We start from the raw sequence: 57,671 nt of genomic DNA on the forward strand, positions 1-57,671 counted from the left end.
ATTTTTTCCTCTTCTGTTGCCCGGGCAAGCTCCATTGAGTCAATATCTTCTTCAGATGGAGGATTGGGATTTAAATACGTATTTACGCCTACAATCGGCAGTTCTCCGGAGTGCTTCTTTCCTTCATAATAAAGTGATTCCTCCTGAATTTTCCCGCGCTGATACTGACGTTCCATTGCTCCCAGTACACCGCCGCGGTCATTCATCTGCTCAAATTCCTTTAAAACCGCTTCCTGTACAAGGTCAGTTAACTCTTCAACAATAAAAGCTCCCTGTAAGGAATTTTCATTTTTTGCTAATCCAAATTCTTTATTAATAATCATTTGAATTGCCATTGCCCGGCGGACAGATTCTTCTGTCGGTGTCGTAATCGCTTCATCATAAGCGTTCGTGTGCAGTGAATTTGTATTGTCCTGGATAGCCAGTAATGCCTGCAATGTTGTACGGATATCATTAAAATCTATTTCCTGGGCATGCAGGGACCGCCCTGAAGTCTGTACATGGTACTTCAGCTTTTGACTGCGCTCATTTGCATTGTACTTTTCCTTCATGGTAATTGCCCAAATCCTTCTTGCCACTCTTCCAATCACTGTATACTCGGGATCTAAACCATTAGAGAAGAAGAAAGAAAGATTTGGTGCAAATTTATTAATATCCATTCCCCGGCTCAAATAATACTCTACATAGGTAAATCCATTTGCTAATGTGAATGCAAGCTGGGTAATCGGATTTGCACCTGCTTCCGCAATATGATAGCCGGATATAGAAACTGAATAATAATTCCGTACCTTATTATCTATGAAATATGCTTGAATATCTCCCATCATCCGGAGAGCGAATTCTGTCGAAAAGATACAAGTATTCTGGCCCTGATCCTCTTTTAGAATATCAGCCTGCACTGTACCCCGGATTACAGAAACAGTATCTGCCTGAATTCGACCAAATTCTTCCGCCGTCGGCGGGCGTCCGTTTTCTTCTGTAAACTTATCTACCTGCTGATCAATAGCAGTATTAAAATACATTGCCAAAATAATTGGCGCCGGTCCATTAATCGTCATGGAAACAGATGTTAACGGATCTGTTAAATCAAAGCCGCTATAGAGCTTTTTCATATCATCTAATGTACAAATATTTACACCGCTGTTGCCGACCTTCCCGTAAATATCCGGTCGTTCTGCAGGATCTTCTCCATATAAAGTTACTGAATCAAATGCAGTAGAAAGACGTTTCGCTTCTTCTCCCTTAGAAAGATAATGGAAGCGGCGATTAGTCCGCTCAGGAGTTCCTTCGCCGGCAAATTGTCTCGTCGGGTCCTCTCCTTTTCGTTTAAACGGAAACACACCGGCTGTATAAGGAAAAGAGCCTGGAACATTCTCCCTCATTAACCAATACAGACGATCTCCCCAATCCCGGTATTTGGGCAGCACAACTTTTGGAATCTTTAAGCCTGATAAAGACTCTGTTGTTAAGTCCATCGTGATTTCTTTCTCTCTTACTTTAAAGGTAAATGTGTCACCCAGATAACTTTCTTTTAATGTTTCCCAATTATCCAGCAGCTGTTTCGCATCCCCGTCCAATTGCTGTTCATATATTGTAATTGCCCGGTCTAATGAAGCTCCTGCTTCCTCGCCCAAGTCCCCTTTTACTCCTTTTAACTGATAGAGTTTCGTGGCAATCCCCCGCTGTTTCCCAGCACGCTTATCATAATTCCGGACATAGGAAGCGATCTCCCGCAAATAATGCCTGCGCTCATTGGTAATGATTTGATTTTGCTTTTCTGAAATAACATGACGTTGAAATGGAATTTCTGCTTCCCACTGATAATCTTCATTCATCCGATCAATCAATGAAGCAAATAAAGCGTTTGTTCCTTCATCATTAAATTGACTCGCTATTGTACCAAAGACAGGGAATTTGGTTTTATCCTGATGAAATAGCATATGGCTGCGCTCATATTGCTTTCGCACTTGATTGAGCGCATCCTCTGATCCTTTTTGTTCAAATTTATTAATGACGATAAAATCAGCATAATCAATCATATCGATTTTCTCCAGCTGTGTAGGTGCACCAAACTCTGCAGTCATAACATACATAGATAAATCCGTAATATCTGTAATTGCTGCATCGCCCTGCCCTATTCCACTCGTCTCCACAATGATGAGATCATAGTCTGAGGCACGTACCACTTCTATCGCATCCTGAATTGAATCAGAAAGCTCTGTGCCTGAATTTCTGGTAGCAAGAGAGCGCATATAAATCCGGTCGGAAAAAATAGCATTCATTCGGATACGGTCTCCAAGTAAAGCACCGCCTGTTTTTCGCTTGGAAGGATCGATAGATAAAATCGCTATCTTCCGCTCCTGAATTTCATTCAAAAATCGGCGGATAAGTTCATCGGTCAGAGAGCTCTTTCCTGCTCCGCCTGTTCCCGTGATTCCAAGTACAGGAATTTTCTTTTTGGAATGAGCAGAGAACTTTTCTAAAACCTGTTTCTTAGTTTCTTGTTCCCCATTCTCCATTAAGGTGATGAATTTACCGATTGCCAGCCGGTCCCCTTCTTTTAATCGCAAGAAGTCTTTCTCTATATCTATCGGCGGGATAAAATCACATTTTTCCAGCATACGGTCAATCATCCCTTGCAGGCCATATTTTCTTCCATCATCAGGAGAAAACAGCCAGGCAACTCCATATTCATGAAGCTCTTTGATCTCTCGCGGAAGAATGGTTCCTCCGCCACCACCTAAAACTTGAATATGCGCCGCATCCAGCTCTTTTAACAAATCAATCATATATTTAAAATATTCGACATGTCCGCCTTGATAAGATGAGATTGCAATCCCCTGTGCATCCTCTTGAATGGCTGCATAGACTACTTCTTCTACCGAACGGTTATGCCCAAGGTGAATAACCTCGGCACCGCTGGCCTGCAGAATACGCCGCATAATATTTATGGAAGCATCATGCCCATCGAACAAGCTGGATGCCGTCACAAAACGAATGGGATGCTTTGGCGAATAACGCTCTTCTGTCATGCTTCATCCTCCCCTTTAACTAGATTCCAAGATTTCTGGACTTTCATATGTTTACAGCCAACAATTCACTTGTTTCATCTGTAATTCTACGTATTCATCAATAGTAAATTCTTTTTGAATCATCCAGCGGCGGAAGCACCACATATGTCCACTGACGACAATATTATTTGCCAAAAAATAAATTTCTTTAGAGCTCAGCTTTTCTTTTAAGGAAACAGTTAAGAGCTCCTCCATCATTCCAACAACCTTACGCTCCTGCTCCAGCACAAACTTGCGCTTTTCTTTATTTAATGATTTCGTTTCCTGATACAGCATTAAAATTTCAGGCTGTATGGTATCCATAAAATAAAGATATTGCCGGATGGCCTGACGCAGACTTTCGTCTGATGGATTATCTACAGAAATCGTTGCTGTAAGCTGATCACGCACTTGATCATGTACAAATTCGCAAACAAGAAAAAGCACATCCTCTTTTGTTCTAATGTATTCATATAATGTGCCAATGCTGAATCCAGATTCTTTGGCAATTTCTCTTGTCGTAGTCCGGTGAAAGCCTTTTTCCTTAAACAGCCGCATGGCCCCTTCAATAATTTGTTTTCTGCGCCGCATTACGAGCTCCTGGTCTTTGACAGAGGAGCGGATCTGATCTTCACTCATCACTCAACCTCCTTTTTGTAAATGAGATTTCATTAAATGGGCGGTTCTCTATGATAAAATCAGTGTTTATTCCTCCATAGCATTCACAAATATTATGTTCAGCTTCAATTACTGAAAGAAAATATATCTATTTTGTCAGCATCCGTCCGATAACAAGCCGCTGGATTTCATTTGTACCCTCGTAAATTTGCGTAATCTTAGCATCACGCATATAGCGCTCCACTGGATAGTCTTTTGTGTATCCATAGCCGCCAAAAATTTGCACTGCTTCTACGGTAATACGCATCGCCGCATCACCTGCGAATAATTTCGACATGGCAGATGCTTTTCCATAGGCTTTTCCAGCTGATTCTAGCCATGCAGCCTGGTAGGTTAACAGACGGGCTGCTTCGATATCTGTTGCCATATCTGCCAGTTTGAAGGATATGCCTTGGTTGGCTGCAATCGGCTTGCCGAATTGCTCTCTTCCCTTCGCATAAGCTGCAGCTGCATCCAGTGCTCCTTGCGCAATTCCCAGAGCCTGTGCAGCAATGCCGTTTCTGCCTCCATCTAAGGTGGTCATTGCAATTTTAAAACCGTCTCCTTCTTCCCCCAATACATTTTCTGCAGGTATTCTGCAATTCTCGAAGATTAACTCCGTAGTAGGAGATGAACGAATGCCAAGCTTCTTTTCTTTTTTGCCGAATGTGAAGCCATCTGTTCCTTTTTCAACAATAAATGCAGTAATGCCTTTATGCTTTTTCTCCGCATCTGTTTTTGCAAAAACAATATAGAGATCTGCCACGCCGCCATTTGTGATCCACACTTTGCTGCCATTCAATATATAATCCGTACCGTCTCTTTTAGCTATTGTTTTCATCGACACTACATCACTGCCGGCCCCAGGCTCTGATAAGGCATAAGCCCCCAGCGCTTCTCCAGTTGCAAGCCGTTGTAAAAAGTTCTGCTTCTGTTCTTCATTGCCATATTTATAAATTGGCCAGCTCGCCAAAGATAAATGAGCCGAAAGCGTTACTCCCGTGGAAGCACAGACACGCGATAGTTCCTCTACTGCAATCACATAGCTCACATAATCGGAACCTATCCCTCCATATTCCTCCGGCCAGGGGATACCTGTTAATCCAAGCTCTGCCATCTGATTGAAAATCTCCCTGTCAAATCGCTCTTCTTCATCCCTCTCCGCCGCTGTCGGCTCCACTTCATTTTCAGCAAAATCTCTGACCATTTTCCGCAGCATTTCTTGTTCTTCGGTTAATTGAAAATTCATTTCTATCTCCCCTTCAATAGCTCTTTAGATATCACGATATGCTGTATTTCATTCGTTCCTTCATAAATCTCCGTTACCTTCGCATCACGAAACAGCCTTTCAACAGGATATTCTTTGGTATAGCCATAGCCGCCATAAATCTGAACAGCCTCAATTGCATTTTGCATTGCTGCTTTTGTTGCTGTCAGCTTCGCCATAGACGTTTCCTTTATACAGGCTTGATTCATTTCAATCCGTTTTGCTGCTTGATAGGTTAATAGCTTTGCCGCTTCCACCTTCGTCGCCATCTCTGCCAGCTTAAAGGAAATCCCCTGATTTGCTGCAATCGGTTTGCCAAACTGCTCCCTTTCCTTTGCATAAGCAACGGAATAATCCAGCGCTGCCTCCGCAATACCGAGACCCTGGGCCGCAATGCCAATTCTCCCGATATTTAAGTTAGCCATCGCTATTTTAAAGCCCTGCCCTTCCTTACCAAGTAGATTCTCCTTAGGAATCCGGCATTGCTCAAAGGTTAGTTCAACCGTACTTGAACCCTTCAATCCCATTTTCTTTTCATTCTTTCCAATCACCAGACCCGGACTATCTCTTTCAACAATAAAAGCACTGATCCCGTCCTTATCACCACTTGTTCTGGCAAATGTAATAAATGTATCGGCATATTCCCCGTTAGTAATAAATACTTTTGAACCGTTCAATACGTACATATCATCGACCAGCTTAGCCGTTGTTTTTAAACCGCTTGCATCTGAGCCGGAATTTGCCTCTGTTAAAGCAAAAGCACCTAAGTATTCTCCGGAAGCAAGCTTGGGAATATATTTCTTTTTCTGTTCCTCCGTTCCAAAATAAAGAATCGGATTTGTGCCGACAGAGGTGTGTACCGACAAAATAACACCAATTGTTGCACTTGCCTTTGACAGCTCGTGAATCACACGGATATAGGAACTGAAATCCATACCGGCACCCCCATACTTCTCCGGTATAGGAATACCCATTAATCCAAGCTCTCCCATCTTCGCAATAATTTCTTTCGGAAAACGGTCTTCCTCCTCCATCCGCCCGACTTCCTTGGCAATCTCATCGCGGGCAAAGTCTTGAACCATTTTGATTAACATTTTTTGTTCCTCTGTTTGTGTAATAATCAATATGCATACCCCTTCCACGTTCAATACGTGTTCTCTTTTTTAATCACTATATGTGTAAAAGCCTCTGCCTGCCTTCTTGCCGAGTCTTCCTGCCTGCACGTACTGTCTCAGGAGCGGGCATGGACGATATTTACTGTCTCCGAAGCCTTCGTGAAGAATCTCCATAATGGATAAGCATGTATCCAGACCAATGAAATCTGCCAACTGCAGCGGCCCCATTGGATGATTCATCCCCAGTTTCATTACCTGGTCCACATCTTCTATACTCGCAATCCCTTCAAAAACGGTATAAACTGCTTCATTAATCATCGGCATCAGGATGCGATTGGAAACAAAGCCCGGAAAATCTTTCACCTCTACATCCTGTTTATCTAAGGCCTCCGACAATTCTTTAACTGTCTGGTAAGTTGCTTCACTCGTTTCCAGTCCCCGAATAATTTCAACCAGCTTCATCACGGGAACAGGGTTCATAAAATGCATGCCGATAAATTGCTCAGCTCTATTGGTGACAGAAGCAATTTCAGTAATCGGCAAGGAGGATGTATTGGTCGCAAAAATGGTATGCTTCGGTGCAAGCTCATCAAGCCGTTGGAATACTTCTTTTTTCACTTCCACTTTTTCAACAACCGCTTCAATAATAAAATCAGCTGTAATCGGATCTGCATCCAGATCAACAACAAGCTGCAGACGATTTAACGCCTCTTTCTTTGTATCCGCTTCCATTTTTCCTTTAGCAATATCCTTATCGAATATCTTCTCAATATACTGCTTTCCCCTTTTCAGCGCCTCTATGTTTGTATCATACATTTTCACCTGATAGCCGGAACGGGCAAAAACGAGCGCAATTCCTGCACCCATTTGCCCTGCTCCAATAACCATTACTTCTTTTACAGTCATGATAACACGCTCCTTTTAGAAGTTTTTTTAACGCACACAATTAATCTGCCGGTACTTCAATTAAAACAGCATCTCCCTGGCCGCCTCCGCTGCAGATCGCCGCAATGCCTTTTCCACCGCCGCGGCGTTTTAACTCGTGGATTAATGTTAGGATAATCCGATTACCGCTTGCGCCAATCGGATGTCCCAGCGCGACTGCTCCACCATTGACATTTATTTTTTCCTCATCAATATCTGCAATTTGTCCGCTTGCCAGTGCAACAACTGCAAATGCTTCATTAATTTCGTAGAGATCGATTTCTTCCTGGGATACACCTGTTTTTTCTAACAAACGATTAATTACTAAGCCTGGAGTCTGCGGAAAGTTTTTTGCTTCCACTGCTACTTCCGCATGGCCTAAAATTGTTGCCAGCGGCTTTTTATTTAATTCCTTTGCTTTTTCATCTGACATGACAACTACAGCACTCGCTCCATCGTTCACACCAGGTGCGTTGCCTGCTGTAATGGTGCCGTCTTTATCGAATGCAGGCCGTAGCGCAGCTAATTTCTCAACAGTTGTTCCTTTTCTCGGTGTTTCGTCTTCACTGACAACAATCGGCTCACCTTTACGGACAGGGATTTCTACAGGAACAATTTCATCTGCAAACTTCCCTGATTCGATCGCATTTACTGCCAGCTGCTGACTCCTCGCTGCCCATTCATCCTGGCGTTCACGTGACACTTTAAAGGATGCAGCTGTGTCGTTGCCATAGCTTCCCATATGGTTTCCTGTAAAAGTGCAGGTAAGACCATCATGAATCATTAAATCCTTTACCGATTTATCACCCATGCGGTTTCCCCATCTGGCATCAGGTAAAAAATATGGTGCATTGCTCATGCTTTCCATTCCGCCGGCAACAATTATATTTTCTTCGCCTAACCGGATTAATTGATCTGCCAATGTAACACTGCGCAGCCCGGAAGCACAGACCTTATTAATTGTTTCTGTTTTTACCTCCCATGGAATGCCTGCCTCCACTGCAGCCTGCCTTGACGGAATTTGTCCCTGTCCACCCTGCAGAACGGTTCCCATAATCACTTCATCTACATCTGCACCATCAAGTTCAGCTCTTTCTAATGCTGCTTTAATTGCTACTGCTCCCAGATTTACTGCTGTTAACGGTGTTAATGCTCCCCCAAATTTCCCAAAAGGGGTGCGCGCCCCCGCAACAATAACCGATTTTCTCATAATATATAGCCTCCCTTTATACTTCGAACGAACGCTCGTTCAATGAACAGTAGAAAGTATAGAGAGGACACCCGCCCTCTCTATACCTTTATGCTGTTTTTTCTTCATTTTGTTCAAAAACAGATAGTGCCAAAATCTCAGCAACATCCATTGTACCAATATCCTCTTCTACTTCTTTTGCTTTTGTGCCATCACTCAGCATTGTTAAACAATATGGACATGCACTTGAAATCATTGACGGCTGTACTTGTAATGCCTGCTCTGTACGCGCAACGTTAATCCGGTTTCCAGTCGTTTCTTCTGTCCACATTAAGCCGCCGCCCGCGCCACAGCACATTCCATTTTCACGGCTACGGTTCATTTCCACCAGCTCCAGGCCTGGAATAGCCTTCAGTATTTCCCGAGGTGGATCGTATACGCCATTATATCTTCCTAAATAACAGGAATCATGATAAGTTAATCTTTCATTTATTGCTTTTTGCGGCTTCAATTTTCCTGACATAATCAGGTCATAGAGCAGCTGTGTATGATGATATACCTCTGCCCCAAATCCAAAGTCAGGGTATTCATTCTTAAATATATTGTACGCGTGCGGGTCTATCGTGACAATTTTCGTGACGTCATTCTTTGTAAATTGCTTGATATTTTTCTCCGCAATTTCCTGGAATAAAAACTCATTACCAATCCGTCTTGCTGTATCACCAGAGTTTGCCTCTGTATTTCCCAGGATAGCAAAGCTGACATCGGCCTGGTTCATTAATTTTGCAAAGCTGAGTGCAATTTTTTGGCTGCGGCTGTCAAAGGAGCCCATCGAGCTGACCCAGAATAAATACTCGAATGTTTTATCTTCCTTCTTCAATTCCTTCACTGTCGGAATATAAACGGATTCATCTTCATCACGCCATTTAATCCGATCCTTCTTGGATAATCCCCAGGGATTGCCCTGACGTTCAATATTCATGACAGCACGCTGAATATCAGAATCCATTTTTCCTTCTGTCATGACTAAATAACGACGCATATCAATAATCGTACCAACATGCTCATTATTTACAGGGCAGGCATCCTCACAGTTCCGGCAGGTCGTACATCCAGACAGCTCCTCCTCTGTGATTACATCACCAATCAAGCTCATACTTTGAACGGATGCAGCAGCTTCCTTGCTTGCAGAAGCCTGGTTGCCTGCAGCTCCTGAAAAGGCGTAGGAAGGAACCCAGGCTGATTTGCCGGTAACTGCCGCTCCTTTTTCCGTTAAATGGTCCCGGACCTTAATCATAATATCCATCGGCGAAAGCATTTTTCCTGTGCCAGAAGCCGGACACACATCCGTACAACGGCCGCATTCCACACAGGCATAGAAATCTATCATCTGATGCTGCTTGAAGTCTTCTACCTTCCCGACTCCAAAAGCAATCTCCTCTTCACTTTCTTCATCCATATCCTCTAAATCAAAATCAAGCTTTTCTAATTTCCCGGGTACCTGCTTGCTCAGGAATACATTGATTGGTGCAGCAATTAAGTGTGCATGCTTGGACTGCGGCACATACACCAAGAATGTAAGCAATGTTACCGTATGTACCCACCAGGCAATATAAAATAGCACCATCGCTGTACCTGCTGAAACACCGCCAAATAAGCTGGCAAAGATACTGGCAACCGGCTCTGCCCATGTTACTTCATGTCCGTGCCAAATCATAGCCATTCCATTTCCAAACAGTACGGAAACCATTAATGTACCGATAAAAATAAGAACAAGCCCTGCTTTAAATCCCCTTTTCAAACGGACCAGTTTCTCCATATAACGGCGGTAAAATGCCCATACAACTGCAACTAAAATCATCAGCGTCACGAGCTCCTGGAAAAAGATAAATCCCGGGTAGAGCACGCCGAACGGCAAATGGTTTCCAGGGGAGAGCCCTTTGATAAACATATCAATAGCTCCGAACTGAACCAGGATAAAGCCATAAAACATCATGACATGAATCGTACCGGATTTTTTATCCTTTAATAGCTTCGACTGCCCAAATACATTTTTTATAATGCGCTGGATTCTCAACTTTATCTCGCCATCAAACTCTGATTTTTGTCCAAGTCTGATATAAGTAACCCGTGTTGCAATGACTTTGGCAAATAAGAATAGTGCATAGCCCGTCACAGCTAAAAATGCTATCCAATTAATCATCAGAAATGTATCCAATATCATTTCCCCCTCTATATATTATAATATAAATTGTTAGCGTTTTCATATTTTAATAAAAAATAATTCTATCTCTACTTTAAAACATGAATGAACATTCAGTCAACCTATTTCAAGGGAAATAACGATATTTTTTAGATTGATATATCAAATTGAACGTAAATAAATATCCTTTAACAGGAATTAAGTTTATGAATAACCTGCATAAGGAATTCCTTTCAATTACGTGTCTTTAATGTAATCAAAAAATCCCACAAAGAAATCAACCATTTCTCTGCGGGATTTTTTTGATCATCTTCAAATTACATTTTCTCCGGAGCAGTTACTCCCAAAATACCTAATCCATTTGCCAATGTTTGACGCACAGCTTTCATTAAAGCAATACGTGCGCCCGTACGCTCGGGATTATCTGCATCTAATACTTTCTCTGCATTATAGAAGCTATGCAGCGTCGATGCCAAATCAAATACATATTGGGTTACTTTATGCGGTGTTTGTTTATCTGCTGCATCTGCAATCACTTGCGGTAGCTCCCCTACTTTTTTAAGCAGATCCAGTTCCTTTTCCGCTGTTAATAGGGACGCATCGAACGCTTCCTCTGTTGCAAAGCCTTTATTTTTTGCCTGTTCAAGCATTGTACAGATACGTGCATGTGCATATTGAACATAGTAAACCGGGTTATCATTGGATTGTGATTTTGCCAAATCCATATCGAAATCCAATTGCGAGTCATTTGAGCGCGCAACAAAATAATAACGTACCGCATCAATTCCTACTTCATCCATAAGCTCTCTTAACGATACAGCTTTACCTGTACGCTTACTCATTTTAACTTTTTCTCCGCCTTCAAACAGGTTTACCATTTGAATAATTTTCACGGAGAATTTATCGACTGGATAACCCATAGCCTCAAGAGCTGCACGCATTCTTGGTATATAACCATGGTGATCTGCGCCCCATACGTTAATAATCTGATCAAAGCCGCGGTCTAATTTATTTTTATGATAAGCAATATCCGGAGTTAAATAGGTGTAAGCTCCATCCTGCTTGATAAGTACACGGTCTTTATCGTCCCCGAATGCTGTCGTCTTAAACCATAATGCCCCATCTTTTTCATAGGTATAGCCGCCATCTTCCAGCACTTTTAAAGCATCATCAATCTGATTATCCTTAAAGAGTGAACGCTCGGAGAACCAGCTGTCAAATTCAACACGGAAATCTTTTAAATCATTTTCAATATTACGCAAGGAGGCTTTAAGTCCATATTCTTTAAAATAATCCAGACGCTCTTCATGTGATCTCTCCGCCCAGATATCTCCTTCTTCTTTCACAAGCGTTTTCGCAATATCAATGATTGCCTGCCCATGATAGCCATCTTCCGGCATATCAACAGACTGTCCTAATTCCTGCAAATAACGAGCTTCTACCGATAAACCTAAATTATTAATTTGGTTTCCTGCATCATTAATATAATATTCTCTCTCTACTTCATAGCCGGCAGCTGCAAAAAGATTACACAAAACATCTCCAAACGCCGCATTTCTTGCATGACCTAAATGGAGATCTCCGGTCGGATTAACGGATACAAATTCGACTTGCACCTTCTCGCCATTGCCGTCCTTCGAAGTTCCATAAGCATCTCCAGCCTCAAGCACCGTTTCAATCACTTCACCTAAGAAATCCTGCTTCATATAGAAATTAATAAATCCTGGTCCGGCAATATCTACCTTTTCAATGGATGCTTTCTGCTTATCTAATTTCGCTACAATATCATCTGCGATTTGACGTGGTGCTTTTTTTGCAATCCGTGCCAGCTGCATCGCAATATTGGTGGCAAAATCGCCATGCGCTTTATCTTTTGGTTTTTCCAGAATAATATTGGGAATGGTGTCCTCTGTTGCAAGCTCTGCAGCAATGACGGCTGTATGAATTTGTTCCTTTAATGTTTCTTCTGCTTGTGCTAATACGTTCATTTCCTGTTTCCTCCTTGTTTCATCCCCCGCAGGCAGTTTAAGGAACACGCCCGTACCGGTGGATTGCTCTTACGCCAGAAAGGGATTCCACTAACGTTCCGCCCCTCCTGTCATGGCTTTACTTTTGGCAATTCCTCCCCCGCTTACTCTCTTTGCATTTCTTGAAGGCAAGGGGAATTCTTACTTATTTTGTTGAAAATTGCAGCTCGAGCTGATGCTTACGTTCTATTTGGCCATTCAGCTTCATTGTATAATTCATATCAAGCACCCGCGGCATTGTATCCTCTCTAAATGTGATGGATTCCACAAAAGTTTCCATATGAATATTGCCATGCATATGCTGATAAATATTTTCTGTTTTTTGACCTAACTGAAATTGCTGATTCATTTGGATGGCACCTGTGCGCTTTATAGAAACACGCTCTGGACGAATCATAATCATATTCTGGATGGTTCCGGCTTCTTCAACCTCTTCCTTGTATCTCAGCACATCGATGTCGCCTTTTTTTGTCCATTCCCCAGTAAAAGTCTGCTCCTGGGTTTCCTGATCGCCTGAATCCAAATCAAAAATCAGTGTCTTCAACGTAATATTGACATGTTCGGAATTTTGTTGCATAGGTACTCCTTCTATCATTTTTCTTAATTTAATGTATTTGTTTATTATATCTATAAAACACTATGATAAGCAATACTCTTGCTGATGAAAAACTTTACCACGGCATAAGAGCCCATAATCCCCCTTACTTTTATAGAAATATCTATTTTAATCTGGATGTCGAAAATCTCCCGCTAAATCAAGTTTCACTTTACAGGTTTATAAAATCATTTCTTTTTCCATAATGAAGAGAGAGGATATACAAACTCCAGTATCACCATTTTAGTGAAGACACATTATTTTTGGAGACGATGAAGGATGAAATCATTAAAAGAACTGCGCCTAATCTACAAGCTGATTGGCGGTATCATTTTACTGATGATTGCTGGAATATTAGCGATCTACTTATTAGCTTATTTAATGGGACCGCCAAATCTCAGTAATCAATCTCCCGCTATTTTTTATGATCAGGAAGGAGAAATCATTGAAGATAGCTTTGGAGATTCCTATGAATGGGTTTCTTTAGACAATATAGATCCTTCTGCTATTCAGGCAACCCTGATTATAGAAGATAATCGCTTCTTTGATCATAACGGTCTTGATTTCATTCGTATTGCAAAATCATTATGGAATAATTTTGTTTCCGGCTCGTTGAAAGAAGGAGCCAGCACTATCACACAGCAATATGCAAGAAATCTCTATCTATCTCCAAAGAAAACCTGGTCCCGGAAGCTGCAGGAAGCTTTCTATGCCATTCGCTTAGAAATGTTTTATTCTAAGGAAGAAATCTTAGAAGGCTATATGAATACTATCTATTATGGACACGGCGCTCATGGGATTGAAGCTGCAAGTAATTATTTTTTTGGAAAGCCTGCTGATCAGCTGTCCCTGGCAGAAGCAAGTATGCTGGCTGGAGTTCCAAAGGGACCTACCTATTATTCTCCATTAAATAATTTAGAAAATGCCACTAACAGGCAGCAGCTTATTCTTAAAAGGATGCTTGATAATGAGCTTATTTCTGAGGCGGACTATACTGCAGCAATAAATGAAAAATTAAATTATCAAAAACAGGCTCCTGTTGAAGAAGCGGCATCTTTTTTTAAGGATCAGGCATTAAAAGAAGCTGCGCAGATTTTAAATAAGGACGTAGAAGAGGTAAAGCTTGGTGGTTACCGGCTCCACACAACTTTAAACAGTGATTATCAGCAGGAAATGGAAGCAGCAGCTGCCCAAACCATCGATGAAAAGAGCGACTTGGAAGCTGCCGGCATTTCTATTGTCCCGCAAACGGGTGAAGTAGTAGCAATGGTGGGTGGAATCGATTATCATACAAGCAGCTACAACCGGGCAGTCGATGCCAAAAGGATGCCAGGCTCTACCTTTAAGCCAATTTTATATTATGCTGCATTGGAAAACGGTTATACAGCCAGTACGACTTTAACCAGTGAAGCTACTTCCTTCCAACTTTCTGATGGTTCTACGTATCAGCCGAGTAATTTTAACGGGTATTATGCAGATGCGCCAATCACGCTTGCTCAGGCAATTGCTTTATCAGATAACATTTATGCTGTGAAAACAGCACTTTATATAGGCGGGGACCGATTTATAGAAGCAGCGAAAAAATTTGGGATTAAAAGCGATTTAAATTCAGTCCCTTCCTTAGCCCTCGGCACTTCTTCTGTTTCTGTGATTGAGTTGACAAATGCTTATGCCCGTCTTGCAAATGGAGGGAAGGCAGTCACTCCTTATCTGATTGAAGAAATTACAGATGCTGATGGAAAATCCCTTTACTCACATAAACCAGAGGAGGGAAAGGCGGTACTGGATGAGAAAAAAGCTTTTATTCTGACACAGCTTCTTACAGGAATGTTTGACGAGACGTTAAACGGCTATACGAGTGTCACCGGGGCAAATGTCAATAATCAGCTGACTGATATTTATGCCGGCAAATCCGGTACGACAGACTTTGACAGCTGGATGGTCGGATACAGCCCCGTTATTTCTACCGGTATTTGGGTCGGGTATGATGACCATAGAGAAATGACTAATGTAGCAGAAACAGCTTTTTCAAAAGAGATATGGGCAAATTACATGGAGAAAATTGATCAGGATGGAAAAAATGTCTTTTCCATGCCCTCTGGTGTTGTTGGCCTCCCAGTTGATCCTGTCAGCGGATTACGGGCAGATGTAAGCTGTGAAAAAAGCAGAATTATGTTTTATGAAAAGGGTACTGAACCGCTTGGATACTGTCATAATGATGAAGCAGAGCAGCAGGATGAAGAAATAGATAAGCCGGACAGAGGGGTTTTGGAAAAGTGGTTTGAAATGTTATTCTAATATCATGTAAACTCTACTCATATCAGAATAGAAAAACCCTCTAAACGAGGGCCAATTATCAAGTATTCATTTTTAATATATTTAAAGCTGATCTTACCGCAGCATCCTGAAGGTCAAATCCCGGATGCTGTGTTTTTTTATGTCAAACCAGCTCCTGACTTTTTAATTGCTCTAAAAAATAGTCTAATTGCTTTTGCGTCCTATTCAGCATGGCATCATCTAAAATTGGGTTTTCTCTCGTTTTATCAATTTCGCTATCTTGAAAATATAAACCTTTTAAGTTTTGGCTTTTCAGTGTAGCAAGTAATGGTTTTAGAGCATAATCCAGCGCCAATAAATGAGAGAGGCTTCCCCCTGTCATAACCGGCAGTGAAACAGTTCCCCGTAAAACATCCTGAGGCATAAGATCAAATAATGCTTTCAGCACTCCTGCGTAAGAAGCTTTATATACAGGGGATCCGACAATAATTCCCTCTGCTTTTTCCAAATCAGCTGCTATCTCTTTTATTTTTGAACTTTGAAAGTTGGCAAATAATAAATCTTCAGCATCCACATCTCTGACAGATATATATTTCACAGAAAAGCCTTTCTGCTCCGCCCGGTTACCCAAATAATAAAGAATGCGTTCTGATCTGGACAGTGGCGAAGGGCTTCCTGATATAATAACAATTGCACTCACATTCATTCTCCTTTCCTTCTTTAAAGAGGATATTCAAACAGCCCAATAAAATAATCCTGTGAATTTCTCTGTTCTCTTTGAACACGTACTTTTAAAACTAAACTCTATCCGGCAGGTGTTCCTAGTTTTTAAAACGATTTTCAGGAACCGATAATCCGAGATTCCCCCGTAAAGTATCGCTTTTACCATCACTTTGAAAGGAACCTTTCCTCTCCAGCAGCGGAAGTACATGCTTCAGAAAATCATCATATTGCTTCCCTAATACATACATACTAATTACAAACCCATCTGCAGCTTCATTCTCTACCCATTCAATCATTTTGTCAGCAACCTGCTCATAGGTGCCGAAAAATTCATTTCTTGGTGTAGCAACACTTAAAGCAACCTCTCTTAATGTTAAATTCTCTTCTTTTGCCCGCTTTTTGATATCATCCGTCGTGGATTGAAAGCTGTTTTTCCCGACATCGCCAATATCCGGGAATGGCTCATCTAATGGAAACTGACTAAAATCAAAATGGTCAAAGAAACGTCCTAAATAGTTGAGTGCTTCCTCGATACTGATTAAATTTTTAATTTCATTATATTTTTCTTCTGCTTCTTCCTCTGTCGCGCCAATAATCGGAGATAGAGCAGGTAAAATTGCAATATCCTCCGGTTTTCTTCCATTTTCTGCAGCCAGCTTTTTCAATGCACGATAATATTCCTGAGAGCTTTCTAAAGTGGATTTATTCGTAAAAATTGCTTCCCCGTGTTTTGCCGCAAATCGTATTCCGGTTTTAGACGATCCAGCTTGAAAAATAACCGGCTGTCCCTGCCTGGAACGGTTAATATTTAATGGACCTTCTGCTTTAAAAAATTCTCCTGAATGATTTAAACGGTGCATCTTCTCCGCATTAAAAAACTGACCTGTTTCCCTATTTCTGACAAAGGCATCGTCTTCCCAGGAATCCCATAATCCTTTGACAACGTCTAAATATTCATCTGCCATTTGATAACGCACCTTATGCTCTGGATGATTTCCTTTATTAAAATTGGATGCTGTTCCTTCCAATGGGGAGGTAACGACATTCCATCCAGCTCTACCTCCTGATAATTTGTCTAAAGAGGCAAATTGACGTGCAATATTAAATGGTTCACTATACGTTGTTGAAACAGTTCCCGCTAAGCCGATTTTTTCTGTGACTGCTGCCAAAGCCGATAATAATGTTAACGGTTCAAAACGGTTGAGAAAATGCGGAATGGATTTTTCATTAATGTGCAGCCCATCTGCAATAAATACAAAATCCATTCCGGCTGCTTCTGCTTTTTTGGTGACAGATATATAATGGTTCAAATTAACGCTGGCATCATCAGGTACTTCCTCTGACTTCCAGGAGTTCATATGTCCACCCGGTCCTTGTATCATTACTCCAAGTTTCATTTATTTTCTTCCTCTCTATTGTTCTTCTGCTAAAAAGTCGACATCAAACCATTTTAAAGATATTTCAGAAAATGTTCCGTCTTCCTTCAATTTTTCAATGGATTGATTAATTTCCGCGATTAATTCCTGATTTTCTTCTGTCTTTTGGAATGGCAGTGCTACCGGCTGATCCCCAAACGGTTCATCAACAATCTCAAGTGGAATATCCCGCTGACTAATCTGTGCCATCAGCTGCTCTCTGCCATAAATAAATCCGTCTACTTTTCCTGTATTAATATCGGTATAAGCTACATCCGTAGATTCATAAATAACTAATTCATAATCTTCTTCCGGGAAATTTTCTTTTAAGACATTTTCAAAATTGGTTCCTAAAATACTGACTAATTCTTTTCCAGCAAGATCATCTAATGATTCTATCTTCGGGTCTTTATTGGAGGTAGCAACAACTGCTTTTGAACTATAGTACGGATCCGTGAAATCATACGCTTCTCCCCGCTCAGGAGTTGCTGCAAAATTAATTGCTGTATCTACCTTTCCAGACTGCAAATTTGCCAGAACACCATCCCATTCTGTTAAAACCCACTCCACTTCATAGCCTATATCATCGAAAATGGCATTAAATATATCTACATTAAATCCAACAAGCTCTCCATCTTCCTGAAAGGTATGCGGAAATCCATCTGGTACTGCCCCGACCTTAATCACCTTCTCTTCCGATGAATCGCTTCCTTCTCCCTGACCGCAAGCCGCGGCAAGAAGTAAGAATGCAGCAGATACAAATAAAAGTAATTTTTTCATTTATTTCCCCCTTCGATTCATTTAAGAACCATTCGTATTTGACACAGGTTCAAGCCTTTGTCATTGTATATTCACCAATCAATTCCAGTCCAGCACTGGGGCTGTTAACTGTCCTAACAGCTCAAATGACTTGAAACGTTTCTTTCTGCTTTGAATCGGTGTATGCAGAATAAACTCATTAATTTGAAAGATATCTGCCAAACGGTCCAGCTCTTCCTTGATACTATCCGTACTTCCTGCAAGCAGCTCCACTTCCTGTTCCTTCACTTCAAAAGATTCATCTGTCTGGCTCCGGAACAATTCTATTTGCTCAGGAGACTGAACAGAAATAGAACGGCCGCTTTCTAATTGCAGCTTATAAATTTTATAATTACTTGTTTCTTTTTCTGCTTCTGCTTGTGTTTCTGCCGCAAAAGAAGCAATGGCAAGTGCAAATACACCTTTTGGATATATGCTTCGATATTCGCTTACTGCCTCTTGCAGAACTTCATCATTACCATTTAAAAATCGTGCAAATACAAAATTAGCTCTCTGCTCTGCCGCAAGTCTGGCACTATCTTTACTGGCCCCCAAAAGATAAATCGACGGGTTCTTCTTCGTTTCCGGTAAAGCTTTTGCGCCGTATAAAGAATGATCTTCCGGCAATTGATCAGAAATAAATTGCTGCAGCGTCTTGAATCTTTCATCAAACAAAATTTCCGGTCCTGCCCCGCCATATTGCAGTGCATTCGTTGATAATGAAAAACCGCCGGGAGCTTTCCCTACACCAAGCTCCACCCGCTCTGGTGCCAATGCAGACAGCACTTTAAAGTTCTCTGCTACCTTATAAGGACTGTAATGCTGAAGCATTACACCTCCTGAACCGATTTTAATAGAGGATGTTTTTGCTAATAAATAAGGAATAAGCACTTCTGGCGAACTCCCGGCTAAATCAAGTGATTGATGATGCTCTGACACCCAAAAACGGTTATATCCCCATTCCTCTGCTTTTTGTGCTAATTGCACTGTTGCTTCTAATGCCTCTTCTGTTGTCTCTTCTGAAAAGATAGGACTTTGATCAAGTATTCCCAGCTTATACCCCATTCCTTTCTCCTCCCATGTTCCAAAATTCTATTACCAGTCAACTAAAATTGCTTGATTGATTTCCATTTTCAATATCAAAAATTATTTTGAGTATACCAAGCGTTTTACAATGATTTATAAATTTAATATAGTATAGCATCCTATCAAATTCCCCACAATAGGCGCTGTTATAAATTATTATTAACCTGCTTATAGACAAAACCTATATGGCTTCGTCCAGGTATTCTCTGTTCACATTTTCTTATGTCATCTTCATATCTGATTACTATACTATGATTTGAGCAGCACCATGTTAACAATATACACAGTAACAGAGAAGCTTTTTTTAATTTTGTATGGCGGGATAATTTCATTTATTATAAATTCCCTCTCTTGTTTTGCTGGATGGCTCAAAACCGCAGAAGTGATATAACTCTCCTGATCATTTGAATATGAATCATAGTGACATTTTCCAACCCAATGTATATAATATTGATAAAATTACTTCGAATTAGGAGGGTTTTCGTTTATGAATATTGAAAACATCGAGGCCTTTGTACTGGTAAATCATTTTGGAAGTATCAATAAAGCTTCCCGTGCACTTTTCTTATCGCAGCCATCTGTCACCGCAAGAATCCAGTCTTTAGAACGGGAATTAGATACTCAGCTCTTTGAACGTGCAGGCAGACAACTCATCATTACAGAAAAAGCAAAAGAATTCCTTCCTTATGCAGAACAGATTATTGAGTTTTATAAAACTGGGAAAAAACAGTTGAAAACACATGAACTATCCGAACAAATAACTATTGGATGCACGCAGCTCATTTCCAATTATCTGCTTACCAGAATCATTCCGGCATTCTCCAGGAGATATCCGCAGGTTCAGGTAAAAGTAATTACTGGCTCAAGCGAAGCAATTCAGCATAAAGTATTAAATCAAGAAATAGACCTTGGTTTTGTCAAAAAAGGAGCCCATCCTCTCCTCACTTCTGAAATCGTGCTTGAAAGTCCTATTAATCTATTCGTTGAGCCGAATCATCCTTTTGCGGATGCCAGTTTGATTGATATAAATGATTTGGAAAAAGAGACCATCATCTTTTTTGAGTGCGGCTCCCTGGACTGGTCCATGGTGCGCAACCTCTTTCAGAATCTCAGCTTACAGCCAACCATCCAATATGAAGTAGATAATATGGAGCTGGCGAAGGGATTGATTATGAGCGGGAATGGGATTGGTTTCTTACCGGAAATCAGTGTACGAAAAGAACTTCAGTGTCAAAAATTAGTCCATATTCATTTAGATGTCCTATCCAATCTGTCTTTAAAAACAAACATGATTTCCTATACAAATGAAAAACCTGCTTATTATAATGCTTTGCTGGAAATTGCTCAAGAAGAGGGAAAAACATATAATCTTTTAGAACCTGAAGCAAGTGTTCAACAAAGAAGAGTTCCGGATTTTGAAGATTGAGAAGACATGTTTTAGTAAATAAAAGGAACTCTTCTCACATTATACCCCCGCTGCAAGACACAGCCGATTTATGCAGAAGCAATTATGCCCCCATTCAATACATTTGGTGACTTTTGAACATCCTCTTATAGAAAACCTCTATAAGAACTTCTTTAAATTCCTATAAGAAGAGTTATTGTTAGACGCAAATGCGCGTGATATACTAACCGATAATCTTAAAACCGATTAAATAACTAGGAATAGTTCACTTAATAAAAGAAAGGATGAATTACTCATGATAAAGGTTTCAAACTTACAGAAAAGCTATAAAAGCAATCAAGTTTTAAAAGGTATCAGCTTTCATGTGGATGAAGGCGAGGTTGTAGCAATTATCGGTCCCTCTGGTTCTGGGAAATCAACATTACTGCGATGCCTTAATTTTCTAGAAAAACCCAATGAAGGACATATTGAAATTGGCGGAATTTTCGTCGATACCGCCAAAGCTACTAAAAAAGAGATTCATCAATTACGGTTACAAACATCAATGGTTTTTCAACACTATAACCTTTTTAAAAACATTACTGCTTTAAAAAATGTCGCCCATCCTTTGAGGGTAACTAAAAAATTAGATAAGAAAAAAGCAGAAGAAATCGGCCGCCATTTATTGGAACAAGTAGGATTATCAAATAAAGCAGACCACTACCCCATTTCTCTGTCGGGCGGGCAGCAGCAGCGTGTAGGTATTGCCCGTGCGCTGGCGGTTAATCCAAATGCTATTTTATTCGATGAACCTACATCTTCTCTTGATCCGGAATGGGTAGGAGAAGTGCTCCGCGTCATATCAAGAATCGCAGACAAGGAAAAAACAATGATTATTGTCACACATGAAATGAATTTCGCACGGGAGGTTGCCGACAGGGTCATTTTTATGGATGATGGCTTCATTGTTGAACAGGGTACACCAGAAGAAGTTTTTGATTATCCTGCAAATGACAGAACGAAAAAATTCTTACGGGATTATCAAAGACAAATCACAGGGAAGACAGACAATAAAATGGAGAAATTCGCTATTGTCTAACACTTAAATTAGAAAAGATGGCGGTGTCCAAATATGAATTTCGATTTTAAATATATGTTTGAAATTATTCCTGAGCTTTTAACCTATGTGCCAGTTACGCTGTATATAGCGATTGCTTCCATGATTATAGCTGTCATTATTGCTATTTTTCTTTCTTTAATCCTGGTCAACCGAACTCCGGTTTTACATCAATTGGCGCTGATTTATATTTCTTTTTTCCGGGGGACTCCGCCGCTGGTACAGCTCTTAATGATTTATTTCGGGCTGCCTCAGCTGCTGCCTTCATTCAATTCTATTACTGCAATGACCGCTGCTATTCTTGCGTTTAGCTTAAATGTTTCCGCATACCTTGCAGAAATTTTCCGTGCAGGATTGGAATCGGTAGACAAAGGGCAGGCTGAAGCAGCACTGACAACCGGGATGACCTATCCGCAGGCATTAAAATCAATTATTCTGCCACAGGCTGCGCGAAATGCTATTCCAGCTACTGGAAACACCTTTCTTGGATTGCTGAAGAACACCTCCTTAGCATTTACAGTCGGAGTTACTGAATTACTTGCCCAAGGAAAATTATTGGCTACAGCCACGCTTCATTTCTTTGAAGCCTATATGGCAGTTGCACTGATTTATTGGGGATTAACTGCTTTATACAGCTGGCTGCAATCCTGGTATGAAAAGAAAATCAGCAAAGCATATGTCAGAGAAGTTTAAACATCGTTGTCTGGTCAAAGCTGGGGTGCAGTTATCGTGGAGAAGATAAAATTAAAATTCCAGGGCAAAAAAAGCAGTCCGTATCGACAAATTCGATACGGACTGCTTTTTGTCCTAGTAAACATGAGTTAGCCCATGTACTCATAGTTTACAAAGTATTTAAGAAAAGTACAAGAATTTCTAAATTTGTTCATAATTCATTCACAATTTTGTCAAAGATCAGCTTTCCATTCCTAATTGATCTTTCAGTTCTGAAGACGAATTTTCCCACATTTCAGGCTTGAATTCTTTCAGGAAGTTTCCTAATAATTTTTTTGAAGGCTCGTCCATATGTTCAACAATAATATGGCCTTTCAATGATTTCTCCATATGCTTCACATGCTCTGCCATGGATTTATAAGCTCGTTTGATTTCCCGATTAACGCGGATTTCACTGCCGGCAACTCCAGCATAATACGGACCATTTTCTCCTTTTTCCACTGTGACCCAGACAATCCAATAAAGCTTCCCGCCTTGTACTTCTTCACGGTCTCTAATCCATTTCACACGGCGCTCTACAGAACTTCTTGCATGCATCGCATCCATATCAACATATGCTTTACCTTCATTCGGATCTACAATAATCGATGACATATTTTCAAGGCTGACTGTTCCAGCTCCATAACCGCCATGACCATCTGTAGAATCGTCTTTTATAATTGTAAATGTATTTTTTTTCTTCTTTCCGTCTGTCAATGTTATTCCCTCCTGCTTCATTCTGACCTTTTTCCCATTCTACCACGTTCTAACAGGCTTTTTTAGTGAGAAGACTTATCCTGTAATTCATCAATAAATTGGAAGGCTTCATTCATTTCTTCATCTGTATATTTCAGCTTTGGCTTTACCTTATGTACTTTATCAATTATTTCCTCCCGCGGTAAATAAGAAAAATACAGCACCGTAGAGACAAGCTCCAAAAAGCGGGCACTGCAATCCTGCAGCACACTGATTCTGTCTTCTATTTCAGGAATATTCACTTTAAATTGATTTAAAAAAGTAGCTCCATCCTCTGTTATTGAATAGTGATATTGATGGTAATTACTTTTTTCTTCCTTTTCTTCATTTAAAAAGTTTAAATTACAGAGTTCCTCCACCCGCAATGTCAGTTCTTCTGAATAAGGTCCATAAAAATGGAATTGATATTTTTCTTCAAAGGGGACCCGGCATTGCTGCAAGATATAAATCATTTTCTGTAATTTCTTTCTTCCAGTTACTTGCTTGGCTTTAGAGAAAAAATAGAGCAGTTTCGCATGATTGTCTAACACAAATGGTCATTCCTTCCCGTACAATATATCTAGAATTCTTTTCTTCAAATCAGTATCTTCTATCGCTTGAATCCTATCCTTAGGAAAATACAGCTTATGGTCTGTCCTTTTTTTACCTGAAATCGCCTCGACAATATCAGAATGACGGGATAATTCCTTCAAACCGCCATCCGGCATCAAAAGGTGTATCGGCAGACGTTCCTCTTCTTCACCTGGACGATAAAAATCATACGGTAAATCAGAAGATGAATCCACCACTAAATAATATTTTGGATTAATACCCGCTTTTTTAAACAGCTGATAAAGCTCCATTCCTGCATTAATCTGAGGATCTGGGTTGTATTCCACATACTTAAATAAATGACGGTTAATAAACCGGTAGCATAAATCAGCTAAAATATCATCTTTTTCTTCCTGCCACTGCTGGAAATAGTAATATACAATCATATCATCCAGCTTTAAATAGTCTGACAGCTTCACTTTTTCTTCAAAAAATGAAATAAAGTGTGTCGGCTCCAGCTGAAATTGATAGGAATCATCTTCATAAAGCACCTTTGCACGTTGAAAGATTTTTGACAGGATAACCTCTGCACTTCTGGTTACAGGATGGAAATAAACCTGCCAGTACATTTGATAACGGCTCATAATATAATCTTCCACCGCATGCATCCCTGTTGATTTAATCACTACCTGATCATCCATCGGCCGCATAACACGCAAAATACGCTCCATATCAAAATGGCCGTAGCTCACTCCGGTAAAATAAGCATCGCGCTGCAGATAATCCATTCGATCCGCATCAATTTGACTGGATATCAGACTCACCACAAGCTTGTCTGAATACGTCTTGGCAATAACATCGGCTACCTTCTCAGGAAAATCAGCAGAAACTTTCTTCAATATCTGATTTACCTTCGTATCTCCCAGGATAATTTTTTGTGTAAACTGCTCATGATCCAGCTTGAATACTTTCTCAAATGAATGCGAGAATGGTCCGTGCCCTAAATCATGCAATAACGCTGCACAAAGGCATAGCAGCCGCTGTTCTCTATTCCATCTTTCACGATCTGCAAAATTATTGGTAATCCTTCTTACAATTTCATAGACTCCCAGGGAATGGTTAAAACGGCTATGCTCTGCACCATGAAAAGTCAGATTGGTGGTTCCCAGCTGTTTTATCCGGCGCAGCCTTTGAAATTCTGGTGTGGCAATCAAATCCCAGACAGCCCGGTCCCGGACATGAATATACCGGTGGACTGGATCTTTAAATACCTTCTCTTCTATTAATTGTTCATCTTTATATGCCATATATTTGTCCCCATCCGTATTTTCCGAAAAATTTTTCGCATACCTTTTTCAGAAAAGGTCCAGCGTATTTGTTTTCATATTTTTGATGAAGTGCTTTTTACTTCTTTTCCACATATGCTTTTATTATATTATAATATAGTTAATTAGCTGACGAAAGGTTTAGGATAAACTTATGAAAAATTGGAAAGAAATTATTCGACATAAAATATTTCGATACGTAGACCACACCACAGAGAATATGGTTGCAGGAAAGCCTAACACAGCCCTGACATCATTCGCCATTGATGACGCACTGGCAATTTCAGTCAGTGAGGAAGCTTCTCCTCCTGTGCTTCGTTTATGGATACACCCGGATACGATTGTTTTAGGTATTCCAGATTCACGCCTCCCTTATATCAATGATGGGATGGCGTTTCTAAAAGAAAAGCATTACCAGGGGATTGTCCGTAATTCAGGAGGGCTGGCTGTTGCTCTGGATGGAGGCGTACTTAATATTTCTCTCATTATTCCCGGGGCAGATAACTTATCCATATACGATTGTTATGAAGCGATGGTCCGTTTTGTTCAAGCAATGTTTGCAGATATAACAGAAGCTATTGAAGCATACGAAATTGTCGGTTCCTACTGCCCTGGGGATTATGATTTAAGTATTAACGGAAAAAAGTTTGCAGGGATTTCGCAGCGCCGGGTGAAAAGCGGCATTTCCGTTCAGATTTATTTAGATATTGAAGGAAACAGCAAAAAACGTGCTTCGTTAATACGGAAATTTTATCATATTGCGAAACGCGGTGAAGATACAGCCTTTACCTATCCTGAGGTAAACCCTGAAGTCATGGCTTCCCTCTCTGATTTATTGGGGGTTTCATTGACTGTTGAAGAGGTCAAGCGGCGTGTAAAGGACACATTAAAAGAATTCTCCGACGAAATAGTTATAATTCCGATACAGGATAAGGAACAGGAAAATTTTGATAAACGTTATCAGCAAATGATAAAACGGAATGAAAATATATAAGTGAATTTAACGAAGTATGAAAAAACAGCCCAACCGAATTCAGTTGGGCTGTTTTTTATTTATAAATTATTCAGCTGCTGCCTGCGCTGCAGTAATAAGTGCAAGGTTGTACACATCTTCTGTGCTACAGCCTCTGGATAAATCATTTACCGGTTTATTAAGACCTTGAAGAATCGGACCGACCGCTTCAAAACCGCCTAAACGCTGAGCAATCTTATAGCCGATATTACCAGCTTCCAGACTTGGGAATACAAATACATTTGCGTCCCCTTTAATCACAGAGTCAGGCGCTTTTTTCTCTGCAACACTTGGAACAAATGCAGCATCAAATTGGAATTCACCGTCAATTACGAGAGAAGGATCTTTTTCTTTTGCAATTGTCAATGCATCTGTAACCTTTTCTGTCTCTGGTGATTTCGCAGAACCGGCAGTGGAAAAGCTAAGCATCGCAACACGTGGGTCCACATCAAATAATGCACCTGTTTTTGCGCTTTCTACAGCAATTTCTGCCAAGTCATTGCTGTCTGGAGCAATATTAATTGCGCAATCAGCAAATACATATTTTTCTTCATCTCTTACCATAATGAATACGCCGGAAGTTTTCTTCACGCCTTCTTTTGTTTTAATAATTTGTAATGCCGGACGCACTGTGTCTGCAGTGGAATGCGCCGCACCACTTACAAGACCATCTGCTTTATGCAAATAAATCAGCATTGTACCGAAATAGTTTTCGTCTAAAAGAATTTTCTTCGCATCTTCTTCCGTTGCTTTCCCTTTTCTTCTTTCAACAAAGGCATCAACCATTTCCTGAAAGCCTTCATAGTTTGCAGGATCAATAATCTCAAGTCCAGATACTTTTACATTAAGATCTGCTGCCTTTTGTTCCACCTCTTGCTTATTGCCAATGACAACGGGTGTAAGCACACCATCTTCAGCCAGACGGCCTGCTGCCGTTAATACACGTTCATCTAATCCTTCAGGGAATACGATACGTTTGCCTTTTCCTTTTACTTTCTCTGTTAATTGTTCAAATAAACCCATGTTGAAACCTCCTATGATTGTTAACATATTAAAATGATAGTTACGGACTTTTTGCTTGGAAAAACCGATTCATTTTACCTTCAAATTCTCTTTAATGATATACCATTTAACCGCACAAATAAAGCCTTGAACCCTGAAAAATCAATGAAAAGGATTACAACTTCCTTTTATCTCCAACTGGTGATTTCTCCTCTATTTTGCAGATCAGGAAAGTACAAATTTTTCAGCAAAGCGGTCTTCAATACTTCTTAATTTTGACAAAGCCTTGACAATACAAAAAATAACATGATTTTGTACTTTTTTTATATGATTCGCACCCTATGGTTATGCTATAGTTAATATTGAATCAGTATTTAACTAAGAGTGCGTGTTCAAAAAGTAGCCAAATTAGAAGCAAGAAGATCAAGGCAACGTGACTTTTACGAACGCAGCGTATGTTTTTAAATACGTGAGTGTCGGAAAAGTCACGTTAACGCAGAGATTCGCCGCTTATCATTTGGAGACTTTTTGAATATCCTCTAATGTGAAGGAGTGTATATACAATGGCAGAAGCAGTAGTAACTGTAGACGGCTGGTCCGCATTACATGATACTCGTCATTTTGATTGGACATCTTGGAAATCAATCTCTGAGGACGAACGAAATAAAGCAATAAAAGAGTTTGAGGAGCTTATCAAACAGTGGGAAACAGTAGAAGAAAATAAAGAAGGTAGTCATAGTATATTCAAAGTTGTCGGAAATAAAGCAGATCTTATGTTTATTTTCTTACGCGAAACAATGGATGAGCTGGAAGAAATTAAAACAGCAATCAATAAATCTGTATTAGGTGATTTCTTAATTCCTGCCTATTCTTATGTATCCATAATTGAAATGACGATGCACGATCCAATGAAGGCTGGTAACGACCGGGAACTTTCTCCATACGTAAAAGAACGCTTAAGACCAATCATGCCAAAATGGGAGCATGCCTGCTTCTATCCAATGGCCAGACGTCGTGAGCCTGAAGCAAACTGGTTTGCAATTGATAAAGAAGAACGTACAAAATTACTTTACGAACATGGTATGACAGGACGTAAATATGCTGGTAAAGTCAAAGAAATCATTACTGGATCGATTGGACTTGACGAATGGGAATGGGGCGTAACGTTATTTGCTCATGACCCATTACAATTCAAGAAAATTGTTTATGAAATGCGCTTCGATGAAGTTACAACAAAATATGCAGAGTTCGGTGATTTCATCATGGGTAATTACTTAGCAACAGATGAACTAGCCGGTTACCTTGCATTATCTTAATGTTTATTTAAGAAGAGACTCAAAAGGGTCTCTTTTTTTGTGCAGAAAATAATCATGAAAAAACACTTACTTACATACATATCATTAATGAGCTTGCACCGAAGTTTTTCAGAAATGAGGTTGGTTTATGGCAGTTGTTGCTCATAACGAAGCGGAGGTTGATTTACTCGCCCGCTTAATGCGTGCAGAAGCAGAGGGAGATGGTGACCTCGGCATGCTGATGGTCGGTAATACAGGTATCAATCGTGTACTTGCCGATTGTTTAGACTTTACGGATATTCGAACGATAACGAATATGGTTTTTCAAAGTCCAGGCGGGTTTGAGGCAACGCAAAAGGGCTATTTTTATCAAAGGGCCAGAGAATCAGAGAAACGCCTTGCAAGAAGAGTCATCCAAGGTGAGATGCAGCATCCAGCTTCCAATTCACTTTGGTTCTTTATGCCTGAAGGGGCATGTCCTGCTCAATGGTATGGCCAATGGAATACCGGCCGATTCCTATCGCACTGCTTTTATGCTCCAGCTGAAAGTGAATGTCCTGCTGTGTACCGGTAGAAAATTTCATTTAAAGTATAGCTCAATTTTTTATAACGGGGGAGAGTGAAATCATGAGTGATCAAGCAAATCCAAATCAGCCAGTGAATAATAATCAGGCATACTATCCCAATCCATACTATTATTATCCACAAGCAACCGGGAACTTTTATCCATCCTATTCATTCAGGCAATATGCACAGCCGCCAAGCGGAAGTGGAAGTGGAGGCGGACAATTAACAAATCAACAATCCTTTATTGAGAATATCTTACGCTTAAACCGTGGGAAATTAGGCACTTTTTATCTGACATTTGAAGGTCAGCAGCCGACCTCATTCCGCGGCTATATTGAAGAGGCTGGACGGGATCATATTTTGATTCGTGAGGAAGACTCTGAACGGCGTTTCTTACTATTAATGGTGTATTTAGATTATGTACTATTTGACGAACAAATCAATTATTCCTATCCATATGGGAATCCTGGTAATCAGGATCAGTTATCCAACTACAACCCCAGGTAAAGTATTTGAAACAATAAATAAAGCGTAGACACAAACGACGTCTACGCTTTATTTTCTTAAACTGATAACTGTATTGTGAGGAGATAAAAATGCGACATCCTCTGGAAAAGTTCATACGAATTGAAGCTATTGCTATCATGGGCGGTCTATTCATTGGCATACTAGCCTGGATAACAGGTTGGATGCTCTTTTTATTCTTTGCCTGTTATCTTTTTGTGCTTAGCATGCTTGCGGATGCTTTGATTTTGATGCATACGCACAGGAGCTCTGATGCTGTCAAACAGATTATTCGGGCAGTGCTGCTGTTTTTATTTATCACTTCTTTATATTTTTATTAAGTGTTTTCAGTTGCTTATTTTTTTCAGAGGTCTCAGAAATACATTAACTTCTTATTCTTATACTAATCATTATAGGAATTCCAAAGATTCCTCCATCTTGTTTACCAGCAATATAAGTCATATCCATACTTATTTTTCTTCAACGCAGGAAGAATAAAAAAGCTCTATTCTCATCTATTAACAAAGATAAAAACAGAACTTCCTCATGTTATATATTTATTTTTTCTGCTACAACCATTTCACAGCACCAATCCCTAATAACACCCATCCTACTAAAAAGGATAAGCCTCCAATTGGTGTAATCATCGCAAGTGTTTTGACACCTGTTAAAGAATAAAGATATAAGCTCCCTGAAAATAAGACAATACCAGCTAAGAAAAGCCAGCCACTTGATGCAAAAAGATTATTTCCTTCAAATTTCCCTAAGAGAATTGCCACAGCAACAATAGCCATTGTGTGGAACATTTGATAATCTACTGCTTTGCCCCAATTTGTTAAAGCTTTTTCAGATAATCTTCCTTCCAGCCCGTGTGCACCAAATGCTCCCAGTGCAACCGCTAAAAAGCCAAGGACAGTTCCAATTATTAAAAATAGTTTCATCTTTTCCAACTCCAATCCTTACCATTAATAAAAATACATTCTCAATAGAATTAAAATCTCTCTAATTCTATATGTCCTTAAAAATCAAAAATTGAGTCTCCATTCGCATCTTCGTCATTTAGTTTTTTCTGCTCAGAATTGACTACTTTGACACTGGATTGTTTACCAAGCATTGCTTTCATTTCTGCTTCCGAAATATGCTCCTCTGTATCTTCTATATTTACCTGTACCTTATTCGCAGTATTTTGATCTTGCTTTCCTGAGAGAAACAGCTCACTTAATAAATGGATATTCTCCATATGTTTTTTTACTTGGTCCTGTTGATGGGCTTTTCTGTTGGCTTCTTCTAATTCATGCATCATTTTATTAATTATTATTTCATTGCTCACAGCCATATAACCCCTCCTTTTACCGTCACTGCCTTCCATTATGAATTATAGCACAGAAATCGTTCAGAAAAAGCTTTCATGTCTGCAAATAAAAAAGAGCTTGAGACGTTTCCCGTCTTTCTGCTCTTTATCGTAATATACGTTTTTCACTTAGCTTCTGCCTTGTTATTTCCTCCACCGTATAGCGCTCATACATCCATTTCAAAAATGTAACCTCTGTGTCTTTAAGTTCTCTTCCTAATTGTGTTGAAGTTTGCCGATATAGATGAAAAAAGTTTTTCATACTTGAAAACTCCCCCTATACTGATGCAGTAAAATATAAAAATATTATAGCATTGTCTATTTTTATCTTCAATAGGAGAATATTACAAGTAATTTCAAATAAAGAAAAATTCCACCTCAAGAACAGGAATTAAGTTTTAGTAAGTTCAAGTCATACATTATATTAGTCCTGATAGCGCAAATATTTTTGGTATATAATGTGTATTAATGCTCCTTTTCTTTTCCATAAGGAGGAGAGTATCTTTTTAATATGACTTTTTTTATTTTCCTTCTATTTTTGATTGTAATGTGTAGAGCTTCTCATTCATTATTTCCATCATCTCGTCCATTGCTTCTCTACGTGGAACATCTTTAGACAAGTAGATTGGATCACCAAAAATTATTTTTGGTTTTTTAAACTTGATAAGTTCTTTAAAATTATTCGGACCTGTATAAGCCGCCGGAATAATTGGCACGTTACTATATGCAGCAATGGTAACAGCGCCTCTTTTTAATGGAACCTGATTTGTTGTCCTTGTACCGCTCGGGAAAATACCGATGACTTTTTCTTCTTTTAAAAGCTTGCGGGGCACTTTGATCGTGCTTGGACCTGGATTTTCCCTGTCTACAGGAAATGCATTCAGTTTTTTCATAAGCCATTTCAAAGGACCGGATTGGAATAATTCCTTCTTCGCCATATAATGAATTTTTGTGGGTAAGAGGCTGACACCTAACCATAAGATATCTACCCAGCCTGAATGTGTACATGCGATAATATATCCGCCGGATTCCGGCAGTTTTTCTTTTTGAAATACTTTTACACGTCCAAATAAACTTAATATTACCTTTAAGGCATATGCGGCAAAATAATACATGCTTTTTCTCTTCCTTTTTCTTATATTTAGTACCTGGTGTTTACATAAGATACTAATAGAAATAACGATAAATTACAAGATGTTTCTATGAAATTGGTTGGGTCATGAGCAGGTTTGAATCATTTCATTTATACACCATTACCTTTTGCAGCTTACTTCATAATCAAAATATAAATGATAATGTTTTTGACAGCCTTCATTAAATGGAGATTCACAATACAGACACTGATTCGTATTTAAATACTGATTAATCGTATGTTCTTTTTTACAAACGCCGCATAGAATTGCCAATTCATCAAATTCTTCTTTTTCCCAGACAGAGGCTTTGTGATCTTCACATTCCTCGTGACACTGATAACATGGATAATACTTATGACAGCATTTAAATTTAATTGCAATAATATCCTTTTGACTATAATAATGCTTACATCTTGTCTGGTTATCAATAGTTCGTCCATAGACTGTCACCATTTTATCCCCCTTGCTTTACAAATAAATGCTTTCTGCAAAAAAAGAGGGCAATATACTTTCATCAGACCTGAAAGCATCTTGCCCTTAAACATTAATCCTGCTTTTCTTCTACTGCTTCCTCTTTAGCTTCTTCCGCCAAGGAAACACCTAATTTTTCTTCTAATACATTAACTCTGGCACGCAGTTCATCAATTTCATCAGTTGTTGCAAGCCCGGACTCTCTTGCCAGGGTTTTCTTCTTCTCTTTGCTTTTTTCGTCCCACTCATCTTTTTTGCTGCTGCCTTTTTCAATAAAATTATCTAAAACAGTTTTTGCCTGCTCCTGTGTTAACTCATTTTTTTCCACTAATTCTTTTACTTTTTGTTCAAATTTCTCTTTTCCGCTTACTGCAGCACCCAGCCCCAGTAAAAATCCTTTACGTAAATATTCACTCATCATTTATACCTCCTATAGTATGTCTGTATGATGGTTCGTTTAAAATTGGATGAACCGCGTCCTTTGAACCCGTCATCCTTACAATACGTGAAACAGGATTATTCTATACATTTTTTGGGTACAAAGAATAAAATAAAGTTTCTTACAATATTATTATATAAAAAATTCTGCTGTCACGTAAATAATTTTGGCGCTAATTTTAGCTGCTATATTTTATGTTCCCGTTTCATACTATAAATAATCATTATCTGATCATCTACCATTGAATAAATTTACGTTTAATTGTATAATCATACAGTCGCATTTTTTAGTATTATTTAGGAGGAAAATAAATGACGTCCTATTCCTTTAGCAATATTGTCAAATTTATTATCCCGTCTTTATTAGGGTTGTTCCTTTTCTTATATCCCTTACCAACAGAAGAAGGCTTCACAATTCCCATTGCCTATTTAGCAGGCATGCTGGAGGGAGCTATCGAAAATTATTTATCACTTATTATGATGATTGTTATTATATTGACTGCCATCTTCACCATCTCGGCAAGACTTGGCGGTAAATCATCTTTTAAAAGGTTCCCTTTTCTACAACAGTTATTCTATACAACCTGGTTTTGGACAATTACGCGTTTTCTGGCTGCTGTATTTGCAGTGATGGTTTATTTCCAAATTGGACCGGAATTTGTTTATAACGAAGATACAGGCGGTATGCTTTTAGACAGTTTATTGCATACATTATTTGTCACCTTTCTGTTTGCAGGTCTCTTTTTACCTTTTTTAACCAACTTTGGCTTGCTGGAGTTTTTCGGGGGAATCATGAGAAATGTCATGCGGCCTCTATTTCGATTGCCGGGCAGAGCTTCTGTTGACAGCTTAGCTTCCTGGGTTGGAGATGCTACAATTGGTGTATTGCTGACAAATAAGCAATATGAAGAAGGCTATTATACAAAACGGGAAGCTGCTATCATTAGTACAACCTTCTCTGTTGTTTCTATTACATTCACATTAGTCATTCTACAGCAGGTTGGTCTGGAGCACATGTTTTTACCTTTTTACCTGACTATCCTTATCGCAGGGGGAATTGCTGCTTTCATTATGCCGCGAATTCCACCACTTTCTAGAATGGCAAATACCTATATCGATGGAAAAGAAAGAACCGATGATGAAAAAATCCCTGAATCTGAGACTGCAGTTACTTTTGGCTTCAAAAATGCTTTAAAACGAGCAGAGAAAGAAACGAGCCTCCGTACTTTTTTTGTAGATGGCGGAAAAAATATTTTAGATATGTGGTTCGGTGTTACACCTGTTGTAATGGCTTTTGGAACAATCGCAGTAATGATTGCAGAATACACCCCTTTATTCCAATGGCTCGGAATGCCGTTTGTTCCTATTTTAGAGCTGATGCAGATTCCATTTGCCCACGAAGCATCTGAAACACTGCTAATCGGTTTTGCAGATATGTTCCTGCCGGCAATTTTAATTACTGGTGTAGAAGCGGAAATTACACGGTTTATTATTGCTGCTTTATCTGTTACACAGCTGATTTTCATGTCAGAAGTCGGAGGACTTATCCTGGGAACTAAAATCCCGGTATCCTTCCGTCACCTTGCTATTATCTTTTTGATTCGTACAGCGATTACGCTGCCGATTATCACTGTCATTGCTCATATATTATTTTAAATAAAATAAAAACAGCGGAGCTCCTCTCAGGGGAACTCCGCTGTTTTTATTACCATATATATATTTTACGAAGATGTCTCTTTATGCTGGCGTTTAAATAACGATTGGACTTTTGCTAAACGTCCTTCAATTAACGGCTGTGATACCGTTAGAATAGGTTTACTGGACAGTACAATCACAATCAATGCAGATAAACCTGCAATCCCGACAACATCAAACCAGTGATTTACAGTTAATAAATCAAATTGACGTAAGAACTGGACAATGAAACCATGAAGTAAATAGACATATAACGTTCTTGTACCGAGTTTTGTTACCCAGCCCAGGTTTCTTTTAGGAACCCAAGCCAATATACTGATTGTCATCACTGCTGCAATCGCATAAACAAATAATCGGAGTATACCGCCATAACTGTCTGCACCTAAATTACTGTAAGATTGTGATGCAAGCAGCCAGCCGGTGTCTATTGCCGGAAGTGTATAGACTATTACAAACAGGACTGCCATTACGGCAACAGATGCTACCTTCACTTGCCGTTTTTTCACCATCATCATCTGATCTACTGTCAGCCAGTAGCCAATTAAAAAGAATGGGAAAAACACAAATGTTCTTGATAAGCTGAATGAATGGCCAATTTCTCCAAAATAGCCGACAATAACTCCTATGAATATAGATAGAGCAATACTCCACCCTGCCGGAATTTTTTTGAACAGCACAAGCAGGATATGCCAGCTGAACAAACTGAACAGAAACCACAGCGACCATTGAGGGTAGAAAACCCCTGTCTGCCAATCTGCTTTTCCTATTAAGAAATAATAAATTGTATATAACGTCTGAAAGATTAAATATGGAATAATTAACTTCTTCATTAAATTCCATATATATTTTTTGTTTCCTGACCCTTTCGCAAAGAACCCGGCCAATAAAATAAATGCCGGCATATGGAAAGTGTATATCCATATATAAATTGCTTCCGTCGACTTCGAATCCCCAACAAAGGGTTGAATCATATGACCAAAAACAACAAGGAAAATTAAAATCACTTTCGCATTATCAAAAAATGCATTTCGCTCCATAACTCATCCCTCTATTTCGTACACATTTAAAGTTGCATATTCTACTTTACCCACTTGTACTAAAAAAATCTCCTAAAAAACAGAAATTTTATCGTTTTGTAATGGTTTTGTTAGGGACTCGAAAAAATGTAATACAATTTAATCGACTTGTTAAATATCTATATCGAGGCAATACTTTTGGCATCAATAAAGCCATGTGAAACCAATTCGATCTTTGGATTTCCTTGTTCTTATGACTGTCGTTCAACATTATTCTCCTATTCGAACAACTGGTTCCAACCCTAATTCAACATTCCCTCTAATAGCTTTCGAAATCATACATGTCTTTTCCGCTTTCTCAACAAGTTTTTCAGTTAAGCGGATTTGTTTATCTGGTGTCCCCTGTTTCAATGTCACATGAGGCCGGTGGATGATTTTTTCGTATGTGAAAATACCATCTGTTACATCTACAATTCCTTCTGAAGTCATACTCATCCCGGCAATTGGAAGCTCTGCCCGTTCAAACATGGCTCCCAGAGAAATGATATAGCATGTTGCAGCCGCTCCAAGCAGCATTTCATCTGGATTTGTACCAATTCCAGGTCCGTCCATTTCTGGAGGGATGGATATTTTGGTTTGAAGATTCCCTGCGCTTATATAACCCTCACTGTTGCGTCCACCGGGCCATTCTGCTTTCAAATGAAAATGGTGCAATGTCATTATAATCTCTCCTCACTTTATTCCTCTTTCTCATTATTATGGCGTATAGCAATTTTTTTTACAAAAAATACAAGTTTCAAGTTTCAAATGAAAAACCGCACTGACCATTTTACAGGTCAGCACGGCTCTTTAAACAAACAACATAAGCATTTGTAATTCCCAAAACTGTTTACAGAAGGAATGCCCTAATTTGTTTCGGAAAGCAATCATTACATTCCTGATTAATACGTCAGGAGTTAATCTTAACTTGATTGTTCTTTATTTCTCTTCAATTTCGGACTAGATGCAAACCACCCGGCAACTGCAATTCCTACAAGAACGATATAGAAGGAAGCCTTCCATATTGTTGAATGCGGGAAGTGCTCTGGAAGGACTGCTAAATCCGGATTTGCTAATACGATAACAGATAATTTCACTCCGACCCAGCCTACAATAAGAAATGCGGCTATTTCTAATGTCGGGCGTTTATGCAGGAGTCCTACAAATATATTGGCAGCGAACCGCATAATAATTAAACCAATCATACCACCGGCAAATACCACAGCAAACTGACCTGTATCTAAACTCCCGATATGGCCAAAACCTGTTGGCGGCAAAGCTACTGCTAAGGCAACAGCTGCTAAAATGGAATCTACAGCAAAGGCTAAATCTGCGAATTCCACTTTCAAAACAGTCATCCAGAATTCCTTTTTAGATACCTGCCCGGTCTCTGGATCTACAGCATCAGCTTTATCCTTCTCCGGCGTCTCCGATTTGTCCGGTTCCTTCTTCTTAAACCTGTCATATAAGTTCTTTCCTGATATAAATAAAAGATACGCGGCTCCTAATGCCTGTACGAGCCAGAAATCGACCAGGAATGAAATAACAAATAAGGATGCAAAACGCATTATAAATGCTCCTGCTAGTCCATAAAATAATGCTTTCTTCCTCTGTTCTTCCGGCAGATGTCTTACCATGATTGCTAATACAAGTGCATTATCTGCTGCTAATAAGCCTTCTAACGCAACTAGCACCAGCAATACCCATAAATACTCGAGCAGTAATTCTGTTCCCATGATGTATTCTCCTTTTCTACATGTATTTTGCAGAAAAGGTCATAAAAATAGACCTTTACCTGCAATCGGTAAAGGTCTCGCTAACAACTTTTCTGGTTGCCACATAAAGCCGGGGATAATTATCCCGTAATGACGACTTTACGTGTACAGCTACTCCCCTTTAGGAATAAATGTTCACTAATAATTTTATGATGACGTTTGATGACTTCTGCAAATTTTTGCATGTCCTTTTCGCCATTTATTAAGTATACCTTATTAAAACCTTTTTTATGACCTTTGTCAATATCTTTTACAATCACTTCATATTTATTACTTGAAAATATATGTAAAAGCTACATCAACCGGCTTTTAGAGGTCTTCTGAAATCTCCTGCAGATGTTTATGGCTTTCTTAATTCGGTTAATGTAAAATAAAGTATAGCATAACATAGAAAGAAAGTAGTGTGATTCAATGACGCAGAAACGCTGGTTTCAATTTTTTATCTTTTTCATCTGTTTATTTACATTAATTTTTCTAATCTCCATAACTCATTTTATCTTTACACCTGTTTTGCAGTTAGTTGGCGCTGTAGCTCTTCCAATTATCGGTGCAGGTATTCTTTATTATTTAACCAGACCGCTGATGAATCTGCTCGTCAAATATAAAGTACCGCGAATATTATCCATTATTATTGTATTCCTGGTTATCATCGGGGCAATTACGCTGTTTATCGTATTTATCTGGCCGATCGCCCGTGATCAGTTTGACCGTTTAATGGACAGTATTCCCGGAATGGTTCAGATGGTGGAAGGATGGATTAATTATTGGCAGGATAATATTGCTTTAGTTCCTGATCAGGTAATTGATGCCATTAATAATTTCGCCAATGATATTCCTGGACATATTGAGAGTGTATTGAATAATGTTTTTGGATTTCTGGGAAGCTTTATCGGTCAGCTGGTTAGCATAATTGCCGGAATTGTCCTTGTTCCATTCTTCCTCTTCTTTATGTTAAAGGATGGAGAAAAGCTTGTTCCTTTCATTCTGCAATTTTTCAGCAAGAAAAAAGCAGAGAACCTGCATGATTTATTAAAAAAAATTGATAATGTGTTGTCTGCCTTTATCCAGGGACAGCTTTTAGTCAGTTTTGCAGTAGGTGTCTTATTGCTGATTGGTTACTTGATTATCGGTTTAGAGTATGCTGTTGTACTCGCATTATTCGGTATGATGATGAACGTAATCCCGTTCCTGGGACCTTATATTGCAGTTGCTCCTGCCTTATTGGTCGGAGGCTTTCAAGACCCGATTAACTTATTCTGGATAGCTATTATTATGTTTGTTGCCCAGCAAATTGAAAGTACATTTATTTCGCCAAATGTAATGGGACAGGTGCTTAATCTGCATCCGTTGACCGTTATTACAGTCATTCTTGCAGCCGGAAGTATTGCCGGATTCCTGGGAATTTTATTCGCTATTCCTGTATATGCAGTAATCCGTACCATTGTCATTCACTTTTATCAAACCTTTGTGAATTCCAGAAAGAATAAAGACGATGCATTAATTTAGGATAGGAGGGGTTTTCTTGACAACAAAAGCCAAGCTGGAACAACAACTAGATGAATTAAAATCGGATTATGTCCGTATTCAAGGGGATTTAGATAAGCTCGAGTTTGTTAAAGGACGTGTCTCCTCTGCCGAAGAGCAATTAATACGTATAGAGGGAGAAATTGCGGCGGTGAGAAAAGAACTGGAGCGATTTAACTGATAATAAAAGAAGCTGACTCATTCATGACGAGTCAGCTTCTTTTATTATCTTCATCTTAGCTTTGAGCGGGTTGTCTCTCTGATTCTTTTCCTTTGGTTAAGCTGACAATCTTATCTCCGGTTGCAGGTAAGGTACGCATTTCTTCAGAGAAAAATTTCAACTGTCCGGAAGGCTTAATTAAGAACAGATAGACTGTCTCCGGATCCTTCGTCTGTTTATAATTTTCAAACGTGAATTTATCAGTAAGTGTTGTTTGCCGGACAGTGAATCCATTCTCCACCTTGTCAATTAAATCGTCCAGGGAGAATTTCTTATCAAATAAAATACGGCCGCCAACCTGTGATACAACACCTGTAGAATATCCATTATCCTTAAAAGCTGTGTATGGACTGACTTTAAACACATTTGTTCTTCCATATTCAGGAAGAAATGTTGTGCAGAGAAGCGAATTATATGATTTATCATGGGTTAACGTTAATAAATATTCATATGGAATCGTATCCAGGTGATGCTCCGTCTGCTCAGACAGCATACTTCCATGATAGCTTTCCAAGCCTTCTTTTCTTGCCAAGGAAAGGTTTTCCCATGATGAATCGACAAGAATAGAAGGATAATTTGCCTCTTTTAATGATTTAGCTAATTGAACAGTAAATGGATTACTGCCGACAATTAACGCTCCTGGATTGCCCTTATTAGACAGATTCAGCTTTTTAGAAAGCCAGCCGATAGAAAAACCATGCGCTATTACAGTGAAAATAACAAGAGCAAAGGTCAATGCTGTCAGGATAGAAGCATCTTCATAACCAGCATCTGTTAATACACCAGCAAAGTAACCAGAAACTGTTAATGCCACAATTCCACGCGGTGCAATCCAGCCAATCAACACTTTTTCATTTAAGCTGAGACCTGTTCCAATCGTCGACAGGAAAATAGACAGCGGACGGACTGCAAACATCATCAATAATACATAGCCGATAATGTGCGGATTAAAAATCTGTATAATTGTTGCCACATCAAGAGATGCTGTCAGCATAACAAAAATAGTTGAAATCAAAAGTACAGAAATATTCTCCTTGAAATGACGCATATCTGATACAGAACGAATTCCCATGTTTGCTAAGGTAATCCCCATCGCTGTCACAGATAAGAGCCCTGTTTCATGCATAATAACATCTGCTATTGTAAAACAGAACAGGACAACAACGACAACAGTCGGCGATTTTAGGAATTCAGGTACATGTCCCATCTCGAACATCCAGCCGAGTCCCCGTCCCAATATCCAGCCAAGGAAGATAGCAAAAAGAGAGCCTGCAAAGAAAAAAATAATCTGGCTTGCTTCCGGGTTAGATGCTGTCATAAAAGTAATAATTTCAAAAGCAAAAACAGCAAGTAAGGCTCCGATCGGATCAACAATAATTCCTTCCCATTTCAAAATCTTCGCAGGACGCGCTTTTAGCTTTGCCTGGCGTAAAAGCGGCATAATTACTGTTGGCCCTGTCACTACAAATAAACCGCCAATAACAAAGGCAACTGCCCAGGATAGACCGGCAATATAATGAGCTGTTAATGACCCTAAAATCCAGGCAATGAATGCACCTACTGTAGATATCCGAAAAATAGGCCTTCCTACTCCACGCAGCTCTTGAAAGCTTAAATTTAAGCTTCCTTCAAATAATATAATTGCTACAGCTACAGAGATCAGCGGACTATACAGGTCTCCAAAATCCTGTTCCGGGTTAATAAATCCAAAAACAGGTCCAATCATCAGTCCTGTAGCCGCCATTACAACAATAGCCGGCATACGAAAACGCCATGCAACCCATTGGGAAGCAACGCCTAATATACAAATTAACATTAGTTCAAATAGCAAAGAAGGAACCATACATTCCCCTCCTTTTCAAAAAAGTATAGCGTATTTCTCACGCTCTAACAGGCTTCATGAATTTTTGGGTTTAGTCACTGCCCCAAGTCCTTCAATGAAAGAATAAGAAAAACCAAGAAAATCACTTAGTCTTTAAAATACTGGTGTTCTTGCCAAGGAAATGTCCGCTGCGACGGTTTTCGATGGGACGAGTAACCGCAGTCCCAGTCCCAGAAGAAATACACGAAGACTCCTGTGGGAATGTGCAGAACAGAATAGGAAGTTCGGTTAAGTTCGCGACGTCGTGGGGACTAAGATTACTCACCCCATGAAAACTGTTGGAGCGGCTATCCTCAACATTTTATACTTTCTTACTCTTGAACAAAGAAATCTCACGTAAGGAAGTTTTATTTTATAGATGAAATAAGAAAAAGTAAATTCATATGAAGTTATATGCAGAAAAATTTACATTCCCCTTAGCAATCGTTGTGTTTTGACAGTGTTTTCAACTGTTATTTACGATTTTTCAATACTTTACTTTCCAATTAAAACGTTCTAGGATAGAAGATAGAAAATTATTAAATGAAATATTTATTCCTCTCTTATTTTTTTATATGCAACTAATAAGAAAGGTTAAATAACAATGTCTAAATCATAAATGATGTATTCTTATTTTATAAAATGAAAAATGTATTTAATCATTCAAATTATATGGGACAGTTAATCATTCATATTACATAACCCTGAAATGAAATTTCCGCTATTCTTCTGCGCATTACATTTTTTAATGGGGAGAGTAATCTCAATCCCAATTCAACCTCTAAAAGGGAGATTTATCTATGGAAAAGCATCTAAATATTTTACAGAATTACTTCGGCTATACCAGTTTCCGTCCTGGACAGGCTGAGGTTATTAACAATATCGATCAAGGTAAAAATACCCTTGCAGTAATGCCAACCGGCGGCGGAAAATCACTCTGTTACCAAGTACCTGGACTCGCTATGAATGGTACAGCAATTATTATTTCACCGCTTATTTCATTGATGAAGGACCAAGTAGATGGTTTGCATGCACTTGGCGTCGCAGCTACTTATATTAACAGCTCTATTTCTTCAGCTGAACAGCGCCAGCGCTTAATTGCGATGCAGCAAAATCGTTATCAATTTGTTTATGTTGCTCCCGAACGGTTTGAATCTGGTTCTTTTATTCATGCACTGCAGCAAACCAATCTTTCATTAATTGCTTTTGATGAGGCACATTGTATTTCCCAATGGGGGCATGATTTTCGTCCAAGCTACCGCTCTATCGTCCCTATTCTTCAGCAGATTGGCGGCAATCCAATTATTATGGGGCTCACTGCAACAGCAACACCTGAAGTTATTGAAGATATTCAGTCTCTTTTACATATATCCCCTGCAAATACAGTGCACACTGGTTTTGAGAGAAAGAACCTCTCCTTTTTTATCGAAAAAGGAGTAAACAAAATAGACTACATTCTTTCCTACTTAAAAAAGCATCAGGAAGAAGTAGGAATTATCTATGCAGCTACGAGAAAGCAGGTTGAATATGTCTATGATGTCCTAAACGAGAAAGGCTATGCCGTTTCCAAATATCATGGCGGGTTATCCGAACAGGAAAGACAGGATGCACAAACAGCTTTTATTTTTGATCAGACAGAATTAATGGTTGCCACCACTGCATTCGGAATGGGAATCGATAAGTCAAATGTTCGTTTTATTATCCATTATGCTATCCCGATGAACATGGAATCCTACTATCAGGAAGCAGGAAGAGCCGGACGGGACGGCGAGCCAAGTAATTGTGTTTTATTATTCTCCCCTCAGGATATTCATACGCAAAAGTTCTTAATTGAAAAATCAGAGATGGAAGAAGAAGGCATGCAGCGTGAATATCAAAAATTGAATAAAATGGTTAATTATTGCCGTACACAGAGCTGCTTAAACAGCTATATCCTCAACTATTTCCAGTTGGGCTCTGCCACTGCATCCTGCGGGCGCTGCAGCAATTGTTTACAGCAAGGGGAATTAGAGGACATTACGGAGGAGGCACAAATGATTTTATCCTGTGTCAAACGTATGCGCGAACGTTTTGGTGTTGGTTTGACAGCCAAAGTCTTAAAAGGCTCGAAGGATAAGAAATTGATTCAATTTGGTTTAACAAAATTAACTACTTATGGCATCCTATCGAAATATACGGAGAAGGAAATTACAGAAAGAATTCACTTCTTACTTGCTGAAGAATGTTTAGCAGCAGAGGAAGGACAGTTTCCTATCTTAAAATTAAATCAAAAATCAATGGATATCCTTACCGGTAAAGAAAATGTCACGATGTTCATTCAAGATGTTCCAACTGTTGAAAAAGCAGATTATAATACAGATCTATTTGAAGCACTGCGTCAGCTTAGAAGGTCAATGTCGCAAGAGCTGGAGCTGCCTCCTTATGTTTTATTTTCAGATATGACGTTAAAGGAAATGGCCCGGTATCTTCCCGAAGATAAGGATGAATTCTTACGATTAAAAGGTGTCGGTCAAAAGAAATATGAATTATACGGAGAAGCTTTTCTGGAAGCTATTGCAGATTGGAAAGAAGAAAATCCCGATTACAAGGCTCCGACAGCCATTCATTATCAAAAAGCAGGGAAAGCAAAAGAGTTGGATGACCGGCCTTCTTATCAAATATCCTATGAACTGTTGCAGAAAGGAAAAACAATTCGGGAAATTGCAGCTATCCGTGATTTGAAGGAACAAACAATAGAAGCCCATATTTTTCAAGCTTCTCAAAAAGGCTTTAACCTCAATTGGAGCCTATTCTTTAACAATAAGGAAGAGGAAGAGGTTTTATCCACGCATGAGGATATAGATGCTGCTGGATTAAAAGACTTAAAAGAAGCTTTGCCAGAGGAATACACCTACAGAAAAATTAAAGCTGTGCTTGTAAAAAATGATAAATTCGTGGTAAGAGAAGGATCTTAACGGGCCTTAACTTTCAGGAGATACGCTTAGCTTATATAACAAAACGGCAATAAGACGAATCATCTTATTGCCGTTTTGTTTACTTTTTTACTTAATATCCAATGCCCATGTTCCATTACGGAATACCGGCTCTGATTTGCCATCTGCTGTAATACCGTCAATGTCCATTTTATCAGATCCAATCATAAAATCGACATGAACAAGACTGTCATTTACTCCATGCTTGTCCAGCTCTTCTAAATCCATAGCAGCTCCGCCCTTCAGATTCGTCGGATAAGCTTTACCCAATGCAATATGACAGGATGCATTTTCATCAAATAGTGTGTTGTAGAAAATAAGCCCGGACTGTGATACCGGCGATTCGTCTGGTACCAAGGCAATTTCGCCAAGACGGCGGGCACCTTCATCAGATTCCAGTAAATGCTTCAAGACTTCTTCCCCCTGCTCTGCCTGGAAATCAACTACTTTTCCATCCTTAAAGGTTAAAGAGAAGTTATCAATTAAGCTTCCACCATAGTTTAACGGCTTGGTACTTGATACTGTCCCATTGATACCATATTTATGCGGTACAGAGAAAACCTCTTCTGTCGGCATATTCGGGTTAAAGGTAACGCCTGTTTCTGCCTCAGCAGATCCGCCCTTCCATATATGCCCCTCCGGCAATTCCATTTCTAAGTCTGTACCAGGTGCTTTAAAAATTAATTTCTTATAGTTTTTCTTATTTAACACTTCTCTGGCTGTTCTCAATGTTTCATTATGTTTATCCCATGCTGCAACAGGATCATCCTGATCAACACGGACAATCTTCAAAATAGCTTCCCATAGACTGGAAACAGCTTCATCTTCTGATTTATCAGGGAAGATTTTTTTCGCCCAATCCTTTGAAGGGATAGAAATAATGGTCCAGGGAATGCGGTCATTCATCGTATATTTGCGGAAATTGACCATCGCTTCTGCAGCTGCTTTATTTGCTTTTGCTACGCGGGACGGGTCAATATCTTTTAATAAATCCGGATTTGTAGAACGAATGTTTACAACTGCTGCTCCGTCCTCTGCAAATGTATCATGCAGTTTCACTTTCCATTCCGGATAATCTGCGATTACTTCATCTGGTGCATTCTCGTATTTTAACAGAGTAAGCTCATCGTCAACCCAATTAATATGGACATCCTTCGCACCCATTTCATATGCTTTACGTGCTACAATCCGTGTAAATGCTGCCCCTTCAATCGGCGCATTAATCATGACTGCCTGCCCTTTTTGCAGGTTAACACCCTTTTTCAATGTTAATTCTGCGTACTTTTCCTGTACCTGTACTTGAACCATAAATATATACCTCCATATGCCCAATTTTAATTTCCCTTTTATTATTCCATATTCCCTTAAATTTTTCCAAAAATATTTCCTTTTAAAGGCCTCTTTTATCCCCATCATTGCAGCTTTCATTTACTAGTACTCCCATTTATGATACCCTATATTAAGATTACTTTTCGTAACTAATGTATATACACATTTTAGGTACGAAAGGTTCTATGGAGGTGGAAAAATGAACCAATTATGTCCACGTTTTGAAAAAGCAATGGTCTTATTGAGCACCCGTTGGGTCGGGCTCATTTTATTTGAATTATTAAAAGGGGCAAAACGTTTCTCAGAGATGGAAGCAGATCTCCCTATCAGCGGCCGCTTACTTTCAGATCGTTTAAAATTACTGGAAAAAGAAGGTATTGTAGAGCGGAATATATATTCGGAATTTCCAGTTCGTATTGAATATACATTATCAGAAAAAGGAAAAGCGCTAGAGCCTGTGATTAAGGATATTCAGCGCTGGGCGGAAGAATATATTTCCGCTGAAGAGATAGCGAGTAAAGAGGAAGAGTAATCCTTTTGTCATACAAAGACAGATGTCTCTTATATTATTAAAATCCAAATATACTGTAGATCCTTCACATATCTTTTAAATGAAAATAAGACACAGATAGAATTTGGTATCACTGATATATTTGGATTTTCTTAAATCTTTTCGAAGCTTCCTCCATTTGTAGTATGATGGAAGCAACCTGAAAACAAGGAGTGCAAATGCATGCGGGAACAGCCTAATATAAAAATTGCCACAGATGCTATTAAAGCATGGCAGCTCACAGCACACATCTATACCCTTATCTTTTTATTAATCACAATCGGAGCTATCGCCGTTTATATTATTTTCGATTTTCTGCCAATCTGGATTATTTTTATCATAGCTGGGCTTACTATTGTGGAATGGATTATTACAGCATGGATTATCCCCAAGCTGAGATGGCGCAGATGGCGTTATCAGGTTTATGATCAGGAAATATACATACAGCATGGGATACTCATTGTAACCCGAACTATTGTACCCATGATTCGTGTCCAGCATGTTGATACACAGCAAGGTCCTATCCTAAAGAAATATAAACTGGCAACTTTGGAAATATCCACTGCAGCAACTACCCATCAGATACCTGCTCTATCAGAAGAGGAAGCATCCGATTTACGTGATCAAATCTCTGAATTAGCAAGGGTGGAACAAGATGATGTCTAATCCGAAACGGCTGCATCCTGCTGCAATCCTATTTGATATTATCCGGGCCTTGAAACAATCAATTCTTGGTATTTTGCCAATTGCTATTATTGTCATCAGCAATGGCGCTTCATTTTACCTGATGATTGGTGCAGCGGTTATTATTGTATTAATTATTTTATCCAGTGTTTTATCATGGCTTCGTTTCACCTATCAATTAGAGGAAGACCAATTACGTATCGAGCGGGGCATTATCGTCCGTAAAAAGCGTACTATATCCAAGCATCGTATTCAGTCTATCGATTTATCACAGAATGTTATTCATCGAATCTTCGGTTTAACAAAGGTCGCTATTGAAACAGCTGGTAATGATTCGTCTACAGATGCTGCATTATCCGCTGTCAGTATGGAAGAGGGACGCAGGCTTCATGATGAGTTAAAATATAAAAAACAAGTTTCAGAGGCAGGATCTCCAGAAGTACCAGAAGAAGCTGATATAGAACGGACAGAACTCGATGAGTCCAGCCTTCTTAAGAGAACCATTGCGCTTAAAGCGCTTATTATTACCGGTTCCACTTCAGCAAGCTTTGGAATTTTAATTGGATTATTCGGTGCCGCCTTCTCTCAGGTGGAAGCATTAATCCCTGATCAGTTTTATAATGATGCCGTGCGCCTGGCTCTGTCACTTGGCATGCAAATTATGATTATTTTTGCAATCATCGTTATTTTATTTTTATGGATATTGAGCATTCTCTATACGGTGATTAAGGATTGGAATTTCACCATTACACGTTATGAAAAAGAATTGTTTATTACACGGGGCTTATTAGAAAAGAAACAAACAACTATTCCGCTGAAACGAATACAAGCTGTCGGAATAAAAGAATCCCCTATTCACCAATTATTTGGTTTTGCAAGAATTTATGTTGAGATTGCCAGTGCAAACACAGATAATAGTCAGGAAGTGAATACGGTTATTTTTCCGTTACTGCGTAAAAAAGAATTTACATCTTTTTTATCTGAATTTTTACCGGAGTACAATTACAGCTCGGAGAATTTGATTCATCCTCCGAAAAAAGCATTACCTTACTATTTGTGGCGCTCTATCAATATTCCATTATTAGCCGTTATTATCACAGGAATCTTCTTTTCATCCTATATTTGGATACCTGTTATTATCATGCTGGTCTTTGGAGTTATGGGCTTTGCCGTGTTTCAATCCATCGGCTATGCTATTGATGCACAACAGATAACCGTTCAGACACGTATAATTAGCAAGGATACTGCTATTATTCCGCATCGCAGAATCCAAGCTTTACAGCAAAAACAGCATCTGCTTCACCGAAAGCAGTCTCTGGCTACACTTGATATGGCTATTTTAAATAAAGGCAGTGGCCGGCATTTTGTGATCAAGGAGCTTCGTACAACGGACAGTGATTACATTGCCGACTGGTATTCCTATCAGGAGAAAACTTCCTCTGACATAAACCATTAGAAAGCAGAATGGGAGAGATATGACCCATTAATGGTACTTGGTGAGAGGTGATATAGAAAAAAGAATCTTTCATCTAATTATGGCATCATAAAAACTCTGATTAAATATAGCGTAAAAGCCATTTAATCAGAGTTTTTATATGTTTACTTTATATTGGAACTCTTTCAGTAGATGTAAGCTTTTTAGTTACCACTTCATTTGAAAGTAATCGCCCCCTAGGGTTATAAGTTTTTACTCGGATTTTATAATTTTTAGTTACTTTGTATTCCTTAAACTTTTTACTAGAGGAGCTAACCGTCTTACCACCAAATGAAATGTTAATACCTTTATACTTAAATTCAAGTTTCATAGATAGAGTTGTGCTTCTTGAAAGTGTGACTGTGCCTGTATATTTTCTTGAAATTAATGTTTGAGAAACTATGCTACTCTTATATTGATTACATGAAGCACATGCTATGCTAGGGCCTTCATTAATTTCATTTTATTGGACGCTTTCATCAATCACCTCAATTTCATAAGTATTCTGATTGCTTTCTTCAGCGGAAACGTTTGTTGAAAAGCTAATTAATAAAATAATTGAAAGTAACAAGATTGAAAGATTAAGTATTGTAATTTTATTATATATTGTATTCACCTCCTTTTGAGTAATATGTAAAATATACAAAATCCGTAATCAAATAATACCATATATAATTATATATATTAATTTTATGAACAAAAAGAACTATATACTAGTAGAATAACTTACTAAATGGAGGTATAATAGCTTCATGTTTATTTTTAATATATTGAAAGCGATGAAGCTGCTTATGGAAAAAACACAAAAGCGGAATCTTATTTTTTGTACTTCGCTATTCACTATCATTGTTTTCCTATTTATTATTTTTCAAGCTTTATTTAATTCTATTATCCTCGATTATATTGGGGATTCAGTCGTCATCGGTTTTTTCTTTATCATTATATTCTTATCATTAAAACAAAGCCGTGCTTTCTTTTCTGAGAAACTGACATTTGATTTTTTTCGAAGTATAAAAAATTATATTTATGTCTTTGTGGGTTATTTACTCGTAGTTGTTTCGTCGGGGGGCAGTTTCATATCTTCCTGTCAACAGTCAGGATTATGAGGTAGAAATCGTACAGATCACTTCTATACCGATTATCATCTTGTTTATAATAGCAACTGGTATATTTGTTCCCGTTTGGGAAGAGTTATTCATGAAAAGAGTCATTTTGGATTTTTCACGCATTTATCTTCCGTTTTGGCTGGGAATGATGATTACTTCACTAATTTTTGCTTTAATGCATAATGTTCCTCTGCCGCAGAGACTTTTTATATTTATGGTAAGTATTATCACATGCTTCGTTTATAAAAAAACAGACGCATTATATGGTCCAATTCTAATTCATATTTTATGGAATTTTACAAGTTTGGTATAAAGGATAAAATAGAAATCTAATACAAATGATAAGATAAATCCTACTATCTAGATGCAAATATATTTATCATGGAGAACTGTCCGTGAAACTTTCGCCTCATAATAAAGCGTAAAAATAAATTTATCGAAGTGTAACTGGCCAGGAATGTAACTGCGATTACTCGCTCCACTGGAAACATTTGTGCGTCAAAAACTCCCTCTGAATGAAGTTTCGTTTTATACTTCCTTATCTGCCTAAAAAACCAGTTAAAATCGACTGTTTCGATTTTAACTGGTTTTTTAATATAATATAGCCTTATTTCTCTGTCCGATAGACTGTTCCAAAAGTTTCTGCCAGCTGTTTAGACTGCTTTCTTCGCTCTGCACGGCGATTGGCACGAAGCGGAGCACTTTCATGAAGCATTTTTTCATCTTCTGTTTTTGGATAAACAGGAGGTACTTCTATTGGTTTCCCATTTTCATCGATGGCAACAAATGTCATAAAGGCCGTTGTACAAACCGTTCTCTCTCCCGTCCGGATGTCTTCTGTAATTGCCCGTATAAACACCTCCATCGAAGTATGATGTGTCCAGGTTACAAAAGCTTCAATCGAAATATATTGTCCAACTCTTACAGGTGCTAGAAAATCCACAGAATCCGTAGATGCTGTTACAACGGGATTATTTGCATGCTTTACTGCTGCAATTGCAGCAATGTCATCAAGATGCGCCATTAATTTCCCGCCAAATAAGGTTCCATATTGATTTGTATCGGGTGGTAATACATGTGTTGTTTTTAAAGCCAAAGATGCTGAACAAGGTTTTGCATTCATCTTTTATTTCCTCCTGCTGTGTTTATTTATTAATGTTTTTATTGCACTTTCGCAACTTTACGTTTATAAAACTGGTGAAATTAAACGTGAGACGGATTCCTTAAAACGGATCCCGATAGAACGTTTATCATATAACTTTTTCGTCATTTGTGTAGAATGCCTTAAATCTTTATCGAACTCGACAATCAACCGTTTGACAACTTCAATATCGTATAAGAAGGCATTAACTTCAAAGTTGAGACGGAAGCTTCTTACATCAATATTTGCCGTACCGACCGTAGCTATTTTCCCATCGACAATTACTGTTTTGGCATGTAAAAATCCATTCTGGTAAATAAAAATCTCTGCGCCGGCACCAAGTAAATCTCCACAATAGTACATGGTCGCCCAGTAGACAAAGGGATGATCGGGCTTATTCGGAATCATAATCTTCACATCCACTCCGGACAACACAGCGATACGAATTGCATCACGCAGACTTTCATCCGGGATAAAATACGGCGTCTGGATATAGATATACTTTTCTGCTTCCATAATCATTTTAATATATCCATTTTTAATTTGCTCATACTCCGAATCTGGACCGCTTGAAACAATCTGCATACCTGTGTTGCCTCCACAGATCGTTTGAAAATGTTCCTCTTCATAGGAAATCCTCTGCTTGGAAGCTTGGTTCCAGTCTAATACAAAGCGGGTCTGCATACTTTGAACGGCATCTCCAACCACCCTCAGATGCGTATCACGCCAATATCCGAATTTCTTCTTTAACCCCAAATATTCATCTCCGACATTAAAACCGCCAATATAGCCAATCTCTCCATCAATAATGGTTAATTTTCGGTGGTTCCGGTAATTAATTTTAAAATTAATTACAAATTTGGATGGGAAGAACGCTTCAACTAAAACGCCCGCCTCCCTCAATTTCTTTATGTAGCTTTTCTTGAGTGATCTGGAGCCCATATCGTCATATAAAAGTCTGACACATACTCCTTCTTTTGCTTTTCTAATTAATGCATTAGCAAGTCTGCTTCCCAATCCATCGCTCCGCATAATATAGTATTGTACATGAACATGGTGTCTTGCCCGGCTGATGTCTTCCAAAAGCGCTTCAAATTTTTCATGACCGTCTGTAAGAATATCTACTCCATTGTTTTCTGTATAAACAGCATTATCATTACGAAGATGAAGATAGACCAAATCCTGATGGCTTTTTAAGTCTTCATGATTTAATTGGAAGGTGTCATCCTCAATGGCATTAATTTGTTTTTGTACAGCCTTTTTCACATCCATCCGGCTCCGCTGATCCCATTTGAATATACGGCGATTGCTGATAGGTCGTCCAAAAATTAAATAAAGAATAAATCCTAAAACAGGAATAAACAATAGTACCATTACCCAAGCCCAGGAAGAAGTTGGATCTTTCCGCTCCAAAAAAATAATGGATATAGCTAATGCAATATTTATAATAAAAATTAATCCAATAACTATTGAGTAAACACCCATATATCCTGCTCCTATCACTTCATCTCCAACAAAAAGGGAGTTCTGCTCTTATAATAGCACAAAATAAAATTTCGTTCAGTGAAAGCCCCTTTTCTCCCATTTAATTGGAATTGTAAGTACGCTTTCTCAAAAAAAAGTTGTCAGCTTGAATCAGGAGAATACCCTCTTCTGTACCCTCCTGCCTTAATGGAATTATTTTCCTGATTATCCAAAAGCGTCAGAGGATAGCTTCTGGTAATTCCTCAGTTGTCACTATTCCCCAAAAACTAACAGATTATTTTAGCGATTCAAAGCTTGATCCAAGTCTTCCCAAATATCCTGCCACGCTTCTATTCCTACTGATAATCGTATCAAAGAGTCTGTGATTCCCATTTTCCGGCGTCGTTCATCAGGAATCACCGCATGTGTCATTGTAGCCGGGTGCTGAATCAATGTTTCTGTATCGCCAAGACTTACTGCAATGCTGATAAACTGCAGTTTATTAAGAAAGCCCTGTGCTTCTTCCTTCCCTCCATCAATCTCAAAAGAAAGAGTTCCTCCTCCCGATTTCATTTGCTTCCTCATAACAGAATATCCCAATGCATCCGGGTCACCCGGATAAAATACCCGCTTAACCTTTGGGTGCTGTTTCAGCTTTTCTGCAATTTCTAAGGCATTATCAGAATGCCTATCCATTCGAAGCGGTAATGTCTTTAACCCGCGAATAACCAGCCAGGCGTCGAATGGTGACAGCACACCGCCAATATCCTTTTGCGTGGTTGCTGCAATTTGCTCCATTAATTCTTTTTTCCCAGCTGCTAACCCTGCAATTACATCACCATGCCCGCTTAAATATTTCGTAGCACTATGCACAACAACATCTGCTCCTAATTCTATCGGACGCTGTAAATACGGTGTGGAGAATGTATTATCTACCACGACGAGAACATTATGCTTCCTGGCAAGATTTATTACAAGCTCCAAATCAATTACTTCCATTGTCGGATTAATCGGTGTTTCAATATAAAAAACCTTTGTCTCCGGCTTGATTTTAACTTCTATATTTTTTACGTCAGACATGTCTACATAGTCTGTTTGGATATTATACTTTTCATCCATCATAGACAGTAAACCAAAAGTGCATCCATATAATCCAGACGAGCAGATAATATGGTCATTTGCTTTAGTGAGAGCGATTAAAACTGCTGAAATTGCAGCCATCCCCGAAGAAAATGCCAGCCCTTTCTCCGCCTTTTCAAGTGCTGCCAGTTTTTGTTCCAGCACCTGCACAGTCGGATTGCCGATACGCGAATAAACATGTCCCTCTTCTTCTCCGGCAAATCGTGCCGCTCCCTGTTCCGCTGTATCAAAAGTAAATGTAGAGGTTTGAAAAATTGGCGGTGTTAAGCTGCCGAGCAGTTCTTTTGAATCATACCCCTCATGAATTATTGCTGTTTCCATATGTTTAAACTTTTTACTCATTTATTCTCTCTCCCATCCTTTATATAGATGATAAATTCTGATGAGTCTATACACTTATAATAAAGTATTCCTGTTCTGTTGGAAATGTTTCAGGTTCATAAATTTACCTGACTTTATTGAACAGAGGTGTTCTTGTTATGAAAATAAGTATTAACTTATTTAAAAAAGCCATTGATTCCTTCCTGATAAAGTTTTACTATTAGATTTAGTTTGATTTTTTCAGAAGGTAGGAATAAAAGATGGAAAATAAACCTTTACAGCAAGGGGCGATTATTACCTTTGTTGCTTATTTATTATGGGGGATATTCCCAATATATTGGAAGTTTCTCGATAATGTCCCTGCCGGTGAAGTACTTGCTCACCGGATTGTGTGGAGCCTGGTATTTATGATTTTCTTAGTACTTGCTACTGGCAACTGGCGGCATTTAATGGAAACAGTACAGCTGTTGAAAAAGGATAGAAAGAAAGCACTTGCTATTATTACAGCTTCTATTGTAATATCCATCAACTGGTTCTTGTTTATTTTTTCTGTACAGCACGGGCATGTGCTGCAGGCCAGCTTAGGATATTATATCAATCCTCTGATCAGTATTTTATTGGCGGTCTTTGTATTGAAGGAAAAGACAACCAAAGGACAAGTTCTGTCCTTTATTCTCGCTGGTATCGGTGTACTTTATTTAACTTTAAGCTATGGCGTGTTTCCCTGGATTTCTCTATTATTAGCGATGAGTTTTGGTTTTTACGGACTCATTAAAAAGACAATAAACCTCCATGCTATGTATGGACTTACTATTGAAACACTGGTCGTTGCACCGATTGCATTATTATACTTGATATTTATTCCATCAGAAGGGTCATTTACTTTTTCTCCCCTGTTTGCATCAGATAATCTATTATTAATTGGGGGCGGTATCGTAACTGCAGTTCCTTTACTGCTATTTGCAGCGGGGGCCAAACGGATTCCATTAGCAATGGTCGGATTTTTGCAATATGTTGCACCGACGATTATGTTCTTCTTGGGTGTGTTCTTATATAATGAAACATTTACGGTACATCATATGATTACATTTGCCCTTATTTGGATAGCTCTTATTATCTATATGGCAAGTATTTATCGGGATGCACCGCGTGCAAGAAACAAAGCTAAAAATGAAAAAGCTTAATGAAAGGGTATTTTAAACCGGACGAAGAAAAGATCCTTTTATAGGTATAAAGATTTAATTATCCGAAATAAGCTTAACTAATGTGTTCATAGCTATCCAAAGCAACAGGGAATGAAAACTCCACTATTAGTTGCATACCAAATTTATAAAGCTGCTCCGATTAATTATATTGGGGCAGTTTTGTTATTTATTGCTGTTTTTCTTTTCATTTAATACAGGAAAATACTATTTTAGCCTACCCTTAATCCAGAATGCACCTTTCCGAAAGAATCCAGCTATTAAATCCAAATGAAGAATATATCTTATAGTAACGATAACCATTCTCCTTGATATAATTATTTAAAATAATCAGTACTTTTATAACATATAGACCATCAATAATATTTTTCCTTCTCTAACAATTCTTTATTCTCTATAGTAAATAAATCGGTTCTCTCTTCGACTATATCTAAAAGGATGCTATCAGGCAGTTGCGTTTCAAAATGAAAGGCTAAAAAATTTTCAAATAAAATATTCAACTGCTTCTCTTGCACAGTTATTACCTGCATTTCCATTTATGAATTCTCAAAATCTATTTGATAGTTCAAAATTTTACTCATCAGTAATCCCCTTCCATCCTTTTTTTAAATGAAACTTTATTAATTCATAGTAAACTACTTGACATTTAATCTCTATAATTATATACTCTCTAGTAATTTCTAAATATTTAGCATAATCTCTTATCAAGAGCGGCGGAGGGAATAGGCCCTGTGAAGCCCGGCAACCTGAACAAAAACTGGTGCCAAATCCTACAGATTAATCTGAAAGATAAGAGAGAGTTCCAAGTCGATGACAAGAGCTCTCTTCTTTTAAGAAGAGGGTTCTTTTTAGTAACAGAGGATATATCTAAAAGGGAGGAAATAAAATGTCAAAACATTCAATCCAGCAGGACGAGACAATTTTATTACATGGAGGCCAGGTTCCTGATCCAACAACCGGGTCCCGGGCAGTGCCTATCTATCAAACTACTTCTTACGTATTCCGGGACACGGAGCATGCACAGAATTTATTCGGGCTGGCAGAGCCGGGAAATATATACACACGAATTATGAATCCAACTGTAGATACATTTGAACAGCGGATTGCCCAATTAGAAGATGGTGTTGGAGCCTTAGGAGTAGCATCGGGGATGGCAGCCATTACCATGGCAATTCTCAATATTACACGTGCCGGTGATGAAATTATTGCAGACAGCAATCTATATGGCGGGACGTATAATTTATTTGCCAACACACTCCCCCGCTATGGCATCAATGTAAAATTTGTAGATGGAACAGATCCTGAAGCAATTGAAGCTGCGATTACAGATAAAACAAAAGCAATCTTTGGTGAAATCATTACTAACCCGAGCCTATATGTTTTTGATATAGAAACCGTTGCGGACATTGCCCATAATCATGGTATTCCTTTAATTATTGATAATACTTTCGCTACACCTTATGTTGCAAAACCATTAACATGGGGTGCGGATATTGTTGTGCATTCTGCAACGAAATGGATTGGCGGACATGGTACAACTATTGGCGGTATTGTGGTTGACAGTGGCAGATTTGATTGGAACAACGAGAAATTCCCAGATTTTATCGAGCCGGATGCAAGCTATAATGGCTTAAAATATGCTGACTTAGGACCGACTGCTTTTATAACAAAGCTGCGTGTCCAATTATTACGTGACATCGGACCTGCTCTAAGCCCGCAAAATGCCTTTTTATTACTTCAAGGATTGGAAACCTTACATTTACGTATCAAAAGGCATAGTGAAAATGCAGAAAAGCTGGCAGCCTATCTGGAAAAACATCCTGCTGTAGAATGGGTCAACTACCCCGGGCTGGCATCACACCCATCTCATCAGCTTGCCGGGAAGTATTTAAATGGCGGTTTTGGTTCTGTTATTACCTTTGGCATTGAAGGAGGCCGGGATGCAGGCCGTATCTTGATTGATAATGTGGAACTCTGGTCTCACGTTGCCAACGTCGGCGATGCAAAGTCACTTATTATTCACCCTGCTTCTACGACCCATCAGCAATTAACAGATGAGGACTTGGCAAAAAGTGGTACTACAGAAGAATTGATTCGTCTATCCGTCGGTCTGGAAGCATTTGATGATATTGTAGCTGATCTGGAACAGGCAATAGATAAAGCGACCGGAAAATCGCATGGCAGTCAGAAATCTGCGGAAGAAATAGCAGTGAAAAACTTACTGCAATCTCCATTTGACCGCAGTGAAGGTGTCCGTAAAAAACGCATTGTAGCTGTCGGCATCGCGGATGACGATATTGCGCCTCTTTATAAATTAGGCTATGAGGTTATTCCCACAACAGATATAGATGAGGTAACAACAGATATACTATCCGGGGCTGATGCAATTTGGCTGCAGGAAGGTAAGCCGGCACCAGAAGAAAATGCAGCTTATCAGGGAACTATTTTGTTCACAGACACAAGCTCTGAAGTAACATCTGAAGTATTTATTCTTTCAAATATCCAGCCGGCACAGTTTGCCTTGGAATTACGCAGCTTCAGAAATTAGTTAAAATAATTATACAGTATCCGCCTTTCTTCTATTAGAACATTTGATGTTTTATCGTGAAGAAAGACGGGTACTTTTATGTTATAATGAGGTTTAGTCACGTCTTCTACATAAAATTAGAAGGCGTTTTTCATTTAAACCTGTTTATTATTTATAATCCTTGATTAAAATAGGAATATAAATAAAAACATCTACTCTACCAAATTATTTTACAAATACGTACACATCAAATAAACTTTTTACATGTATGTTCAAAAATCAGCTGATAAGGGCTGCTCGATTACGTACTGGGGATGAAACCGGACTAGGCTTCGGTTACTTATCCTGTGGGGATAGCAAGCTGACAGACTTCTCCGTCTTGTGGTAACCCTGTGTTGCCTGTAACAATACAGGCTATCTAAGCAAAAGCTCCTTCCCCTGCCATTTTTTATTGGACTTTTTGAACATTTTCTTTACGTATTATTAAGTAATTTTATTTGTTCCAACATAAACTAGAAGAAAAGAACACGTAGGTGTAATCATGAAAATGACCAAAAAAAGATGGCTTATTCTCATTAGCTCCATTCTTATTATCATTATAGCTGTTTTTTCGATTTTACAGCTGCCATATTTTCAATTAAGCTCTGAACAACGGGAAAGAGAAGAAGCTCTTAGAGAACAAATTACGTCTGAACCAGCAGAAAATGG

53 protein-coding genes and 1 riboswitch (2 of these 54 running past the window's edge) are annotated in these 57,671 nt (G+C 38.9%); of the genes, 20 read left to right on the forward strand and 33 right to left on the reverse strand.

Going from position 1 to position 57,671, the window contains the following annotated elements:
- From icmF to MKY30_RS03055, 9 genes are all read right to left on the reverse strand, one after another.
- Window positions 1-3,032 carry the 5' portion of a fused isobutyryl-CoA mutase/GTPase IcmF gene (gene icmF, locus MKY30_RS03015; RefSeq protein ID WP_341082799.1) on the reverse strand. It extends 199 nt beyond the left edge of the window, so 3,032 of the gene's 3,231 nt are visible here — the first part of the coding sequence; it begins with the start codon at window positions 3,030-3,032; its stop codon lies beyond the left edge, outside the window.
- Window positions 3,033-3,083: 51 nt separating this feature from the next.
- Window positions 3,084-3,689 carry a TetR/AcrR family transcriptional regulator gene (locus MKY30_RS03020; protein WP_147212280.1) on the reverse strand — a complete coding sequence of 202 codons (606 nt, stop codon included), beginning with the start codon at window positions 3,687-3,689 and terminating at the stop codon, window positions 3,084-3,086.
- Window positions 3,690-3,816: 127 nt separating this feature from the next.
- Window positions 3,817-4,956, reverse strand: a complete 1,140-nt coding sequence (locus tag MKY30_RS03025) for an acyl-CoA dehydrogenase (RefSeq protein ID WP_341082800.1) — start codon at window positions 4,954-4,956, stop codon at window positions 3,817-3,819.
- A gap of 2 nt (window positions 4,957-4,958) precedes the next feature.
- Complete coding sequence (locus tag MKY30_RS03030) at window positions 4,959-6,092, reverse strand: acyl-CoA dehydrogenase (RefSeq protein ID WP_379546250.1); 1,134 nt, start codon at window positions 6,090-6,092, stop codon at window positions 4,959-4,961.
- Window positions 6,093-6,137: 45 nt separating this feature from the next.
- Window positions 6,138-6,995, reverse strand: coding sequence for a 3-hydroxybutyryl-CoA dehydrogenase (locus MKY30_RS03035; protein WP_341082801.1), 858 nt, complete (start codon window positions 6,993-6,995; stop codon window positions 6,138-6,140).
- 40 nt (window positions 6,996-7,035) lie between these two features.
- Window positions 7,036-8,223 (reverse strand): acetyl-CoA C-acetyltransferase, encoded by a 1,188-nt coding sequence (locus MKY30_RS03040; RefSeq protein WP_341082802.1) that lies wholly within the window; start codon window positions 8,221-8,223, stop codon window positions 7,036-7,038.
- An 88-nt stretch (window positions 8,224-8,311) separates the two neighbouring features.
- A complete protein-coding gene (locus MKY30_RS03045) occupies window positions 8,312-10,420 on the reverse strand; it encodes a (Fe-S)-binding protein (protein WP_341082804.1) in 2,109 nt (702 codons plus the stop codon).
- Window positions 10,421-10,722: 302 nt separating this feature from the next.
- Window positions 10,723-12,393, reverse strand: coding sequence for an arginine--tRNA ligase (gene argS / locus MKY30_RS03050; RefSeq protein ID WP_339283312.1), 1,671 nt, complete (start codon window positions 12,391-12,393; stop codon window positions 10,723-10,725).
- Between the two features lie 184 nt (window positions 12,394-12,577).
- The gene (locus MKY30_RS03055; RefSeq protein WP_339283313.1) at window positions 12,578-13,009 is read right to left on the reverse strand and encodes a DUF1934 domain-containing protein; all 432 of its coding nucleotides are present in this window, start codon (window positions 13,007-13,009) and stop codon (window positions 12,578-12,580) included.
- A 297-nt stretch (window positions 13,010-13,306) separates the two neighbouring features.
- Here MKY30_RS03055 and MKY30_RS03060 point away from each other — a divergent pair, with 297 nt between their 5' ends.
- Window positions 13,307-15,325 carry a transglycosylase domain-containing protein gene (locus MKY30_RS03060; RefSeq protein WP_341082807.1) on the forward strand — a complete coding sequence of 673 codons (2,019 nt, stop codon included), beginning with the start codon at window positions 13,307-13,309 and terminating at the stop codon, window positions 15,323-15,325.
- Between the two features lie 142 nt (window positions 15,326-15,467).
- Here MKY30_RS03060 and ssuE read toward each other — a convergent pair whose 3' ends face one another.
- The 4 genes from ssuE to MKY30_RS03080 form a co-directional block, all read right to left on the reverse strand.
- Complete coding sequence (ssuE, locus tag MKY30_RS03065; RefSeq protein ID WP_341082810.1) at window positions 15,468-16,010, reverse strand: NADPH-dependent FMN reductase; 543 nt, start codon at window positions 16,008-16,010, stop codon at window positions 15,468-15,470.
- Between the two features lie 115 nt (window positions 16,011-16,125).
- Window positions 16,126-17,424 (reverse strand): LLM class flavin-dependent oxidoreductase, encoded by a 1,299-nt coding sequence (locus MKY30_RS03070; RefSeq protein WP_339283316.1) that lies wholly within the window; start codon window positions 17,422-17,424, stop codon window positions 16,126-16,128.
- 15 nt (window positions 17,425-17,439) lie between these two features.
- Window positions 17,440-18,222, reverse strand: a complete 783-nt coding sequence (locus MKY30_RS03075) for a transporter substrate-binding domain-containing protein (RefSeq protein WP_339283317.1) — start codon at window positions 18,220-18,222, stop codon at window positions 17,440-17,442.
- A 78-nt stretch (window positions 18,223-18,300) separates the two neighbouring features.
- Window positions 18,301-19,305, reverse strand: a complete 1,005-nt coding sequence (locus MKY30_RS03080; protein ID WP_339283318.1) for an MsnO8 family LLM class oxidoreductase — start codon at window positions 19,303-19,305, stop codon at window positions 18,301-18,303.
- A 508-nt stretch (window positions 19,306-19,813) separates the two neighbouring features.
- Here MKY30_RS03080 and MKY30_RS03085 point away from each other — a divergent pair.
- The 3 genes from MKY30_RS03085 (at window position 19,814) to MKY30_RS03095 (ending at window position 22,520) form a co-directional block, all read left to right on the forward strand.
- The gene (locus MKY30_RS03085) at window positions 19,814-20,752 is read left to right on the forward strand and encodes a LysR family transcriptional regulator (RefSeq protein WP_339283320.1); all 939 of its coding nucleotides are present in this window, start codon (window positions 19,814-19,816) and stop codon (window positions 20,750-20,752) included.
- A 274-nt stretch (window positions 20,753-21,026) separates the two neighbouring features.
- Window positions 21,027-21,809: an amino acid ABC transporter ATP-binding protein gene (locus MKY30_RS03090; protein WP_147212293.1), complete on the forward strand. Its 783-nt coding sequence runs from the start codon at window positions 21,027-21,029 to the stop codon at window positions 21,807-21,809.
- Between the two features lie 33 nt (window positions 21,810-21,842).
- Window positions 21,843-22,520, forward strand: coding sequence for an amino acid ABC transporter permease (locus tag MKY30_RS03095; RefSeq protein ID WP_147212294.1), 678 nt, complete (start codon window positions 21,843-21,845; stop codon window positions 22,518-22,520).
- A 219-nt stretch (window positions 22,521-22,739) separates the two neighbouring features.
- Here the strand turns inward: MKY30_RS03095 and MKY30_RS03100 are convergent, their stop codons facing one another.
- The 3 genes from MKY30_RS03100 to MKY30_RS03110 all read right to left on the reverse strand — a co-directional run bounded on the left by MKY30_RS03100 (window position 22,740) and on the right by MKY30_RS03110 (window position 25,132).
- Window positions 22,740-23,255, reverse strand: coding sequence for a YwhD family protein (locus MKY30_RS03100; RefSeq protein WP_246145257.1), 516 nt, complete (start codon window positions 23,253-23,255; stop codon window positions 22,740-22,742).
- A gap of 62 nt (window positions 23,256-23,317) precedes the next feature.
- Entirely contained in the window at window positions 23,318-23,824 is a 507-nt protein-coding gene (locus MKY30_RS03105) for a YwgA family protein (RefSeq protein ID WP_339283322.1), read from the reverse strand.
- A gap of 6 nt (window positions 23,825-23,830) precedes the next feature.
- Window positions 23,831-25,132, reverse strand: coding sequence for an HD domain-containing protein (locus MKY30_RS03110; protein WP_339283323.1), 1,302 nt, complete (start codon window positions 25,130-25,132; stop codon window positions 23,831-23,833).
- 172 nt (window positions 25,133-25,304) lie between these two features.
- Here MKY30_RS03110 and MKY30_RS03115 point away from each other — a divergent pair, with 172 nt between their 5' ends.
- Window positions 25,305-26,144, forward strand: a complete 840-nt coding sequence (locus MKY30_RS03115; RefSeq protein WP_147212298.1) for a lipoate--protein ligase family protein — start codon at window positions 25,305-25,307, stop codon at window positions 26,142-26,144.
- Window positions 26,145-26,210: 66 nt separating this feature from the next.
- On the opposite strand, the gene pta is transcribed toward MKY30_RS03115, so the two are convergent.
- Complete coding sequence (gene pta / locus MKY30_RS03120; RefSeq protein WP_341082814.1) at window positions 26,211-27,185, reverse strand: phosphate acetyltransferase; 975 nt, start codon at window positions 27,183-27,185, stop codon at window positions 26,211-26,213.
- Between the two features lie 542 nt (window positions 27,186-27,727).
- On the opposite strand from pta, the gene hemQ reads away from it, so the two are divergent.
- The 4 genes from hemQ to MKY30_RS03140 all read left to right on the forward strand — a co-directional run bounded on the left by hemQ (window position 27,728) and on the right by MKY30_RS03140 (window position 29,871).
- Window positions 27,728-28,480: a hydrogen peroxide-dependent heme synthase gene (gene hemQ / locus MKY30_RS03125; RefSeq protein ID WP_147212300.1), complete on the forward strand. Its 753-nt coding sequence runs from the start codon at window positions 27,728-27,730 to the stop codon at window positions 28,478-28,480.
- A gap of 127 nt (window positions 28,481-28,607) precedes the next feature.
- Window positions 28,608-29,033 carry a cell wall hydrolase gene (locus tag MKY30_RS03130; protein ID WP_147212301.1) on the forward strand — a complete coding sequence of 142 codons (426 nt, stop codon included), beginning with the start codon at window positions 28,608-28,610 and terminating at the stop codon, window positions 29,031-29,033.
- 53 nt (window positions 29,034-29,086) lie between these two features.
- The gene (gerQ, locus tag MKY30_RS03135; protein WP_147212302.1) at window positions 29,087-29,533 is read left to right on the forward strand and encodes a spore coat protein GerQ; all 447 of its coding nucleotides are present in this window, start codon (window positions 29,087-29,089) and stop codon (window positions 29,531-29,533) included.
- A gap of 89 nt (window positions 29,534-29,622) precedes the next feature.
- Window positions 29,623-29,871 carry a hypothetical protein gene (locus MKY30_RS03140; RefSeq protein ID WP_339283329.1) on the forward strand — a complete coding sequence of 83 codons (249 nt, stop codon included), beginning with the start codon at window positions 29,623-29,625 and terminating at the stop codon, window positions 29,869-29,871.
- 228 nt (window positions 29,872-30,099) lie between these two features.
- On the opposite strand, the gene MKY30_RS03145 is transcribed toward MKY30_RS03140, so the two are convergent.
- The 6 genes from MKY30_RS03145 to MKY30_RS03170 all read right to left on the reverse strand — a co-directional run bounded on the left by MKY30_RS03145 (window position 30,100) and on the right by MKY30_RS03170 (window position 32,903).
- Entirely contained in the window at window positions 30,100-30,471 is a 372-nt protein-coding gene (locus MKY30_RS03145) for a DUF423 domain-containing protein (protein ID WP_339283331.1), read from the reverse strand.
- Window positions 30,472-30,548: 77 nt separating this feature from the next.
- On the reverse strand, window positions 30,549-30,866 hold the full coding sequence (locus MKY30_RS03150) for a YwdI family protein (RefSeq protein ID WP_339283333.1): 318 nt from the start codon (window positions 30,864-30,866) through the stop codon (window positions 30,549-30,551).
- 121 nt (window positions 30,867-30,987) lie between these two features.
- Window positions 30,988-31,143, reverse strand: a complete 156-nt coding sequence (locus tag MKY30_RS03155) for a hypothetical protein (protein ID WP_339283334.1) — start codon at window positions 31,141-31,143, stop codon at window positions 30,988-30,990.
- 259 nt (window positions 31,144-31,402) lie between these two features.
- On the reverse strand, window positions 31,403-31,996 hold the full coding sequence (locus tag MKY30_RS03160) for a lysophospholipid acyltransferase family protein (protein ID WP_147212306.1): 594 nt from the start codon (window positions 31,994-31,996) through the stop codon (window positions 31,403-31,405).
- A gap of 138 nt (window positions 31,997-32,134) precedes the next feature.
- On the reverse strand, window positions 32,135-32,467 hold the full coding sequence (locus tag MKY30_RS03165; RefSeq protein WP_147212307.1) for a CHY zinc finger protein: 333 nt from the start codon (window positions 32,465-32,467) through the stop codon (window positions 32,135-32,137).
- Window positions 32,468-32,558: 91 nt separating this feature from the next.
- Window positions 32,559-32,903 carry a phasin family protein gene (locus MKY30_RS03170; protein WP_147212308.1) on the reverse strand — a complete coding sequence of 115 codons (345 nt, stop codon included), beginning with the start codon at window positions 32,901-32,903 and terminating at the stop codon, window positions 32,559-32,561.
- Between the two features lie 332 nt (window positions 32,904-33,235).
- Here MKY30_RS03170 and MKY30_RS03175 point away from each other — a divergent pair, with 332 nt between their 5' ends.
- Window positions 33,236-34,579: a YjiH family protein gene (locus tag MKY30_RS03175; protein WP_341082819.1), complete on the forward strand. Its 1,344-nt coding sequence runs from the start codon at window positions 33,236-33,238 to the stop codon at window positions 34,577-34,579.
- A 65-nt stretch (window positions 34,580-34,644) separates the two neighbouring features.
- Here the strand turns inward: MKY30_RS03175 and MKY30_RS03180 are convergent, their stop codons facing one another.
- The 3 genes from MKY30_RS03180 to MKY30_RS03190 all read right to left on the reverse strand — a co-directional run bounded on the left by MKY30_RS03180 (window position 34,645) and on the right by MKY30_RS03190 (window position 37,409).
- Window positions 34,645-35,655, reverse strand: a complete 1,011-nt coding sequence (locus MKY30_RS03180; protein ID WP_147212310.1) for an acyltransferase family protein — start codon at window positions 35,653-35,655, stop codon at window positions 34,645-34,647.
- Window positions 35,656-35,904: 249 nt separating this feature from the next.
- Complete coding sequence (locus tag MKY30_RS03185) at window positions 35,905-36,354, reverse strand: OsmC family protein (protein WP_147212311.1); 450 nt, start codon at window positions 36,352-36,354, stop codon at window positions 35,905-35,907.
- 242 nt (window positions 36,355-36,596) lie between these two features.
- Entirely contained in the window at window positions 36,597-37,409 is an 813-nt protein-coding gene (locus MKY30_RS03190; RefSeq protein WP_339283341.1) for a TerC family protein, read from the reverse strand.
- A gap of 450 nt (window positions 37,410-37,859) precedes the next feature.
- Between MKY30_RS03190 and MKY30_RS03195 the strand changes: the two genes are divergently transcribed.
- Window positions 37,860-38,954: an AI-2E family transporter gene (locus tag MKY30_RS03195; RefSeq protein ID WP_147212313.1), complete on the forward strand. Its 1,095-nt coding sequence runs from the start codon at window positions 37,860-37,862 to the stop codon at window positions 38,952-38,954.
- 16 nt (window positions 38,955-38,970) lie between these two features.
- Complete coding sequence (locus tag MKY30_RS03200) at window positions 38,971-39,153, forward strand: SE1832 family protein (protein WP_147212314.1); 183 nt, start codon at window positions 38,971-38,973, stop codon at window positions 39,151-39,153.
- Between the two features lie 55 nt (window positions 39,154-39,208).
- On the opposite strand, the gene MKY30_RS03205 is transcribed toward MKY30_RS03200, so the two are convergent.
- Window positions 39,209-41,035, reverse strand: coding sequence for a cation:proton antiporter (locus MKY30_RS03205; protein WP_147212315.1), 1,827 nt, complete (start codon window positions 41,033-41,035; stop codon window positions 39,209-39,211).
- A gap of 818 nt (window positions 41,036-41,853) precedes the next feature.
- Between MKY30_RS03205 and recQ the strand changes: the two genes are divergently transcribed.
- Complete coding sequence (gene recQ / locus MKY30_RS03210; protein ID WP_339283344.1) at window positions 41,854-44,007, forward strand: DNA helicase RecQ; 2,154 nt, start codon at window positions 41,854-41,856, stop codon at window positions 44,005-44,007.
- 87 nt (window positions 44,008-44,094) lie between these two features.
- Here recQ and MKY30_RS03215 read toward each other — a convergent pair whose 3' ends face one another.
- Window positions 44,095-45,333, reverse strand: a complete 1,239-nt coding sequence (locus MKY30_RS03215; protein ID WP_339283345.1) for an aminopeptidase — start codon at window positions 45,331-45,333, stop codon at window positions 44,095-44,097.
- Window positions 45,334-45,553: 220 nt separating this feature from the next.
- Here MKY30_RS03215 and MKY30_RS03220 point away from each other — a divergent pair, with 220 nt between their 5' ends.
- From MKY30_RS03220 to MKY30_RS03230, 3 genes are all read left to right on the forward strand, one after another.
- Entirely contained in the window at window positions 45,554-45,886 is a 333-nt protein-coding gene (locus tag MKY30_RS03220) for a winged helix-turn-helix transcriptional regulator (RefSeq protein ID WP_147212318.1), read from the forward strand.
- Window positions 45,887-46,087: 201 nt separating this feature from the next.
- The gene (locus tag MKY30_RS03225; protein ID WP_156985180.1) at window positions 46,088-46,570 is read left to right on the forward strand and encodes a PH domain-containing protein; all 483 of its coding nucleotides are present in this window, start codon (window positions 46,088-46,090) and stop codon (window positions 46,568-46,570) included.
- Window positions 46,563-48,044: a PH domain-containing protein gene (locus MKY30_RS03230; protein WP_339283348.1), complete on the forward strand. Its 1,482-nt coding sequence runs from the start codon at window positions 46,563-46,565 to the stop codon at window positions 48,042-48,044. The genes MKY30_RS03225 and MKY30_RS03230 overlap by 8 nt, the downstream gene beginning before the upstream one ends.
- A 148-nt stretch (window positions 48,045-48,192) precedes the next feature.
- Here MKY30_RS03230 and MKY30_RS24085 read toward each other — a convergent pair whose 3' ends face one another.
- On the reverse strand, window positions 48,193-48,519 hold the full coding sequence (locus tag MKY30_RS24085; RefSeq protein ID WP_371863315.1) for an LMxysn_1693 family intestinal colonization protein: 327 nt from the start codon (window positions 48,517-48,519) through the stop codon (window positions 48,193-48,195).
- Window positions 48,520-49,208: 689 nt separating this feature from the next.
- On the opposite strand from MKY30_RS24085, the gene MKY30_RS03235 reads away from it, so the two are divergent.
- Window positions 49,209-49,481 (forward strand): CPBP family intramembrane glutamic endopeptidase, encoded by a 273-nt coding sequence (locus MKY30_RS03235; protein WP_339286333.1) that lies wholly within the window; start codon window positions 49,209-49,211, stop codon window positions 49,479-49,481.
- 294 nt (window positions 49,482-49,775) lie between these two features.
- On the opposite strand, the gene MKY30_RS03240 is transcribed toward MKY30_RS03235, so the two are convergent.
- The 3 genes from MKY30_RS03240 to megL all read right to left on the reverse strand — a co-directional run bounded on the left by MKY30_RS03240 (window position 49,776) and on the right by megL (window position 53,255).
- Window positions 49,776-50,291 (reverse strand): acyl-CoA thioesterase, encoded by a 516-nt coding sequence (locus MKY30_RS03240; RefSeq protein WP_147212322.1) that lies wholly within the window; start codon window positions 50,289-50,291, stop codon window positions 49,776-49,778.
- Window positions 50,292-50,354: 63 nt separating this feature from the next.
- Window positions 50,355-51,794, reverse strand: coding sequence for a cardiolipin synthase (cls, locus tag MKY30_RS03245; protein ID WP_339283350.1), 1,440 nt, complete (start codon window positions 51,792-51,794; stop codon window positions 50,355-50,357).
- Window positions 51,795-52,073: 279 nt separating this feature from the next.
- On the reverse strand, window positions 52,074-53,255 hold the full coding sequence (megL, locus tag MKY30_RS03250) for a methionine gamma-lyase (RefSeq protein WP_147212324.1): 1,182 nt from the start codon (window positions 53,253-53,255) through the stop codon (window positions 52,074-52,076).
- A 239-nt stretch (window positions 53,256-53,494) separates the two neighbouring features.
- Between megL and rarD the strand changes: the two genes are divergently transcribed.
- Window positions 53,495-54,418, forward strand: a complete 924-nt coding sequence (rarD, locus tag MKY30_RS03255) for an EamA family transporter RarD (protein ID WP_147212325.1) — start codon at window positions 53,495-53,497, stop codon at window positions 54,416-54,418.
- Window positions 54,419-54,792: 374 nt separating this feature from the next.
- Here the strand turns inward: rarD and MKY30_RS03260 are convergent, their stop codons facing one another.
- The gene (locus MKY30_RS03260; protein WP_246145259.1) at window positions 54,793-54,972 is read right to left on the reverse strand and encodes a hypothetical protein; all 180 of its coding nucleotides are present in this window, start codon (window positions 54,970-54,972) and stop codon (window positions 54,793-54,795) included.
- Between the two features lie 162 nt (window positions 54,973-55,134).
- Window positions 55,135-55,232, forward strand: a riboswitch (SAM riboswitch).
- 90 nt (window positions 55,233-55,322) lie between these two features.
- Between MKY30_RS03260 and MKY30_RS03265 the strand changes: the two genes are divergently transcribed.
- A complete protein-coding gene (locus MKY30_RS03265; RefSeq protein WP_341082825.1) occupies window positions 55,323-56,984 on the forward strand; it encodes an O-acetylhomoserine aminocarboxypropyltransferase/cysteine synthase family protein in 1,662 nt (553 codons plus the stop codon).
- Between the two features lie 526 nt (window positions 56,985-57,510).
- On the forward strand, window positions 57,511-57,671 hold the 5' portion of the coding sequence (locus MKY30_RS03270) for an SGNH/GDSL hydrolase family protein (RefSeq protein WP_341082826.1). 742 nt of this gene lie beyond the right edge of the window; only the first 161 of its 903 coding nucleotides appear in the window; the start codon lies at window positions 57,511-57,513; its stop codon lies off the right edge, out of view.

Origin of the sequence: Oceanobacillus sp. FSL W8-0428 (assembly GCF_038004405.1) — a bacterium.
GTDB lineage: Bacteria > Bacillota > Bacilli > Bacillales > Amphibacillaceae > Oceanobacillus > Oceanobacillus sojae.

Bases quoted from the DNA above. Each gene is read 5' to 3' on its own strand.
- MKY30_RS03020 (WP_147212280.1), bottom strand. From the start codon at position 3,689: ATGAGTGAAGATCAGATCCGCTCCTCTGTCAAAGACCAGGAGCTCGTA.
- MKY30_RS03025 (WP_341082800.1), bottom strand. From the start codon at position 4,956: ATGAATTTTCAATTAACCGAAGAACAAGAAATGCTGCGGAAAATGGTC.
- MKY30_RS03035 (WP_341082801.1), bottom strand. From the start codon at position 6,995: ATGACTGTAAAAGAAGTAATGGTTATTGGAGCAGGGCAAATGGGTGCA.
- MKY30_RS03040 (WP_341082802.1), bottom strand. From the start codon at position 8,223: ATGAGAAAATCGGTTATTGTTGCGGGGGCGCGCACCCCTTTTGGGAAA.
- argS (WP_339283312.1), bottom strand. From the start codon at position 12,393: ATGAACGTATTAGCACAAGCAGAAGAAACATTAAAGGAACAAATTCAT.
- MKY30_RS03055 (WP_339283313.1), bottom strand. From the start codon at position 13,009: ATGCAACAAAATTCCGAACATGTCAATATTACGTTGAAGACACTGATT.
- MKY30_RS03060 (WP_341082807.1), top strand. From the start codon at position 13,307: ATGAAATCATTAAAAGAACTGCGCCTAATCTACAAGCTGATTGGCGGT.
- ssuE (WP_341082810.1), bottom strand. From the start codon at position 16,010: ATGAATGTGAGTGCAATTGTTATTATATCAGGAAGCCCTTCGCCACTG.
- MKY30_RS03070 (WP_339283316.1), bottom strand. From the start codon at position 17,424: ATGAAACTTGGAGTAATGATACAAGGACCGGGTGGACATATGAACTCC.
- MKY30_RS03075 (WP_339283317.1), bottom strand. From the start codon at position 18,222: ATGAAAAAATTACTTTTATTTGTATCTGCTGCATTCTTACTTCTTGCC.
- MKY30_RS03080 (WP_339283318.1), bottom strand. From the start codon at position 19,305: ATGGGGTATAAGCTGGGAATACTTGATCAAAGTCCTATCTTTTCAGAA.
- MKY30_RS03085 (WP_339283320.1), top strand. From the start codon at position 19,814: ATGAATATTGAAAACATCGAGGCCTTTGTACTGGTAAATCATTTTGGA.
- MKY30_RS03090 (WP_147212293.1), top strand. From the start codon at position 21,027: ATGATAAAGGTTTCAAACTTACAGAAAAGCTATAAAAGCAATCAAGTT.
- MKY30_RS03095 (WP_147212294.1), top strand. From the start codon at position 21,843: ATGAATTTCGATTTTAAATATATGTTTGAAATTATTCCTGAGCTTTTA.
- MKY30_RS03110 (WP_339283323.1), bottom strand. From the start codon at position 25,132: ATGGCATATAAAGATGAACAATTAATAGAAGAGAAGGTATTTAAAGAT.
- MKY30_RS03115 (WP_147212298.1), top strand. From the start codon at position 25,305: ATGAAAAATTGGAAAGAAATTATTCGACATAAAATATTTCGATACGTA.
- pta (WP_341082814.1), bottom strand. From the start codon at position 27,185: ATGGGTTTATTTGAACAATTAACAGAGAAAGTAAAAGGAAAAGGCAAA.
- hemQ (WP_147212300.1), top strand. From the start codon at position 27,728: ATGGCAGAAGCAGTAGTAACTGTAGACGGCTGGTCCGCATTACATGAT.
- MKY30_RS03130 (WP_147212301.1), top strand. From the start codon at position 28,608: ATGGCAGTTGTTGCTCATAACGAAGCGGAGGTTGATTTACTCGCCCGC.
- gerQ (WP_147212302.1), top strand. From the start codon at position 29,087: ATGAGTGATCAAGCAAATCCAAATCAGCCAGTGAATAATAATCAGGCA.
- MKY30_RS03140 (WP_339283329.1), top strand. From the start codon at position 29,623: ATGCGACATCCTCTGGAAAAGTTCATACGAATTGAAGCTATTGCTATC.
- MKY30_RS03145 (WP_339283331.1), bottom strand. From the start codon at position 30,471: ATGAAACTATTTTTAATAATTGGAACTGTCCTTGGCTTTTTAGCGGTT.
- MKY30_RS03150 (WP_339283333.1), bottom strand. From the start codon at position 30,866: ATGGCTGTGAGCAATGAAATAATAATTAATAAAATGATGCATGAATTA.
- MKY30_RS03155 (WP_339283334.1), bottom strand. From the start codon at position 31,143: ATGAAAAACTTTTTTCATCTATATCGGCAAACTTCAACACAATTAGGA.
- MKY30_RS03160 (WP_147212306.1), bottom strand. From the start codon at position 31,996: ATGTATTATTTTGCCGCATATGCCTTAAAGGTAATATTAAGTTTATTT.
- MKY30_RS03165 (WP_147212307.1), bottom strand. From the start codon at position 32,467: ATGGTGACAGTCTATGGACGAACTATTGATAACCAGACAAGATGTAAG.
- MKY30_RS03170 (WP_147212308.1), bottom strand. From the start codon at position 32,903: ATGAGTGAATATTTACGTAAAGGATTTTTACTGGGGCTGGGTGCTGCA.
- MKY30_RS03175 (WP_341082819.1), top strand. From the start codon at position 33,236: ATGACGTCCTATTCCTTTAGCAATATTGTCAAATTTATTATCCCGTCT.
- MKY30_RS03180 (WP_147212310.1), bottom strand. From the start codon at position 35,655: ATGGAGCGAAATGCATTTTTTGATAATGCGAAAGTGATTTTAATTTTC.
- MKY30_RS03185 (WP_147212311.1), bottom strand. From the start codon at position 36,354: ATGACATTGCACCATTTTCATTTGAAAGCAGAATGGCCCGGTGGACGC.
- MKY30_RS03190 (WP_339283341.1), bottom strand. From the start codon at position 37,409: ATGGGAACAGAATTACTGCTCGAGTATTTATGGGTATTGCTGGTGCTA.
- MKY30_RS03195 (WP_147212313.1), top strand. From the start codon at position 37,860: ATGACGCAGAAACGCTGGTTTCAATTTTTTATCTTTTTCATCTGTTTA.
- MKY30_RS03205 (WP_147212315.1), bottom strand. From the start codon at position 41,035: ATGGTTCCTTCTTTGCTATTTGAACTAATGTTAATTTGTATATTAGGC.
- recQ (WP_339283344.1), top strand. From the start codon at position 41,854: ATGGAAAAGCATCTAAATATTTTACAGAATTACTTCGGCTATACCAGT.
- MKY30_RS03215 (WP_339283345.1), bottom strand. From the start codon at position 45,333: ATGGTTCAAGTACAGGTACAGGAAAAGTACGCAGAATTAACATTGAAA.
- MKY30_RS03220 (WP_147212318.1), top strand. From the start codon at position 45,554: ATGAACCAATTATGTCCACGTTTTGAAAAAGCAATGGTCTTATTGAGC.
- MKY30_RS03225 (WP_156985180.1), top strand. From the start codon at position 46,088: ATGCGGGAACAGCCTAATATAAAAATTGCCACAGATGCTATTAAAGCA.
- MKY30_RS03230 (WP_339283348.1), top strand. From the start codon at position 46,563: ATGTCTAATCCGAAACGGCTGCATCCTGCTGCAATCCTATTTGATATT.
- MKY30_RS03240 (WP_147212322.1), bottom strand. From the start codon at position 50,291: ATGAATGCAAAACCTTGTTCAGCATCTTTGGCTTTAAAAACAACACAT.
- cls (WP_339283350.1), bottom strand. From the start codon at position 51,794: ATGGGTGTTTACTCAATAGTTATTGGATTAATTTTTATTATAAATATT.
- megL (WP_147212324.1), bottom strand. From the start codon at position 53,255: ATGAGTAAAAAGTTTAAACATATGGAAACAGCAATAATTCATGAGGGG.
- rarD (WP_147212325.1), top strand. From the start codon at position 53,495: ATGGAAAATAAACCTTTACAGCAAGGGGCGATTATTACCTTTGTTGCT.
- MKY30_RS03260 (WP_246145259.1), bottom strand. From the start codon at position 54,972: ATGGAAATGCAGGTAATAACTGTGCAAGAGAAGCAGTTGAATATTTTA.
- MKY30_RS03265 (WP_341082825.1), top strand. From the start codon at position 55,323: ATGTCAAAACATTCAATCCAGCAGGACGAGACAATTTTATTACATGGA.